The organism is Streptomyces sp. NPDC038135, from assembly GCF_055601245.1.
Genome location: NZ_JBVJXS010000009.1, coordinates 169379 through 224185 on the forward strand (window position 1 = coordinate 169379; position 54807 = coordinate 224185).

The window sequence follows — 54807 nt, forward strand, 5'->3', positions numbered from 1 at the left end:
CTCCACGACGAGGGCGCGGGTGATGCCGGGGAGGCAGCCGGAGGCGACCGGCGGCGTGTGGATCTCGCCGTCCAGGACGACGAAGACGTTCGAGCCGGTGCCCTCGCAGAGCTGTCCGACCGTGTTGCCGAACAGCGCCTCGGAAGCGCCGTGTTGGTGGGCGCGGGCGAGGGCGACGACGTTCTCGGCGTACGAGGTGGTCTTCAGGCCGGTGAGCGCGCCCCGCTCGTTGCGGGTCCAGGGCACGGTGATCACGGCGGTGGTGTCCGGGCGGCGGGCGGTGTCGCCGAGGGCGACCACCAGGGTCGGGCCGTGCTCGCCGCGGTCGGAACCGAGCGGTCCGTGGCCGCCGGTGTAGGTGATGCGCAGCCGGCCGAGCGGCATCGGGGTGGCCTCGAGGACGGCCGCGCAGGCGCGGCGGACCTCGTCGAGGTCGGGGTCGGGCAGGCCGAGGCCGCGGGCCGAGCGGGTCAGCCGGTCCAGGTGGCGGGTGAGCGCGAAGAGCCTGCCGTCGACGGCCTTGACCGTCTCGAAGACGCCGTCGCCGACGGTCAGCCCGTGATCGAAGACGGAGACCCGGGCGGTGTCGATGTCCCGCAGTCCGCCGTCCAGCCAGATCTTCATGAGAGAGCCCCTCCACTTTCCTGGTACAGCCCCGACGCTACCGCGAGCAGCCGGGACGCCTTCAGCTCGGTCTCCCGCCACTCCCCCTCGGGGTCGGACCCCCAGGTGATGCCGGCGCCGGTGCCGAAGCGCAGCAGGGGCGCGCCGGGGCCGGAGCGGTCGATCCAGAAGGTGCGGATGCCGACGGCCAGCTCGCCGGTGCCCCGGTCGGCGTCGACCCAGCCGATGCCGCCGCAGTAGGGGCCGCGCGGGGCGGGTTCCAGGGCCTCGATGATCCGGAGCGCGCTGGACTTGGGGGCGCCGGTGACGGAGCCGGGCGGGAAGGCGGCGGCGAGCAGTTCGGGCCAGCCGGCGTCCGGGCGCAGTTCGCCGCGGACCGTGGAGACCAGGTGGACCAGGCCGGGGTGCTTCTCCACGGCGCACAGGTCGGGGACGCTCACGCTGCCGGTGGCGCAGACCCTGCCGATGTCGTTGCGGACCAGGTCCACGATCATCACGTTCTCGGCGTAGTCCTTCTCCAGCAGGTCCGCCTCGGTGCGGCCGGTGCCCTTGATGGGGCCCGACTCGACGGTCCGGCCGGCGCGGCGCAGGAACAGCTCGGGCGAGGCGGTGGCTATCTCCACCCCGTGCCCGGGCAGCCGGACGGTGCCCGCGTACGGCGCGGGGTTGCCGCGGGCGAGCAGGGCGGTCAGGGCGTCCACGTCGGCGTCGGGGGCGACGGGCGCGCTCAGCACCCGGCAGAGGTTGGCCTGGTAGACCTCGCCGGCGGCGATGTGGCCGCGGATCCGGTCCACGGCCGCGGTGTACCCGGCGCGGTCCAGTGAGGAGGTCCAGTCGGACACCGCGGGGCCGCGCCAGGCGCCCGGCGCCGGGGCGGGCACCGGCTCCTGCCGGACCTCGGCGAAGCGGGCGCAGGTCAGCCTGCCCTCGAAATCCGCGCAGACCGCCCAGAAACCGGCCGAGTCCAGGGCGGCGGGATCGTCGGTGACGTCGAGCAGTCCGGTGGCGATGCGGGTGCCGAAGCGGGCCAGGGGAGGTGGGCCGGAAGGGTGGTGAAGCACGAGGTCGAGTCTAGGGCTGGTGTCCGAATCGCGGCCGGGAGACGTACCCCGGGAACCGCCGGCCGCCACAGCCGCCGGGTGCAGCGCAGCACGCTGCGCAAACGCGTTTTTGTACTGGCCCGGGAATCCGCTAGAGTTCAACACGTCGCCGGGACGCGAGAGCGGACCGAAACGACAGGCGGACGTAGCTCAGTTGGTAGAGCGCAACCTTGCCAAGGTTGAGGTCGCGAGTTCGAGCCTCGTCGTCCGCTCGAAGGAAGAAGGGGTCGTCCCGATCCCCTACACTCCTGGTGGAGTGGCCGAGAGGCGAGGCAACGGCCTGCAAAGCCGTCTACACGGGTTCAAATCCCGTCTCCACCTCCAAGGACGATTAGCTCAGCGGGAGAGCGCTTCCCTGACACGGAAGAGGTCACTGGTTCAATCCCAGTATCGTCCACTGGATCCGCCGGCTCGTACGGCAGGACCCGAACCCGCGCGATTAGCTCAGCGGGAGAGCGCTTCCCTGACACGGAAGAGGTCACTGGTTCAATCCCAGTATCGCGCACTGTCTGTGACTCACGGGTCACAGCCCGCGGACGATTAGCTCAGCGGGAGAGCGCTTCCCTGACACGGAAGAGGTCACTGGTTCAATCCCAGTATCGTCCACACAGCAGGAAGCCCCCGGCCGTCTCGTACGGCCGGGGGCTTCTTCGTGGTCCGGACTCAGCTGGAGAACAGCATGTGGCCGAAGCTCTTGTGGCGGTGGTGACCGCCGTAGTGGCCGCCGTGGTGGCCGCCGCCGTGCGGGGCGCCCCAGGCGGGGGCGGACGGAGCCGGGTACGCCTGCGGGGCGGGCGGGGGCGGGGGCGCCGGCTGGGACCACTGGGACTCCAGACGGGTCAGCGCCTCCAGCTCGCCGTAGTCGAGGAAGATGCCGCGGCAGCCGCTGCACTGCTCGATCTGGACGCCGTTGCGGTTGTAGGTGTGCATCGGCGCATGGCACTTCGGACACTGCATGGTCGGCTCAACTCCTCGCCGGTAGGTCCTGCTTCGTGTTTCCCCAGGACAGACTCCGTGCGGCCCCGGTCGGTTGCACCCTACGCGGGGAAACCGCGCGTCAACTGGCGGGGTACGGGACTCATTCGGGCACAGGCGTCGACCAGGGCCTGCTCCACCTCGTCCAGCGGGCGGCCGGCGGCGACCGCCTTGGTGAGGGCGCGGGCCGCGGTCTGCGCGGTGAGCGCGCGGGCGGGGACGTCCAGGGCGGCCCAGGGGTCGCCTTCGGCCGGTACGGCGGGTCCGCCGGCCTCGCGGTAGGCGGCCAGGAACCGGGCCCACTCGTCGGGCGGGAGCAGTCCGCAGGCGTACCAGGCGGCGGGGCGGGCGAGGTCCCAGGCCGGGACGCCGAGGCCGAGGTCGTCGACGTCGATCAGCCGCCAGGGGCCGTCGGGCGCCGGGTGCCGTACGAGCTGGCCGAGGTGCAGGTCGCCGTGGCAGAGGGCGGGGGTACCGGGCATGGGCGCTTCGGCGCGGGCCCAGGCGGGGAGGGCGGTCCAGGCGCGCAGGACCGGGGGTCCGGCCGGGTGGGGGGTGGTGCTCAGGGTCGTGCGCAGGCGGGCGAGGGCGTCCGCGGCCTTGACCGGACCGCGCATGGGGGGTGGGGGGACGCCGTCGCCGGGGGCGGTCCGGTGCAGGCGGGCGAGGAGGGTGGCGGCCGCTTCCCAGGGGGCGGCGTCGGGGTCGTCCGGGTCGACGGGGGCGCCGTACGGCCAGAGGGTGACCAGGCGGTCGTGCAGGGCGGTGGGGGCGGGGGTGAGCGGGGGCAGGAGGACGTCCGGGACACGGGCGGCCGCGGCCAGGCGGAGGGTGAGGCCGGCGGGGTCGGTGTCCGGGGCGTGGGCCTTGGCGACGGTGCCGGCGTGGCGGACGACGGTGGCGTCGGGGCGGTCGGCGAGGGTGGTGGCCGGGCAGGGGCAGGGGGGTCCGCCGGGGGGAAGGTGGGGGTGGGCGGTGGTTGTGGCCTTTGCGGTGAGGGCGGTGAGGAGGTTCACGGGGGTTGTTTCGGCCTCGGGGGTTGGGGGTGCGGGGTGAGCGTACGCCTGCGGGGGGCTGTGCGGGTCGGGTCAGGCGGACGGTGCTGTTGGGGCTGGGCGGTGTCCAGGCACGCCCAGCGGGCGGGCGTTGCCTGGGCGGCTGGGCGGTGTCTGTGCGGGCCGGCTTAGGCGGACGGTGCTGTTCGGGCTGGGCGGTGTCTGCGCGGGCCGATTCAGGTGGACGGTGCTGTGACGGCTGGGCGGTGTCTGCGCGGGCCGATTCCGGTGGACGGTGCCGGGGTGGCTGGGCGGTGTTGGTGCCGACCGGGAGGTTCCGCTTGCCCGCGCTTGCGGGGTGCCTCCCCCACTCTCGGCTTCGCTCGAGCGGGGGGACCCCCACCGCCCACCCGTGCCGCCCCTAGCGGCACGCATGCCCGCAGCTGGGGGAGGCCGGTACCCGCAGCGGAGCGGCGCGCATGCCGGCAGCTACGCGGCTCGGGTGTCCTCGTTCATGCGGCTGTGGGGCCACGGCGGCGGTTCTGTGGGGGAACGGCGTAATGCCGGCGCAGCTCCCCAGCTGCGCCGGCATTCGTGCCGTCCGCCGCACCCCCGTCCCCACGGGGTTTCATGGATGGATGTCCCCGCCCGGACCGCTCTTCCGGGCCTGGGGTCGCCGCTCAGCGCCCCAGCATCACACCCACGGACGACGCCTGTGTGGCCACCGTCTCCCAGCCGTCGAAGACGAGCAGGAGCAGGGCCGCCAGGGGAAGGGCCATGAGCGTCGCCACCAAGGGGTGGCGGCGGCCCGTGCGGCGGGGGGCGAACGTGGTGCGCCGTGGTGCCGTGTGGGCCATGGTCCCTCTCCCGACCGTGTCTGTCGTACACGCTTGTGTTCGTGCAGCGGCGGGTGTCTGACCTCGGGGGACGAGTGCTGCCACCCGCCGCTTGACCTCAAATCTAGGCGCGCGGCGCCGCGTGGGCGTCATGCCCTCGTACCGATTGGCGGGCCTCCCGGAGGATGAGCGGCGACCGGCGGACTACTCCCCTGGGTGGAGACATGGACCTGACTCTCGGGGTCTTCCCGGAGGGGGCGCCCGCTGTGTCCCGTCATGTCCGGACCTGTCGGCGCGTCACTTCGAGTGAGTTCGATCACTTCCTCCGTTTCCGGGCGGTCGGCGACGGGTGTCCTGATCGTCCGGTGGCCGGTAGCGTCGGGCGCGGTGCGGTTCGGGCCCGGGGGCCGCCTCCCCGCCGCCGTGCGCTGCGGCGGTTCGCTGCGTCGCGGTTCAACGTCCTTGCCGCGCAGCGTTGTTGGAGCCGACACAGGTTCAAGGGGGCTTCAGGGCACGGCTTGCTGACCCTGTCTCACCCGGGCCGCGCGCGGTGGACAATCCCTCGGGGCGAGAGGGCGCGGCCTATGCGCGCGGGCGGCCGTGGAAACGTAAGCTGTGCCACGTCACAGGGACCGGGCAGCGGGGATGAACATGGCGATGATGCGCCTGAGGCGCGAGGACCCGCGCGTCGTCGGCTCGTTCAGGCTTCACCGACGGCTCGGCGCGGGCGGGATGGGCGTGGTCTACCTCGGCTCCGACAAGAAGGGCCAGCGGGTCGCGCTCAAGGTGATCAGGCCCGACCTCGCGGAGGACCAGGAGTTCCGGTCGCGCTTCGCCCGTGAGGTGTCGGCGGCCCGGCGGATCAGGGGCGGGTGCACGGCCCGGCTGGTGGCCGCGGACCTGGAGGCCGAGCGGCCCTGGTTCGCCACGCAGTACGTGCCCGGGCCCTCGCTGCACGACAAGGTCGCCGACGACGGCCCGCTCGGCGCGGCCGACGCCGCGGCGATCGGCGCGGCCCTGTCGGAAGGGCTGGTCGCCGTGCACGAGGCCGGCGTGGTGCACCGGGACCTGAAGCCGTCCAACATCCTGCTGTCCCCCAAGGGACCGCGCATCATCGACTTCGGCATCGCCTGGGCCACCGGCGCCTCCACGCTCACCCACGTCGGCACGGCGGTCGGCTCGCCGGGCTTCCTCGCCCCCGAGCAGGTGCGCGGCGCGGCGGTGACCCCGGCGACCGACGTGTTCTCGCTGGGGGCGACGCTGGCCTACGCGTCGACCGGCGACTCGCCGTTCGGCCAGGGCAGTTCCGAGGTGATGCTGTACCGCGTGGTGCACGAGGAGCCGCAGCTGCACGGAGTGCCGGACGCCCTCGCCCCGCTGGTCCGGGCCTGTCTGGCCAAGGACCCCGACGACCGGCCGAGCACGCTGCAACTCTCGCTCCGGCTCAAGGAGATCGCCGCCCGCGAGGCGCAGGGCCTGGCCGACGTACGGCCGCCCGCGCCGCGCGTCGCGGAGGCGGACCTGCCGACCGGGCGGCTCGCCGACACCTACCCCGAGCAGCAGCGCACCCAGCGGCGCACCGCTCCCGGCACTCCGGCGCCCCGTGGGAACACGCCCGCCAGGGGCGGTGCGCCCGCCCGCGGCGGCAGCGCCTCCCGGGGCGGTGGAGTGGCCTCGCGGCCGGGCGCGGTTCGGTCCACCCCTCCCCCGCGCGGCGGCGGCCCGCGCTCCGGCAGCAGGCCCGCGCCGCGGAGCGGCACGGGGCGGCCCGCGCCGCGCCCGACGGGAAGCCGGCTGCGGCCGGCCAACCCGCGGCTGCTGCGGCAGCGGCTGTTCGTGTTCGTGGTGGTGACGTTGCTGGTCGCGCTCGGCATCGCGGTCGCGCAGGGCTGCCAGGGCCCGGCGCGCGGTCTGGGCGGCGACGGGCGGCAGCGGCACGTGGGGGCGGGGGCGCACCCGTCGGCCGCCGAGCGGGCGGTCTCCCCCGGTCAGGCCCCGGGGCGTCCCGAGGCCACCGCGTAGAACGCCACCGCGGCGGCCGCGCCGACGTTCAGCGAGTCGACGCCGTGGGACATCGGGATACGGACCCACTCGTCGGCGGCCGCCAGTGCCTTGGCGGACAGGCCGTCGCCCTCCGCGCCGAGCATCAGGGCCACCCGGTCCATCCGGTGCGGGGCGACGTCGTCGAGGGTGCGGGCCCTGTCGTCGGGGGTGAGCGCGAGAAGGCCGAAGCCGGCCTCGCGGACCGGGTCCAGGCCGTTGGGCCAGGTCTCCAGGCGGGCGTAGGGCACCGAGAAGACCGCGCCCATCGACACCTTGACGCTGCGCCGGTACAGCGGGTCGGCGCAGTCGGGTGAGAGCAGCACCGCGTCCATGCCGAGGGCGGCCGCCGAACGGAAGATCGCGCCGATGTTGGTGTGGTCGTTGACCGCCTCCATGACCACGACCCGCCGGGCGCCCCGCAGCAGCTCCCCCGTCGTCGGCAGCGGCTTGCGCCGCATGGAGGCGAGGGCGCCGCGGTGCACGTGGTAGCCGGTGACCCGCTCGGCCAGGTCCGGGGTGACCGCGTACACCGGCGCCGGCACCTCGTCGATGACGTCCCGCATGACGTCGATCCACTTGGCCGAGAGCAGCATGGACCGCATCTCGTAGCCGGCCTCCCGGGCCCTTCTGATCACCTTCTCCCCCTCGGCGATGAACAGGCCCTCGGCGGGCTCGCGCCTGCGGCGCAGCTCGACGTCGGTCAGGCCCGTGTAGTCGCGCACACGCGGGTCGTCGGGGTCGTCGATGGTGATGATCTCGGCCACGGGGTGAATACTGCCTTGTCCTGGGGTGGGTCGGTTGCCAACGGCTGGGGTGAGGGCGTGGTGCCCGGGGTGGTCCCCCGGGTGACGCGTGATCAGGCCGGCAATTCCGGGCCCACGTTCACGACCTCGCCGACGACGATGACCGCCGGGGGCCTGACGTCCTCGGCGCGTACGGTCTCGGCGACCGTGGCGAGGGTGGCGTCGACGCGTCGCTGCGCGGCCGTCGTGCCCTCCTGGACGAGGGCGACGGGGGTCCGGGGCGACCTGCCGTGCGCGACGAGCGTGTCGGCGATCTTCCCGATCTTGTCGACGCCCATCAGGATCACCAGCGTGCCGGTCAGCCGGGCCAGGGACGGCCAGTCGACGAGGGAACGCTCGTCGTCGGGGGCGACATGGCCGCTGACCACGGTGAACTCGTGGGCGACGCCCCGGTGGGTGACCGGGATGCCGGCCGCGCCGGGCACGGAGATGGAGCTGGAGATGCCGGGGACCACCGTGCACGGGATGCCGGCCTCGGCGAGCGCCTGGACCTCCTCCATGCCGCGGCCGAAGACGAACGGGTCGCCGCCCTTGAGCCGGACCACCGACCTGCCCTGCTTGGCGTGCTCGATCAGGGCGTTGTTGATGGCCTCCTGAGCCATGTAGCGGCCGTACGGGATCTTCGCCGCGTCGATGACCTCGACGTGCGGCGGGAGTTCGGCGAGCAGGTCGCGCGGGCCGAGGCGGTCGGCGATGACCACGTCGGCCTCGGCGAGGAGACGGCGGCCGCGGACGGTTATCAGGTCCGGGTCGCCGGGGCCGCCGCCGACCAGCGCCACTCCCGGCGTGCGGGTGCGGTGGTGCGGGGCGACGAGGGTGCCGTCGCGCAGGCCCTCGACCACCGCGTCGCGGACGGCCGCCGTGTGCCGGGGGTCGCGGCCGCGGGCGTCGGTGGTGAGGACGGCCACCGTGACGCCCTCGCTGTGCCCGGTCGCCGGGGTCCAGGCGGTCGCCCGGTCGGCGTCGTCGGAGCGGACGCACCAGACGCGGTTGCGCTCCGCCTCGGCGGACGCGGCGGCGTTGGTCGCGGGATCGTCGGTGGCGATGAGGACGTACCAGGCCTCCGCGAGGTCGCCCTCGGCGTACGGCCGGCGCTGCCAGGTGATCTCGCCGCCGTCGGCCATGGCCTCGACGGACGGCGTGGCCTCCGGGGAGACCAGGACGATGTCGGCGCCCGCCGCGATCAGTGCCGGGAGGCGGCGCTGGGCGACCTGGCCGCCGCCGAGGACGACCACGCGGCGGCCGGAGAGGCGGAGGCCTACGGGGTAGGCGGGGTGTTCGGCCATGAGGGACGGCTCCTCGTGCAGCTCTGCGATGGGCGCGCTGCGGCTTTGGAGCGGCCCTGACGTGCGGATTTTAGGACGTGGGAGCGAGCGGGGCACGGGCGGTCCGGTGGCTGGGCACCGGACCGCCCGCCGCCGGGCCGCTACTTCTCCGTGACGCCCGCCGAGTCGAACGTCGCCACTTCGTGCATCGCCCGTGCGGTGCTCTGCACCAGGGGCAGGGCCAGCAGCGCGCCGGTGCCCTCGCCGAGGCGGAGGTCGAGGTCGACCAGGGGCCGCAGGCCCAGCTTGTTGAGCGCCGCCACGTGGCCGGGCTCGGCGCTGCGGTGACCGGCGATGCAGGCCGCGAGGACCTCGGGGGCGATGGCGCGGGCGACCAGGGCCGCGGCGCCGGCGCTGACGCCGTCCAGGATCACCGGCGTGCGCAGGGAGGCGCCGCCGAGGAGCAGGCCGACCATGGCCGCGTGCTCGAAGCCGCCGAGGGCCGCGAGGACGCCGATCGGGTCGGCCGGATCCGGCTGGTGCAGTTCCAGGGCGCGGCGGACGACCTCGGTCTTGCGGGCCAGGGTCTCGTCGTTGATGCCGGTGCCCCGGCCGGTGACCTCGGCGGGGTCGGCGCCGGTGTACACCGAGATCAGCGCGGCGGACGCGGTGGTGTTGGCGATACCCATCTCGCCGGTGAGCAGCGCCTTGTTGCCGGCCGCCACCAGGTCGCGGGCGGTCTCGATGCCGACCTCGATGGCGGCCTTGGCCTCCTCGCGGGTCATCGCCGGGCCGGTGGTCATGTCGGAGGTGCCGCCGCGGATCTTGCGGGGCAGCAGTCCGGGCGTGGCCGGCAGGTCCGCCGCGACGCCGACGTCCACGACGCACACCTCGGCGCCGACCTGGCCGGCGAAGGCGTTGCACACCGCTCCCCCGCCGAGGAAGTTGGCCACCATCTGCGCGGTGACCTCCTGCGGCCAGGGGGTGACGCCCTGGGCGTGCACCCCGTGGTCGCCGGCGAAGATCGCGACGGCAGCGGGCTCCGGGATCGGCGGCGGGCACTGCCGGGACAGCCCGGACAGCTGGGCGGAGATGATCTCCAGCATGCCGAGCGCGCCGGCGGGCTTGGTCATGCGCTTCTGCCGCTCCCAGGCCTCGCCGAGCGCCTTGGCGTCGAGCGGGCGGATCTGTGCGACGGTCTCGGCAAGCAGGTCGTGGGGTTCCTCTCCGGGCAGGGCGCGGCGGCCGTACGTCTCCTCGTGCACCACCCAGGACAGCGGGCGCCGCTTGGACCAGCCGGCCTGCATCAGCTCGGGCTCGTCCGGGAACTCGTCGACGTAGCCGACGCACAGGTAGGCGATGACCTCGAGGTGCTCGGGCAGGCCGAGGGCGCGGACCATCTCGCGCTCGTCGAAGAAGCTGACCCAGCCGACGCCGAGGCCTTCGGCGCGGGCGGCGAGCCAGAGGTTCTCCACCGCGAGCGCGGCGGAGTACGGGGCCATCTGCGGCTGGGTGTGCCGGCCGAGGGTGTGGCGGCCGCCGCGGGTGGGGTCGGCGGTGACGACGATGTTCACCGGGGTGTCGAGGATGGCCTCGATCTTCAGTTCCTTGAACTGCTTGGCCCGGCCCTTGGGCAGCGACTTGGCGTAGGCGTCCCGCTGGCGCATGGCGAGTTCGTGCATGGCCCGCCGGGTGTCGGCGGAGCGGATGACGACGAAGTCCCAGGGCTGCGAGTGGCCCACGGAGGGCGCCGTGTGGGCCGCCTCCAGGACGCGCAGCAGCACCTCGTGCGGGATCGGGTCGCCGCGGAAGCCGTTGCGGATGTCGCGGCGTTCGCGCATCACCTTCAGCACGGCCTCGCGCTCGGCGTCGTCGTAGGCGGGCGCGGCCGGTCCGGCGGACCGCTTCGGCTCCTCCACCGCGGTGGTGCTCTCTTCCTGCTCGTCGGCCCTGGTCCGCAGGTCCTCCGCGTGCTGTACGACATCGGGGCCGGCCTCGGCGTCCGGCGCGGCCGGTACCTCCGGTGCGGCGAGGGACTCGGCCTCGCGGGGCCCGGGAACGGTGGCCATGGGCTCCTGCTGGTCCTGGACGGGCAGCACGAGGGGGTGCGGCGGGGTGGGGGCCAGGTGCGGTGTGGTCGGCACCTGGCCGTCCACGGGCACGAACTGCCCGAGCGGCTGCCCGGGGCCCGGCTGCAGCGGAACGGCGGAGGGCAGGGGCTCGGCGGGCGCGGCCGGGTCGGCCTCGGCGGGGGGCGCGGGCGGCGTCGTGGCCTCGGCGGCGGCCGGTGCGGGGACCGTCCCGGCGGGCTGGTGCTGCGGGCCCGAGGGTGCGGCGGGGCTGGTGGCCGGGGCGGGCGCGCCGTCGGCGGAGACCTGGCCGGTGCTGTCGGGCGCGACGGCCTGGTCCTGGTCCTGGCCCAGGGGCGGCTGGGGCTGCTGCTGAGCGGACGCGGCCTCGCCGTCGTGCGGGGCGGGTACGGCGGGCTGGGCGGCCTGCTCCTGCCCGGCGGCGGGCGCGGATGCCTCGGTGGACGCGGTCGCCGCCTCGGCCTCCGCCGCCAGGGCGACGGGGTGGGCGGCCGTTGCGGCCTGCGGAGCCTGCTCCGGCTCGGGGGCCTGCGCCGCCTCCGCGCCCTGCGCCGGCTCGGGGGCCGGCAGCGGCTCCGTCGCGGTGGCGGGTGCGGTGGCCTCGGCCTGCTCGGGCGCGGCGGCCGGGACGTCGGCGGACGCGACGGGCTGAGGCTCGGCGGGTGCGACGCTCGGCTCGGCGGCCATGACCGGCTGGGGCTCGGTGGACGCTGGAGGCTGAGGCTCGGCGGGCTCGGCGGGCTGGGGGGCGGCGGGCTGAGGCTCGACGGTCGCGGCGGGCCGGGGCTCAACGGGAGTGGCGGGCTGAAGCTCGCCGGCAGCGGCGGGCTGGAGGGCCCCCGGCGCTGGAGCGGCCTCGGCCGCCGGAGTGGCTTCGGCCGGCGCGGCCTGCTCGGTCGCTTCCCCGGTCACTTCCTCGCGTACTTCCTGAGGTGCGACCTCGACGGCGTCGGCCGCGGGGGCCACGCCCTGTGCCGGGACGGCCTCCTCGGCCGCCACGACCCCATCGGCCTCCTCGGCCGCCACGACCCCATCGGCTGCCGCGTCCGCGGCGAGTGCGGCCTCGGCGGGCGCGGCCTCTTCCGGCTGGACGGGCTGCGCGGCCTCGCCGGACACCACGGGCTCGGGCGCCTGGGCGGCCTCGGCGCCCTCCGGGGCCTGCGTCTGCGTGTCCGCTACGGCCACAGGGGCCTGCTCCGCGATGTCCGCGACGACCGGGGCGGTGACCGCCTGACCCGGCTCGACGCCCGGCGTCGCCCCGGAAGCCTGGTTCGCTTCCCCGACAACCTCGGGCGCGGCCGCCTCGGTCACCGCCGACGGCGACGCCTGCGCCGCCGGGACTCCGTCCGCACCGGTGAGGGCCGCGGCCTGCGGTTCCTGAGCGGTGGCCACGGGAGTCGCGCCGCCCTCGGCGTCCTGACTCTGGCCGGCGGGAGCGACGTACACGCCGTCGTGGCCGTGCGCGGCCTGCATCCCGTCGTGGCCGTGCACACCCTGCGCCGCGGCGGGCGCCTGCGGCTCCCCGGCCGGCGCCTGTGCCGTCGCCTGGGTGGTGAGGCGGGCCACCGCGGCCTGGGCGGCGCCGGAGGCACCGCCGCTGGGCTCGGGCCCGTCGGCCGGAGCAACCGTTTCCGCAGCCGGCCCCTGAGCCTCGGCCCGGGCCGCGACCGCGGACGCGGCGCCCCACGGGGCCGCACTCTGCGGGGCCACGCCGGGCAGGGCCTGGACGTCGAGGTACTCGGGCGCGGTCGCGGCCGGTCCGGGCTGCCGGACCGGCGCTCCGGCGGGGCCGCGGTCGGCGAGGGAGCGGACCGGGCTGGCGGAGGCGTCGGGGATCGGCGGACCGAGGTGCAGCGGCCGGCGCGGCGCCGCCGCCGTGGCGTCGTGGGGGGCCGAGAGGATGGGGGAAGGGGGCACGGACACCGGACCCGTGTCGGGCAGGCGGACGCCGCTGAGATCGACGGAACCGCTGTCCCGGCCGGCCGTCTCGTGCGGACCCGGCTCGTGGAAGGCCTCGACGACCGGTTCCGGCGCGGGCGGCGGAACCTCGTTGCCCCAGGCGCCCTGAGCACCCGGCAGCAGCAGGTCTTCGTCCTCGGCGGGAAGCTCGGAGAGGTAGGTGTACGCACCGTGCGCGGGGACGCCCGGCTGCTCCACCATGCCTGCGCTCTCCGGCTGTCCCTCGGCCGGGACCTGGCCGGTGTCCGTCATGCGTACCCCTCGCCCATCGGTTAGTGCTTCTCTACGACCAGCTCATCCGGAACGGCGCACCGACCGCCCCGTAGTGAAGAACGAGCGTGCGTGCCCAGCGGCACGAACGACCGCCCGGAAAAGGCGACAAAGCCATTCAGTGGCATTGTCCCGGCCGTTCCACCGTCGCGACAGCATGATCCGCGACAGCCCGCTGTGGACTGCGCCACGTTGCGCGTCCTCGGGTTCTGCCGTACCACACCCCACCCCAAAACGGGCGCGCTTTCCGGACATTGACGAACGAAGCTCCGGGCCACCGGTACGGCACAACGATCGGCCAGCCTACCGCGCGCGGTACGACAACAGGATCACGGGGCGCGCTCGGCCAGCACCCCGCTGAGCAGGAACGCAACGTTCCGCTCGGTCTCCGTCCAGGCGCCGGTGTCCAGTTCGACGGACTGCAGCAGGGCGCACTCGACCCGGTACCCGTGCTCGGTCAGCCCGCGGCCGACGAGTTCGGCCTCGTCGCGGGTCGCGGCGTGGGCGACGATGCGCTGCGGCCGGCGGTCGGCGACGGCCGAGACCACGGCCGCTCCCCCGCCGCCCACGCGTACGACGTCGGGTTCGGGCAGGTTCTCCAGCACGTGCGGCGCGGTGCCGTGGACCACTTGGAGCTGGACGCCGAAGCGGCGCGCGGCCGCCTCGGTCCGGGCGCAGGCCTCGGGCAGCCGGTCGACGGCGATGACGGCGGCCCCGGCGCGCGCGGCCTCGGTGGCCAACGCGCCGCTGCCGCAGCCGATGTCCCAGACGAGGTCGCCGACGCGGGGTCCGAGCCGGGCGAGTTGGGCGGCCCGCAGCAGCTGGGTCTCGCCCTCGCCGAGACCGCCGGGCGCGCCGTACGCCTCGTCCGGCTGCACCCAGCCGCGCGGCCCGGCGCCCGGGTCGCGTCCGGCGATCCAGCCGCCGTCCTCGGCCGCCGCCGCCCGGCCGCCGACGACGATGACGACGTTGGGGTCGCGCCAGGTGTGGTCGGCGGCCTTGTCGGAGGTGACGACGGTGACCTGTTCGCGTGCGGTGCCCAGTTCCTCGCAGATGACGAAGGTCCGGTGGACCCCCTCCATCAGGAGGCCGAGTTCGGCGGGCCCGGCGCCCGGCGAGGTGAGGACGGCGACCTTGGTGTGGGCCCGGCACACGTTGACGGCGCGGCGCAGGGTGCGCCGGTGGGCGACGACCACCTGGGCGTCGTCCCAGGGCATGCCGGCGCGGGCGAAGGCGGCGGCCACGGAGGAGACGGCGGGGACGACCTCGACCTCGAGTCCGAACTCCGGTGCGCGCAGGGTCCGTACGACGCCGAAGAAGCCGGGGTCGCCGTCGGCGAGGACGACGGCGGTGCCGCGGTGGGCGGCGATGCGGCGGGCGGCCAGGGAGACGCTGCCGAGGCGGACGCGCTCGGCGGCGGGCGGGACCTCGGGGAGCGCCAGGTGGTGGGCCGCGCCCGCCACGAGCGTGGCGGCGCCGAGGGCGGCGCGGGCCGCTTCGGTCGGCGGCGAGCCGTCCCAGCCGATCACCGTGACCCGGTCGGCCATCGTCGTCAGTCTCCGTTTCCGCAGGTCGTCGGGGGTACGGGCCCTGGGTGGGCTCCGTGAGCGTACCCGGTGAGGCCGGTCGGACGCGCGGTGGGGGGCGATGCGGCGCGCGGTCGCCCGCGCCGCGGTGGTGTCAGTTCCAGTCGGAATAGGAGGTGAAGTCACCGGTGTCGGCGAACTGCTCGTCGCCGCCTTCGAGGTCCTCCGGGAGCAGGCTCCAGACGATGAAGTCGGTACGGGTGTCGGTCCAGGTGCCGTCCGCGGTGCGGGCGTGGGCTATGCAGGCGTTGCGCAGCACGCCCTCGCTGATGCAGCCGATCTTCTGGGCGACCTGCTGGGAGGCGGTGTTGCCGGCGGCGGTGCGGAGCTCGATGCGCTCGAACTTCTGGTCGCCGAACAGCCAGTGGGCGGTGGCGAGCGCGGCCTCGGACGCGTAGCCCTCACCGCGGGCCCAGGGCGCGATGATGTACGACAGCTCGGTGGAGCGCAGGTGCCAGTTGGTCTTGGTGAGCTGGACGATGCCGACCAGGCGCTGGGTGAGGAACTCGGTGACCGCGAGGTCCAGGCCCCGGCCGGCGGCGCGTTCGGCGGGCGCGTACGCGGTGATCCAGTGCCGGGCGCCGTTCTCGGTGAACGGCTGCGGCACGTCGGTCCAGGCGGCGATCTGCTCGTCGTTCATCATTTCGGCCATCGCGGGCACGTCGTCCTCGTCGAGGGGCCGCAGCACCAACCGCTCCGTGCTGATGGAGACGTTGGGGAAGGTGCTACTCATGCGCCGCTCCGTAACCTTCGGAAAATCCTGCAGAGGCTGCTGAACTGCCCAGCATGCAGCATGAAAGCACCGAAACGCACAACGGGGTCCACTCCATGTAAGTGAGCAGACCCCGTGCGTGGCGATATGGGCTCAGAAGGACGGGATGACCGAGCCCTGGTACTGGTCCTCGATGAACTTCTTCACCTCGGGCGAGGTCAGCAGCTTGGCGAGCTTCTTGACCCGGGGGTCCTTCTCGTTGCCTTCCTTGACCGCGAGGAAGTTGCCGTACGGGCTGTTCTTCGCGGACTCCAGGACGAGGGCCTCCTTGGCGGGCTTGATGCCGGAGGAGATGGCGTAGTTGCCGTTGATCACCGCCGCGTCCACGTCGTCGAGGGAGCGCGCGGTCTGGGCCGCCTCGACCTCCTTGAACTGGAGCTTCTTCGGGTTCTTGGTGATGTCCCGCGGGGTGGCCTCGGTGCCCACGCCGTCCTTGAGGGTGATCAGCCCGTTGGCGGCGAGCAGCTTCAGGGCGCGAGCCTCGTTCACGGCGTCGTTCGGGACGGCGATGGTCGCACCGCTCTTCAGCGCGTCGGCCTTCTTGACCTTGTGGGAGTAGAGGCCGAGCGGCTCCAGGTGCACCGTGACGACGGGCGCGATGTGGGTGCCGCGCTTCTTGTTGAAGTCGTCGAGGTACGGCTGGTTCTGGAAGTAGTTGGCGTCCACCGAGCCGTCCTCGGTCGCCGTGTTCGGCGTGATGTAGTCGGTGAACTCCTTGACCTCGAGGTCGAGGCCCGCCTTCTTCGCCAGGTTCTTCTTGACGAAGTTCAGGATCTCGGCGTGCGGGGTCGGGCTCGCGGCGACGACCAGCGGTCCGCTGTAGTCGGAGGAGCCGGCGGAGCCCTTGTCGGAGCCGCAGGCGCTGAGCCCGAGGGTGAGGGCTCCGGCGGCGAGGACGGCGGTGGTGAGCTTGGCGGTGTTACGCACGAAAAGTGCCTTTCCTTGGGTGGTGCGACCCCGTGACAGGTGGACGGGGAGTTCTGGGGCGGTGGCGCTCAGGCGACTTCGGTGACGTCGGCGGCCGCCGGCTCCCTGGCCTTGAGCAGGCGCAGCCTGGGCGCGGGGCCGGAGCGGGCGCCGCGGTGGTGCAGGGCGCGGGCCGCGTAGTCGCCGGCGAACTGGATGAGGGAGATGACGACGGCGAGGATCGCCACGATCACCCACATCAGGCCGGTCTCGAAGCGCTGGTAGCCGTAGCGGACGGCGAGGTCGCCGAGACCGCCGGCGCCGACGGTGCCGGCCATGGCGGAGTAGCCGATGAGCGCGACGAGGGTGGTGGTCGCGGAGGCGATCAGCGACGGCAGGGCCTCCGGCACGAGGACCTTGCGGACGATGGTGAAGGTGTTGCCGCCCATCGACTGCACGGCTTCGACGAGCCCGCCGTCCACTTCGCGGACGGCCGTCTCGACGAGGCGCGCGAAGAACGGGATGGCGCCGATGGCCAGCGGCACGATGGCGGCGTCCCGGCCGATGCTGGTCCCGGTGACCCACCGGGTGAAGCTGGTCAGCGCGAGCATGAGGATGATGAACGGCATGGAGCGGGCGATGTTCACGACCTGCCCGAGGACCTTGTTCACCACGACGTTCTGCAGCAGGCCGCCGCGCTCGCTGAGCACGAGCAGGAGGCCGAGCGGCAGACCGCCGGCGACGGCGATGAGCGTGGACCAGCCGACCATGTAGGCGGTGTTCCAGCACTCCGGTTCCAGCAGCGGCCACATCTCGGACCAGGTCACTTCGCGCCCTCCTTGACCAGTACGGGCTCCTGGCCCTCGTGTTCGACGACGTCGATCTGCAGACCCTGCTCGCGCAGGAACCCGACCGGCACCACGTTGTCCTCGTAGCGGCCGGGCAGCTCGATGCGCATGCGGCCGATCTGGAGCCCGCCGACGGTGTCGATGGCGGCGCCGAGGATCGAGATGTCGATGTTGTAGGTGCGCGAGAGCTGGGAGATGACCGGCTGGGTGGCGGCCTCGCCGTGGAAGGTGACGTCCAGGACGGTCCGGTCGGCGCCGGTGGCCTCGCCGCCGACCGGGAAGAGTGCGGAGGCGAGCTCGGAGCCCGGGGTGGCCAGCAGCTCGCTGACCGTGCCGGACTCCACGATCCGCCCCTTGTCCATGAGGGCCGCGGAGTCGCAGATCGACTTCACCACGTCCATCTCGTGGGTGATGAGCAGGACGGTCAGGCCGAGCTGCCGGTTCAGGTCGCGCAGCAGCTGCAGGATCGAGCGCGTGGTCTCCGGGTCCAGGGCACTGGTGGCCTCGTCGGAGAGCAGCACCTTGGGGTCGCCGGCCAGGGCGCGGGCGATGCCGACGCGCTGCTTCTGGCCGCCGGAGAGCTGGGCGGGGTGGGCCTTCGCCTTGTCCGCGAGGCCGACCAGGTCCAGCAGCTCCAGGGCCTTGCGGGAGCGCTCCTTGCCGGACTTGCCGAGGATCTCCAGCGGGAGTTCGACGTTGTCCTGCACGGTCCGGGTGGAGAGCAGGTTGAAGTGCTGGAAGACCATGCCGATCCGGCTGCGCGCCCGGCGCAGTTCCCGGCCGGCCCGGGAGCCGTGGCCGGCGAGGGCGGTGAGGTCCTCCCCGGCGACGGTCACCGTGCCGGAGGTGGGCCGCTCCAGCAGGTTGACGCAGCGGATGAGCGACGACTTGCCGGCGCCGGACTGGCCGATGACGCCGTAGACCTCGCCCTCGCGGACGTGGAGATCGACGCCGTCGAGGGCGGTGACCTCGCGGCCGCGGGAGCGGTAGACCTTGGTCAGGCCCGATGTGGTGATCACAGGATTTCCGTCACTGTCGAGTGCGGGGGCGTGGGTGTGCCCGGGCACGGGTGCGTTGCATTCGGTCAGGGACGCGGCACGGTTCTCGCTGTGGCGATGGAACCGGGGAGAACATCGTGTGCGCGGTGGGGGTCACCCCATGCCCATCGGGCAGTGGGGGCGGCGTCCGTCCCGGGTGCCGCTGCGGCGGCGGGGACAGGCCGCGGCTCTCGCTTCGGGGCGCGAGGCTCAGGTGGTGCGGGGGCCCTCTAGAAGGCGCACATTCGACACATACAGCGAGCACCGGGCGGCATGGTCGCCTCGGTCGCAGGGGTGCGGCTGCTCGTCGTGGTCATGCGATCAGTAAACCAGACCGACGGTGCTGACCGGCGCGCGCTGTCCGCATAGTGGACAGCGATGGACAGCGGTGGGGGACGCTCAGCCGCGGACGGAGATTTCCACTCCTTCGTCGGTGACCAGTGCGGACAGGGCCGAGAGGTCCCCGACCACCAGGTCGGCCCGCAGTTCCGCGGCCCGGTGGGTTGTGGCCAACGCCACGGTGGTCATGCCGGCCGCGCGTCCGGCCCGGAGCCCCGCGGGGGCGTCCTCGAAGACCACGCAGCGGGCCGGGTCCACGCCGAGCTGCCGGGCCGCCAGCAGGTAGGGCTCGGGGTCGGGCTTGCCCCGCGTGACGTCGTCGGCGGCGACGAACGTCTTGGGCAGGATGCCCACCGCGTTCAACCGGGCTTCCGCCAGCCGCCTGGTGGCGGAGGTCACGACGGCCCAGCGGTCGGCGGGCAGCGAGTCCAGGAAGTCCCGCGTCCCGGGCAGCAGCCGCACCCCTCCGCGGGGCACGTCCTCCACCTCGAGCTGTTCGACCCGCGCGACCGCCTCCGGGACCACACGGGCGGGCAGCAGGTCGGCGACTATCTCCGCCGCGGTCCGTCCGTGCAGTTCCACCCGCCCGAACTCCTCGGCCGTGATCCCGTACTCCCGCGCCCAGCGCGTCCAGCATCGCTCGACGGATTCGAGGGAGGAGACCAGGGTGCCGTCGTTGTCGAACAGGAGGGCTTGTGCGTGGATCGTCATGGTCTAGACCCTACGGCGTACGACGGGGTCGGCGGAGGCGGTCCGTTTCCGCCGTAATAGGGTCACGGCATGCTCAATGCCCTGACGCTGGTGACCGGGCTCACCGCGCTGCTGCTCGCCGCCTGGTGCGGCTGGGCCGCCTACCGGGACCAGCCGACCAAGGACTGGCACTTCATCGGCATGGGCGTGGTGTCGCTGCTGGCCGCGGTCCAGCTGGTCGTCGGCATCGTGCAGCTGGCGCGGGGCGAGAAGCCGGAGCAGGGCACGGCGATCTTCCTGGCCTATCTGCTGGGCGCGTTCGCCTGCGTGCCGGCGGCCGGTTTCATGTCGCTGGCCGAGCGGACCCGGTGGGGCTCTGTGACGGTGGCCGCCGGCGGTGTGGTCCTCGCCGTGCTGGAGGTGCGGCTCTATGACATCTGGGGAGCCTGAGATGACCGCGGTGCGGGAGAAGCCGGCCCGGCTGATCAGCGGGCCGGGCATGCTGCTCGTCTGGTTCTACGGCGTGATGGTGGTCGGGGCGGTGTCGCGCTCGGTGTACCAGATCGCGACGGACTTCGGCCGGGCGCCGCTGGCCTACTCGCTGTCGGCGGTGGCCGGCGTGGTGTACGGGTTCATCACGTACTCGCTGGTCCGGGGCGGGGAGAAGGCCCGCAGGGCGGCACTGGTGTGCTGTGCCGCCGAGCTCGCGGGCGTGCTGATCGTGGGTACCTGGACCCTGGTCGATCCGTCCGCCTTCCCGGACGCGACCGTCTGGTCCGACTACGGCATGGGGTACGTCTTCATCCCGGTGCTGCTGCCGCTGTCGGCGATGTACTGGCTGCGCAGGTCGCGCGAGCGCGTCACGCGGTAGCCGCGTACGTGCCCGCCCGCTTCTCCAGGACAATCAGCTCCACGCCGTCGGCGCCCGTGGACCGGCCCACCGTCTCGTAGCCGACCCGGCGGTACAGCCGGAGGTTGCCCTCGCTGCGGTGGCCGGTGTGGAGGCGGAACCGGGTGGCGCCGCGCTGCTCGGACAGCGCCGTCTCGGCCGCGCGCAGCAGCCGCGCGCCGATGCCGTGGCCCTGGAGCCGCGGGTGGACGCAGAGCTTGCCGATGGCGGCCGCGCCGTCCTCGGTCACCTTGCCGCGCACCGAGCCGACCACCTCCTCGCCGAGTCGTGCGACGAACACGCAGTCCTGGGCGACCTCCTGACGGACGGACTCCAGGCTCTGCACGAGCGGATCGATGCGGTAGTTGCCGTACAGCGCCGCCTCGCCCTGGAAGCACAGGTACTGGAGCCTGAAGATCTGCTCCGCGTCCTGCTCGGTCGCCACCGAGATGGTCACGCTCATGCCCATGTGCGCATGCCTCCCGCTCACCTGATCACCGGTCGTCCCCCACTCCTATCCCCGCGCTCCGCGGGCCGCAACCTCCGGCGCGAGTACTCGTCGCAGACATCCGAGACATCTGGAGCGTTCCGGTCCGAGACTGCCCTGTGAGATACCCAACTCCCCGGCGATTTCCCGGTATGTCGGATCCTCGGGCGAGAGGAGCGCCGCCAGCAGCCGGGGGCAGCGCCCGGGCAGCCCGCGGACCGCCTCGCGCAGCGCGCGGTGCCGGGCGGCGGTGAGAGCGAGCTGCTCCGGACCGGGGCGCGCGTCGTCGGCCGGTTCGGCTTCGTACGGCCGCTCGTGCCGGGTGGTACGGCGGCCGCGGCGGGCCTCGGCGCGCACGGCGCCGCGCAGCCAGCCCTGCGGGTCCGCCGGCGGCCCGCCGGCCGCGAGCCGCTCCAGCAGCCGCAGCCAGACGGCCTGTTCCAGGTCGGCCGGCTCGCTCCCGGCCGCCTGCGCCTCGGCCGACGCCTCGGCGGTGAGCAGGGGGCCGAGGGCGGCCACCAGGTCGTGCGTCATGTGCGGAACGACGCGCCGCCCCGGTGCCGGGTTCCGGGACGGCGCGCGTTCACCCCGAAAGGGTGCGTGTCCCGCCGGGCGTTGACGTGGGCCGCGGGTCAGCGGGCCAGGAAGTCGGCCCGGGCGAGCAGACCGGTGTCGGCGTTGTCGGTGAAGACGCCGTCGATGCCGGTGGCGAAGTACGTGGCGAACGCGGCGAAGGCGTCGCCGTAGGCGTCCGCCGCGCTGCCCTTGCGGTACTCGGCCGGGAGGAAGGGGTTCTCGTTGCGCATGGTGTAGGGGTGCAGGATCAGCCCGACCTTGTGCGCGTCGGCGACCAGCGTGCTCGGCTCGGCGAGGGTGCCGTCCGCCTTCTTCGGGATGACCAGGTCCAGGGTCGGGCCGATGCCCTGGGCGTAACCGGCGATCTCCCGCAGGCCCTTGGGCGTGACGAGGTCGGCGACCGTGCGCGGGTCGCCGCTGTCGACGAAGTCGTAGGGGCGGCTGTTCGCCGAGGAGAGCAGCACGACCAGCGGGTTGTCGACGAGCCGGTTCAGCCGCTGGATGCTGGTCGGCTCGAAGGACTGCAGGATCACCGGCGCGTTCCGGCCGTCCTTTCCGTGCTTGCGCAGCAGCTTCGCCACCCGCTCCTCCAGGCCGAGGCCCAGCTTGCGGAAGTAGGTGGGGTGCTTGGTCTCCGGGTAGATCCAGACCTGCCGGCCCCGCTTGCGGGTCTGCTCGTCCTGCCACTTCAGGACCTCTTCGAAGGTGGGGATCTCGAAGCGCCCGTCGTAGAGGGTGTTGTGCGGCCGGTTGGCCGGGATGCGCTCGACGGCGCGCAGCGTCTTCAGCTCGGCGAGGGTGAAGTCCTCGGTGAACCAGCCGGTGGTGGACACGCCGTCCAGCGTCTTGGTGGTTCTGCGGCCGGCGAACTCGGGGTGCGAGGCGACGTCCGTGGTGCCGCCGATCTCGGGCTCGTGCCGGCAGACGAGGTGGCCGTCCCTGGTGGGCACCAGGTCGCCGGCCTCCACGATGTCCGCGCCGAAGTCCAGGGCCAGCTCGTAGGAGCCGAAGGTGTGCTCGGGGCGATAGCCGCTGGCGCCCCGGTGCCCGATGATCGTCGGCATCGGCAGGCTCTTCAGCCCGCGCCCGCCGGGTCCGGCCTTACCGGCGCCGGCCGCCCGGGCGGCGCCGGGCAGCCCGAGGACCGCCCCGCCCGCGCCGAGCACCGCCGCGCCGAGCACGGCCCGCCGTCCGGTGGCCCGCTGTCCCTCGTCCGCCCGGTCGCCGTCCATCCGGTCCATGCGCCCTCCTGCCGTTCGCCGCCTGTCGGTCCCCGGCGTCCCGGTTCCGGGGCGCCGGTGCGCGCCGATCGTAGGGGTGTCCGGGTGACGGACGGGAGACCCCCGTCGGAACAGGCGGGTGACGCCGGATGTCCGCCGGGAGGCGGAATGTGACGGTGCGTCGGGCGTTCCGGGACGCGGAGCGGGTAGCCGGACGGTACGGGGCTCCGCGCGATGTCCGTCACATCGCCCACCCGGACGCCACACCCGGGTTCCGGCGCTTCACCGCAGGTAAACCAGTGTCAACAGTGCGTAAGACCTCGGTGAACCGGGCCTCCCCGATGTGCGCTTCCCCCGGAGCCGCGAGTAATGTCCTCACCTGCACAGACACATATCGTTCACCTCGGCATCGGAGGACCCGTTGTCCCGCTTCGCGCTCATCAAGGCCGTGCTCGGACCGATCATGCGTCTGATGTTCCGCCCTCAGGTGGAGGGCGTGGAGCACATCCCGGGGGACGGGCCGGTCATCCTGGCCGGTAATCACCTGACCTTCATCGACTCGATGATCCTGCCCCTGGTCTGCGACCGCCAGGTCGTCTTCATCGGCAAGGACGAGTACGTCACCGGCAAGAGCCTCAAGGGCCGGCTCATGGCGTGGTTCTTCACCGGCGTCGGCATGGTCCCGGTGGATCGCGACGGCGGCCGCGGCGGTGTCGCGGCCCTGATGACCGGACGCCGGGTCCTCGACGAGGGCAGGATCTTCGGCATCTACCCGGAGGGCACCCGCTCCCCCGACGGCCGCCTCTACCGCGGCCGCACCGGCATCGCCCGGCTCACCCTGATGACGGGCGCCCCGGTGGTCCCCTTCGCGATGATCGGCACGGACAAGCTGCAGCCGGGCGGGTCCGGCTTCCCGCGGCCCGGCAGGGTGACCGTCCGCTTCGGCGAGGCGATGGAGTTCTCCCGGTACGAGGGGATGGACCGGGACCGCTACGTGCTGCGGGCGGTGACCGACTCGGTGATGGCCGAGGTCATGCGGCTGTCGGGGCAGGAGTACGTGGACATGTACGCCACCAAGGCGAAGGCGGCGTAAGCCTCCGGCGGTTGGGCGCCTCACCGCCGTGGGGGTGCTGCTTCGTCGCGCCCGCAGGTGCTTCCTGGCTGGTCGCGCAGTTCCCCGCCCCCCTTTCGGGGCGCCTTGCTCACTCCGGGTTCTCCAGGTTCTGGTTCTTCAGGAGGAACCAGGCCGCCGCCGCTGTGGCCAGCAGGACTGCGGCTCCGGCGCCCGAGGCCAGGTGGAGGCCGTGGACGAAGGAGTCGCGGGCGGCGTCCAGCATGTGCTGGGCCGGGAGCGCCGGCATGTCCTTCGCCGCCTCCACCGCGCCGCCCAGTGACTCGTGGGCGCGGGCCGGGGTGCCCGCCGGGCCGGCGAAGCCGCGGTACGCGCCCGTCACGATGGAGCCCAGCAGGGCGATGCCGAGGGCCGCGCCGAGTTCGTACGCCGTCTCCGAGACCGCGGACGCCGCGCCCGCCTCGTCCTTGGGGACGCCGGCGAGGATGACGTCGGCGGTCACCGTGAAGGAGAAGCCGGCGCCCACGCCCACGACGAGCAGCGCGGCGCCGAGCAGCGGGTAGCCCGTGGACCGGCTCAGCGTCGTCAGCACCGCCAGGGCCGCGCCGACCGCCGCCAGGCCGCCGGAGACCACCACCCGCACCGAGAAGCGGCGGGCCGCGCGGCCCGCGACCAGGCCGGCCGCCACCGCGCCGGCGGCCGCGGGCAGTTCGGCCAGGCCCGCCTCGAACGGGCGCCTGCCCTGGACGAGTTGCAGGTACTGGGAGAGGAAGAAGACCAGGCCGGACATGCCCAGCACGGTCAGCAGGTCGGCGAGGACCGCCCCGCTGAAGCCCCGGCGCCGGAACAGGCGCATGTCCAGCAGCGGGACCGGCATGGTGAGCTGGCGGCGCACGAAGCCGTACAGGGCGGCGGCGCCCAGCAGGCCCGCGGCCGCCGCGACCGGGGTCGGGCCGTGCGCGGCCGCGTCCTTGACCGCGTACACGATGCCGATCATGCCGACGAGGGACAGCACCACACTGCTCAGGTCCCAGGGCCCGGGGCGCGGGTTGCGGGACTCGGGCAGCGTGCGGATGCCGACCAGCACCAGCACCGCCATGACCGGCAGGTTGATCAGGAACACCGAGCCCCACCAGAAGTGCTCCAGCAGGAAGCCGCCCGCGATGGGGCCGACGGCCGTGCCGGCGGAGGCGGTGGCGCCCCAGATGCCGATGGCGAGGCTGCGCTCGCGCGGGTCGTGGAAGAGGTTGCGGATCAGGGCGAGGGTGGCGGGCATCAGGGTGGCGCCGGCGACGCCGAGCAGCGCCCGCGCGAGGATCATCATCTCGGGGGTGGCCGCGTAGGCGTTCAGGACGGAGACCGCGCCGAACGCGGTCGCGCCGACGAGCAGGATGCGCTTGCGGCCGATGCGGTCGCCCAGGCTGCCCATGGAGACCAGCAGTCCGGCGATGACGAAGGAGTAGACGTCGCCGATCCACAGCAGCTGGGTGCCGGAGGGGCGCAGGTCCTCGCTGATGTAGGGGGTGGCGAGACCGAGGACGGTGGCGTCGACGGCCACCAGCAGCACGGCCAGGACGAGGACGGAGAGCGCGAGCCAGCGGCCCGGGCGCCTCACCGCCCCGGTCGTGCCGGCCGGCTGCAGGGTGCTGGTCATGATTCCTCTCTTTGCGGTGCGTTCGCACGTCGTGCGCCGCCGAGCAGCAGCTCGACGACCATGTGGCTGAAGTCCTTGCCGGCGACCCGGCCCTCGGCGACCGCCCAGGCGCCGGAGGCCAGCAGGCCGTACAGGGCCTCGGTGAGCCAGGCCGGGGTCAGGTCGATGCGGAACTCGCCGCTCTCCTGGCCGCGCCGGAACAGGCCGGTGAGGCGTTCGTCGAGGCGGGTCCAGCCCTCGTTCTGCTCCTCGCCCTCGAAGAGCTGGTTCTCGGTGTAGAGGAAGGCGAGCAGGCCGGCCGCGGGCTCGATGGCGCGGACCAGGCGGCGGACCGCCTCGCCCGCCGGGCCGTCGTCCAGGCGGGCGGCGTCCAGGGCGGCCTCGCACTCCGCGATGCCGAGCGCCTCCAGGGCCCGGACGAGGGCGTCGCGGCCCGCGAAGTGGCGGTGCAGGGTGGCCCGGCTGATGCCGGCGGCCCTGGCCACCTCGTCCATGGTCGCGGTGGACTTTCGGGTCAGCAGGGCGGCCGCGCTGCGCAGCACCTGGTCACGATCGAGCGCCATGAGACAAGGATAGCCCAAGTGAGACATTGATGTCTCACTATGGGCATGCGTGACTCATGACCGCTGGTCGGAGCCGGTTCGAGCGGGTGACGGTCAGTGCCAGGGGAGCTGTCCGCGCCGCTCCCAGTAGGCGCGCGGGTCCTCCACCAGCGTGGCGAGCCGGGTGAGCTGGTCCACGTCGAGGTCCACGACGGCCGCGTGCAGGTTGGAGGCGAGCTGGTCGAGCGTCGCGGCGCCCGAGAGGACGACACCGGCCCAGGGCTGCCGCAGGACCAGGGCGAGGGCCACGGCGTCGCAGCCGAGGCCGGTCTCCTCGGCCACCGACCTCAGCGTGTCCGGGGCGTGCGGCGCGGCGAGCCGGCCGTTGGCCATGCCCTCCTTGACGATCACGGTCAGCCCGGCGTCGTGCGCCTCGGCCAGCGCGGGTCCGGCCGACGTCTCCAGGGCGTTGTACGTCGACTGGACGGTGCGGAAGAGCGGCTCGCCCTCGACCGTCACCGCGAGCGCGGCGCGGATGGCGTCGGCCTGGGCGGGTCCGCTGGTGGAGAAGCCGACGGTGAGTCCGCCGGCGGCCGCCTCGGCGAGTCGGGCGTGGAGTTCCTTGTCGGTGAGGGCCGGGCTGTCCGGGGTCACCGAGTGGATCTGGTAGAGGTCGAGCCGGTCGCCGAGCAGTTCTCCGGTCTCCGCGCGCTGCCGCTCGTACGTCGCCAGGCCGTGGTCCTTCACCTCGTGCCGTTCGGCGTCGGTGGACCAGCCGGCGGTGTAGGTGTAGCCCCACTTGCTGCCGACGACCACGTCGTCGACGTCCGGACGGGCGGTCAGCCAGTCGGCGAGGAACTCCTCGGAGCGGCCGTAGGAGCGGGCCACGTCGAAGTAGCGCACGCCCTGCGCGTAGGCGGCGTCGAGGAGTTCGTGAGTACGCGCGCGCAGGGCCTCGATGCTCCGGTCCTCGCCGAGGTCCTGCTCGCGGCCGAGGTTGATGTAGCCGGGGCGGCCCACCGCGGCCAGGCCGAGGCCGATGTGGCTCGTCGGCGTGGTCGCTGTCGCGAGGCGGGCGAAAGGCATCGCAGGCTCCGTTCGGTCGGCTCCGGTACGGCTTCGACGACCAACGTAACCCGCGACGCCTTCGGGATCCGCCCGACGACTCGGCCGGACCGCCGCTTCGGCGAGGGCGGGCGCCCTACGCGTCGCCGCGCGGACCCGCGTACGCCTTGCGGGGCGCGGTGGCCCACGCGTGCTGGGCCGCCACGTCCGCCTTGACCTCGGCGAGCTGGACGGCGACCGCGCTCGGCGCCGTGCCGCCGCGGCCGCTGCGGGAGGCGAGCGCGCCGGGCACGTCGAGGACCGAGCGGACCTCCGGGGTGAGGTGGGCGGAGATCTTCGCGAACTGCTCGTCCGTGAGCTCGTCCAGCTCCTTGCCCTCGGCCTCGGCGACCTTCACACACTCCCCCGCGACCTCGTGGGCCACGCGGAACGGCACGCCCTGCTTCACCAGCCACTCGGCGATGTCGGTGGCGAGCGAGAAACCGGCCGGGGCCAGCTCCTCCATGCGCTCGCGGTTGACCGTGAGGGTGGCCATCATGCCGGTGAAGGCCGGGAGCAGGACCTCGAGCTGGTCGCAGGAGTCGAAGACCGGCTCCTTGTCCTCCTGGAGGTCTCGGTTGTACGCGAGGGGCAGGGCCTTCAGCGTCGCCATGAGACCGGTCAGGTTGCCGATCAGCCGGCCCGACTTGCCGCGCGCCAGCTCGGCGATGTCCGGGTTCTTCTTCTGCGGCATGATCGACGAGCCGGTGGAGAACGCGTCGTGCAGGGTCACGAAGGAGAACTCCTTCGTGTTCCAGATGATGATCTCCTCGGCGATCCGGGACAGGTTGACCCCGATCATCGCGGTGACGAAGGCGAACTCCGCCACGAAGTCGCGGGACGCCGTGCCGTCGATGGAGTTGCCGGCGCTGCCGTGCTCGAAGCCGAGGTCCTTCGCCACCGCCTCCGGGTCCAGGCCCAGCGAGGAGCCGGCCAGGGCGCCGGAGCCGTACGGCGAGACGGCCGTGCGCTCGTCCCACTGGCGCAGCCGCTCGGCGTCCCGGGACAGGGACTGCACGTGCGCGAGCACGTGGTGGGCGAAGAGCACCGGCTGGGCGTGCTGCAGGTGGGTGCGGCCGGGCATCGCCACGTCGGGGTGGGCCTCGGCGAGGCCGATCAGGGCGTCCTGGAGTTCCGCGATCAGACCGCCGATGATCCGGGCGTGGTCCCGCAGGTACATCCGGAAGAGCGTCGCGACCTGGTCGTTCCTGGAGCGGCCGGCGCGCAGCTTGCCGCCGAGGTCGGGGCCGAGGCGCTCCAGCAGGCCGCGCTCCAGGGCGGTGTGGACGTCCTCGTCGGCGATGGTGCCGACGAAGGAGCCGTCCGCCACGTCCGCCTCCAGCCGGTCGAGCCCGGCGATCATGCGCGTCAGCTCGTCCTCGGTGAGGAGCCCCGCCTTGTGCAGGACGCGGGCGTGGGCGCGGGAGCCCGCGATGTCGTAGGGCGCGAGCCGCCAGTCGAAGTGGACGGACGCGGACAGCTTCGCCAGGGCCTCGGCGGGACCGTCGGCGAAACGGCCGCCCCAGAGCCGTACGTCACCGCTGTTGCTGCTCACTTGCGTTGCTCCTCGAGAAGTCGTCTCTGTGCGGCCGCCTCCCCACCCTTGCAGGCGGGGAGGCGGCTGTCAGGCGATGCGTGCGAGGTGACCCGTACGGGGTCGCCCCGGCTCAGCCCAGGTCGCGCTTGGCGGCGATCTTCGACGACAGGCTGTAGATGTCGATGAAGCCCTTGGCCGCGGCCTGGTCGAAGGTGTCGCCGGTGTCGTAGGTGGCGAGGTTGAAGTCGTACAGCGACGACTCCGAGCGCCGGCCGGTGACGACGGCGCGGCCGCCGTGCAGGGTCATCCGGATGTCGCCGGAGACGTGCTGGTTGGCCTCGTTGACGAAGCCGTCCAGGGCGCGCTTGAGCGGGGAGAACCACTGGCCGTCGTAGACCAGCTCGCCCCAGCGCTGCTCGACCTGCCGCTTGTAGCGGGCCAGCTCGCGCTCGACGGTGACGTTCTCCAGCTCCTGGTGGGCGGTGATCAGGGCGATCGCGCCGGGGGCCTCGTACACCTCGCGGGACTTGATGCCGACCAGGCGGTCCTCGACCATGTCGATCCGGCCGATGCCCTGGGCGCCGGCCCGCTCGTTGAGCTGCTGGATGGCCTGCAGCACGCTGACGGGCTTGCCGTCGATCGCGACCGGGACGCCCTCCTTGAAGGTGATGACCACCTCGTCGGCCTCACGCTGGACGGCCGGGTTGGAGGTGTACTCGTAGATGTCCTCGATCGGCGCGTTCCAGATGTCCTCCAGGAAGCCCGTCTCGACGGCGCGCCCGAAGACGTTCTGGTCGATGGAGTACGGGGACTTCTTGGTGGTGGCGATCGGGAGTTGCTTGGCCTCGCAGAAGGCGATCGCCTTGTCCCGGGTCATCGCGTAGTCGCGGACCGGGGCGATGCACTTCAGGTCCGGGGCGAGGGCGACGATGCCGGCCTCGAAGCGGACCTGGTCGTTGCCCTTGCCGGTGCAGCCGTGGGCGACCGTGGTGGCGCCGTGCTTCTGGGCGGCGGCGACCAGGTGCTTGACGATCGTCGGCCGGGACAGGGCGGAGACCAGCGGGTAGCGGTCCATGTAGAGGGCGTTGGCCTTGATCGCCGGGAGGCAGTACTCCTCGGCGAACTCGTCCTTGGCGTCGGCGACCTCGGCCTCGACGGCGCCGCACGCGAGGGCGCGCTTGCGGATGACGTCCAGGTCCTCGCCGCCCTGGCCGACGTCGACCGCAACGGCGATGACCTCGGCGCCCGTCTCCTCGGCGATCCAGCCGATGGCGACGGAGGTGTCCAGACCGCCTGAATAGGCGAGTACGACGCGCTCGGTCACGGGTTTCTCCTCACAGTGCATTCGCTGACATGCATGAGTATGCAGAACTCCGCATGATTCGTCAATCGCCGCTCCGGCGAGCCGGGGCCTCCGGGGAGTTCCGGCGTCCGGTTGAACGGATGAAATCGCTTTCCCGTAATCACCTCCGAACGCAGGCGCCGCGTTGCCCGACCCGAACCCCCACGAACCGCTCCCGTATCCCCGACCCGAGTGAGGCTTCCGCATGTCCAGGGCTCTTCCGAAGTACGACAGGCGTCGCGTGGCGGTCATCGGCGGCGCCGCCGCCGTGGTGCTGTCCGGCGCGGTGGTCGCCGGTTCCGCGCTCGCCGGGACGCCCGGCGGGAACGGCGGCGCGGCGAACGCCCGCACGCTCGCCGCGCCCGGCACCATCACCTGCCCCGACGTCGCCTCCCGGCTGCCCGCCGTACCGGCGTCCGCCAAGGCCGAGGTCGACCGCAACCTCACCCTGCTCCAGACCCAGATCCAGGAAGCGAACACGCGGCTCGCCAGAACCGTCGGCCAGGGCGGACCCGACTTCGTGAACAACGCCATCCTCGGCCCCCTCAAGGACAAGCGCGCCTCCACCATCGACCGCATCGCCATCGCCATCGGCCGCACCTCCACCAGGCCCACCGGCCTCGACACCCTCGCCGCCTGCACGCTCACGAAGTGAGGTGACAGGAGGGCGCGGCCACCCCGCAGACGCCGGCCGGGGTGGCCGCGACCGAACGAATGCCCGTACAGCGCACGGCAATTACTTAGACAGGCGAAGGAATCCGGTCGATAATCGCCGGACATGGGAAAGACTCACGCACGCTTGGACGGCAGGCTCCGGACGTTCATCGAGGAGCAGCCCCTCTTCTTCACGGCCACCGCTCCCCTCTCCGGCGACGGCACGGTCAACCTCTCCCCCAAGGGACTGCGCGGCTCGTTCGCGGTGCTGGACGAACTCACCGTGGCCTACCTGGACTTCGCCGGTTCCGGCGCGGAGACGATCGCGCACCTGCGGGAGAACGGCCGCATCACCCTCATGTGGTGCGCCTTCCAGGGGCCGCCGAACATCGTCCGGGTGCACGGCCGGGGTGAGCCGGTCTTCCGCGACGACCCGCGCTTCGCCGGTCTGCTCGCCCGCTTCCCGGACATCGACCCGAGCCTCCACGGACTGCGCGCCGTCGTCGTCGTGCACGCCGAGCTGATCCGCGACAGCTGCGGTTACGCCGTCCCCCTCATGGCGTACGAGGAGGACCGCGACCTGCACGGGAGGCGGTTCGCGCGGGAGGACGACGCCTCGCTGAGCGCCTACTTCGCCAAGAAGGAGCACGTGGCGACGAGCCTGGACGGACTACCCGGGCTGCCGTTGCCGCTCCCCCCGTCTAGCGTCTGAGCCATGCGCCAAGGTGTCGTCCTCGCCCTCGTGTCCGCGTCCGTCTGCGTGCTCGGTCTCTCCCCCGGGCACGACGCGGAGCCGCTGCCCGCGCGGATGGCGGACACCGGGGGCGGCACCCAGCTGATCACCGCGTCGGCGCCGGGCGCCGGCTCGACGTCGGGGACGGTGACCTGGTGGGACCTGCGGGACGGGAAGTGGACCGAGACGGGCTCCGCGCCCGCCCGGTTCGGGGCGAACGGGCTGGTGGAAGGCGGTGCGCGCGTGCAGGGCACGAACACGACGCCGACCGGCCTGTACGACATCCCGTTCGGCTTCGGCATCAGGGCCGCCCCGGCCGGGACCCGCGTCGAGTACCGGCCGGTGACGACCGCCTCCTGGTGGTGCCAGGACAACGACTCCACGTCGTACAACCGCTGGACCGAGCCGCTGCCCGCCGACTGCCGGGCCGCGCAGTCCGAGAAGCTGAGCTCCTACGACCCCCAGTACGGGTACGCGCTCGTCATCGGCTTCAACTACGACCGGCCCGTGCGCGGGCGCGGCGCCGGGATCTTCCTGCACGTGAACGGCGAGGGCGCGACGGCGGGCTGCGTGTCCGTGCCCGAGGACGCCATGCGGAAGATCATGAGCTGGGCGGATCCGGCCCGCGGGCCGCACGTCGCGATCGGTACCGCGGACGGCGCCACGGCGGTCACGCGGTACTGAGCCGCACCGTGAAGGTCGTCGATCCCGGCTTGCTCTCCAGCTCGACGCCGCCGTCGTGCGCCTCCACCACGGCCGCCACGATCGACAGGCCGAGTCCCGCGCCGCCGCCGGAGGCGTCCGCGCGGCGGCGGTGCTCGGCGCGGGTGAACCGTTCGAAGACGCCCGGCCGCACGTCCTCGGGGACGCCGGGGCCGTCGTCGTGGACCGAGAGGCGGGCCGTGCCGTCCCCGGCCGCCAGGGTCACCGTCACCTCGGTGCCGTCGGGGGTGTGCAGCCGGGCGTTGGCCAGCAGGTTGGCCAGCACCTGGTGAAGCCGGTGGGCGTCGCCCGTCACCGTCACCGGCTCCTCCGGCAGGTCCAGCGTCCAGCGGTGGCCGGGGCCCGCGGCCCGCGCGTCCGTCACCGCGTCCAGCACCAGCCGGGTCAGGTCGACCGGGCGGCGCTCCAGGGGACGGCCGGCGTCCAGGCGGGCCAGCAGGAGCAGGTCGTCGACCATCTCGCCCATGCGGGAGGACTCGGCGGCGATGCGCTCCAGGGCGCGGTGCACCTCCGGCGGCACCGGGCCGGGGTGCAGGAGGGCGAGTTCGGCGTGGCCGCGGACCGAGGCGACGGGGGTGCGCAGCTCGTGGCTGGCGTCGGCGGCGAAGCGGCGCAGCCGCTCCTCGCTGGCGTGCCGTTTGGTCAGGGCGCCCTCGACATGGCCGAGCATGCGGTCGAAGGCGGCCGCCACCTGGCCCACCTCGCTGCGCGGGTCGGAGACCGGGGCGCGGGGCGGCAGGGCGACCTCGCCGCTGGCGAGCGGCAGCTCGCTGACCCGGGTGGCGGTGGCGGCGACCCGGCTCAGCGGGCGCAGCGACCAGCGGACCCAGAGCGCCCCGGCCACGCCGGTGACCACGAGCGCGAGGCCGAAGACGACGCCGGCCACCCGTTCCAGGCGGTGCACGGTGGCCTCGACCGGCTCCAGCGGAAGGCCGACGATCAGGACGTCCCCGTCCCGGCCCGGGGAGGCGATGACCCGGTAGTCGTGCAGTGCGGACAGCTCGATGGTGTGGGGGCGGCCGTCGGCCGGGAGCCGGGCGAGCCGCCGCTGGTCCCCGGCCGTCAGGTCGACGTTCAGGTCGGCGGAGGGGTCGCCGGAGCGGATGAGGCCCTTGTGGGTGACCCGGCCGTCCAGCAGGCGCGCGCCGAAGGTGCCGGTGGCCTGGCGGCGGGTGTCGAGGGGCTCGTCGCCGTCGTGGTCCGTGCGCGGCGCGGCGTGCTCCATGCTCTCCGGGAACCGGGTGCCGACCTGGACGAGCTGTTCGTCCAGGCGCTGGGTCAGGAAGCCGTTCAGCTCGACGACCGCGGCGAGTCCCACGGCCGCGCAGCTCACCGCGAGCAGGACCACGAGGCCGACGGTGAGCCGGGCGCGCAGGGTGCGGGGGCGGGGCAGCCGGCGTGCGCTCCTCACCGCGTCACCGGCTTCAGTACGTAGCCCGCCCCGCGCACCGTGTGGATCATGGGCTCGCGGCCCGCGTCCACCTTCTTGCGCAGATAGGAGATGTACAGCTCGACCACATGGGCCCGGCCGCCGAAGTCGTAGGACCAGACCCGGTCGAGGATCTGGGCCTTGCTGAGCACCCGGCGCGGGTTGCGCATGAGGAAGCGCAGCAGCTCGAACTCGGTCGGTGACAGTTCGATCAGCTCACCGGACCGGGTCACCTCGCGGGCCTCCTCGTCCATGACCAGGTCCCCCACGACCAGCCGGGGCCCGTCCTCCTGCTGGCGGGCCATGCCGGCCCGGCGCAGCAGGCCGCGCAGCCGGGCGACGACCTCCTCAAGGCTGAAGGGCTTGGTGACGTAGTCGTCGCCGCCCGCGGTGATGCCGGCGATGCGGTCCTCGACCGCGTCCCGGGCGGTGAGGAACAGCACGCAGACCTCGGGCTTGACCTCGTGCAGCCGCCGCAGCACGGCGAAGCCGTCGGTGTCGGGCAGCATCACGTCGAGGACGACGGCGTCGGGCAGCAGCTCGCGCGCGGCGCTGACCGCGGCGGCGCCGTCGCCGGCCGCGCGCACCTCCCAGCCCTCGTAGCGCAGGGCGCCGGTCAGCACCTCCGCGAGGTCGGGGTCGTCGTCGACGACCAGGACGCGCAGCGGGGTGCCGTCGGGTCGGGTGAGGGCCGGGCGGCCGGAGCGAGTGGTGTTCATGGCGCCTACCAGCATCGCCCCTGACGGGGCCGGCCGTCCGCCCGCCCCCCTCTGAGTTTCCTCTGAGCGTGCGGGCGGCTGTCTGAGATGTCTCTGAGAAAGCCCCCCGGGACCCCGCCCAAGCCGGTTTTTCAGAGGTGCCTCAGAACTTGCGCCCGCACAGTGGCATGGCTGACGGACGAAGGGAACGGCACTGATGACCACCGTGTATACGAGGCGGGCGGCCCCGCCCCTGCCTGGGGCGGCGCGGCATGCCCCGGCGGGCTGGGTGCTGGCCGCGCTGTGGGCGGGGGCGGCGGCCGTGGTCGCGCTCTGGTGGACGGACACCGGGTCCGTGGTCGGCACGGCCGGCTGGCTGACCGGGGCCGGGCGGATCGCCGGCCTGCTGTGCGGGTACGCCTGCGCGGTGCTGGTCGGGCTCATGGCCCGGGTGCCGCTGCTGGAGGTGCGGATCGGCTCGGACCGGGTGGCGCGCTGGCACGCGATGGCCGGCCGCTACACGATCTGCCTGCTGCTCGCGCACGTGGTGCTCATCCTCGCCGGGTACGCGGCGCAGGACGGGGCCTCGCTGTGGCACGAGGCGGTGACGGTGGTCCTGGACTACCCGGACATGCTGAAGGCGACCGCCGGCACGGTGATCCTGTTCGCGGTCGGCATCACCTCGGCCCGGGCCGCGCGGCGCCGCACCAGCTACGAGTTCTGGTACTACGTCCACCTGCTGACGTACGCGGCCGTGTTCCTGGCCTTCTTCCACCAGCTCACGCTGGGCGACCAGTTCAACGGCAGGCCGGTGGCCACCGCCGTCTGGTACGCGCTGTACCTCGGGGTGGCGGCCCTGGCGGTGTGGTTCCGGATCCTCGCGCCCGTGCGGCTCAACCGGCGGCACCGGCTGCGGGTGGACTCGGTGCACAAGGAGGCGCCGGGCGTGTACTCGGTCGTCGTGCGCGGCCGGCACCTGGACGAGCTGGGGGCGCGGCCGGGGCAGTTCTTCCGCTGGCGGTTCCTGGGCGAGGGCATGGGCTGGACGTCCACGCCGTACTCGCTGTCGGCGCCGCCGCGCCCGGACCTGCTGCGGATCACGGTGAAGGCGCTCGGCGACCACAGCGCGGCGGTGCCGCTGCTGCGGCCGGGCACCCGGGTGTGGGCGGAGGGCCCGTACGGCTCCCTGACCGCGGACCGGGCCACCTCGCACCGCTCCCTGCTGATCGCGGCCGGCGTCGGGATCACCCCGCTGCGGGCGCTGTTCGAGACGCTGCCCGGCGAGGTCACCCTGCTGTACCGGGCCCGCAACGCCGAGGACCTGGCGCTGGGCGGCGAGCTGGAGGCGATCGCCCGCCGGCGCGGCGGCCGGGTGCTGTACGCGCTCAACGGGCCGCACGGGCAGCGGCCGGACTTCAGCGCCGAGTCGCTCCGGGCGAACTTCCCGGACCTGGCCGGGCACGACGTCTACCTATGCGGCCCGCACGGTTTCGCGCAGGACGTGTACCAGGCGCTGCGGGCGGCCCGGGTGCCGGACCGCCGTATCCACCACGAGTCCTTCGAGCTGTGAGGTCGCCTTCCGTGCACGCGCTGAACAAGAACCGCCCCTTCCGCCGCATCGTGCTGGCGAGCGCGGCCACCGTCTCCGGGATGGTGCTGCTGCTGTCGCTCAAGCCGCACACCGGTCCCGGGCTCGCCGCCGGCACCCCCGCGCCCGCGCCCACGAGCAGCGGCGCCGGCGCCACCCCGGGTACCACCAAGGCGCCCGCCACCGGGACCCGGACGGCCACCGGCGACACCGTCCAGACCCGCTGGGGCCCGGTCCAGGTGCGGGTGACGATCAAGAGCGGCAAGCTCACCGACGTCACGGCGGTCACCTACCCGACGGAGAACCCGCGCGACCGCGAGATCAACAGCTACGCCATCCCGCAGTTGCGGCGCGAGGCGCTGGACGCGCAGAGCGCGCAGATCGACTCGGTCTCGGGAGCCACGTACACCAGCGACGGCTACCGCCGGTCGCTCCAGTCCGCGCTGGACTCGGGGGGCCTCTGAACACTCCGCGCGCACGGCGCGTATCTCAGGGCCAAGGGTCAAGTCCCCACGGAGGAACCGTGACCACCACGCTCGCAGGCGGACGTGCCGCCCGCCGCCAGACGATGCGCCGCATCCGCCCGCGCCGCTCCCCGGCCGTTCCGCTGCTGATCGCGGTCTGGGCGGGCGCGGCGGCCGTGCTGTGGCTCTGGTGGCACAACACCCCGGCCATCGCGGACAACAACGGCAGGATCCTGAACGCGGGCCGGATCACCGGTCTGCTGGCGGGCTATCTGATGGCACTGGTCGTGCTGCAGATGGCGCGGGTACCGGCGCTGGAGCGGCGGGTCGGCTCCGACCGGGTGGCCCGCTGGCACGCGATGAGCGGCCGTTACACGCTCTGCCTGATCGTCGCGCACGTCTTCCTCACCATGTGGGGCTACGCGCTGCAGGCGGGCAGGTCGCTCGGCGACGTGGTCCAGCAGACCGTCGACTCCGTCGAACAGCTTCCGGACATGGGCAAGGCCGCCATCGGCACGGGTCTGTTCGTGCTGATCGGGGTCAGCTCGGTGGGCGGGATCCGCCGCCGGCTGCCGTACGACGCCTGGTACCACGTGCACCTGCTGACGTACGCGGCGGTGTTCCTGACGTTCTGGCACCAGATCACCACCGGCAACGACTTCGCGGTCGAGCCGGTGGCCAAGACCTTCTGGTACGGGCTGTACGGCGCTGTCACGGCGCTGGTGCTCTGGTACCGGATCATCACCCCGGTCCGGCTGAACGTCCGTCACCGGATGCGCGTCGAGGCGGTGATCGAGGAGACGCCGGGCATCGTGTCGGTGCTGATCGGCGGGCGGCGGCTGCACCGGATGGGCGCGGAGGCGGGGCAGTTCTTCCGCTGGCGGTTCCTCGCCCCCGGGATGCGGTTCAGCTCGCACCCGTACTCGCTGTCCGCGGCGCCCCGGCCGGACATGCTGCGGATCACGGTGAAGGCGATCGGCGACCACAGCTCCCGGCTGCGCGAACTGGAGCCCGGCACCCGGGTGTGGGCGGAGGGCCCGTACGGGGCGCTCACCGCGCAGCGGCGCAGCCGGGGCAAGGTGCTGCTGGTGGCGGGCGGCGTCGGCATCACGCCGATGCGGGCGCTGTTCGAGACGCTGCCCGGGGCGGCCGGTGACATCACCCTGCTCTACCGGGCCAACACCACCCAGGACCTGGCACTGTGGGACGAGCTGGCCGCGATCGCCGAGGAACGCGGCGCCCGCCTGATGTACGCGGTCAACAGCCCGGACGGCGAGCGGCCGGACATCTCCGCGGAGAACCTCCAGCGGAAGATCCCGGACGTCGACCGCCACGACGTGTTCATGTGCGGGCCGCCCGGGTTCGCGCAGTCCGTGTACGAGGCACTGCGCGGCGCGGGGGTCCCCGCGCGGCGTATCCACCACGAGTCGTTCGAGATGTGAGCGGGAGCTGCTGAGCGATGAGGAAGAGCCACCCCATTCGGCGCGTCGTGCTGGCCACCGCGGCCACCGTGTCCGGAGTCGTGCTGCTGCTGTCGCTGAAGCCCGCGTCGGACCCGGCGGCGGCGGCGCCGGCGGCCGGCGCCGCCCCGCAGCCGGGCGCGGCCGCGCAGCAGGCGCCGCAGGGCGGGAAGCAGGGCGGTGGCGCGGCGGCGGGCACCGTCACCGGTGACGCGGCGCAGACCCAGTACGGGGCCGTGCAGGTGCGGCTGACCGTCACGGACGGGAAGATCACCAAGGCCGAGGCGGTGCAGGCGCCCAAGGGCGGGGTCAGCGACCAGAAGACCGCGCTCGCCGTGCCGAAGCTCAACCAGGAGGCCGTGGCCGCGGGGAACGCCGACATCGACGCGGTGTCCGGGGCGACGTACACCAGCGCGGGGTACAAGAAGTCGCTGCAGTCGGCGCTGGACAAGGTGAAGGCGCCGTCCTCCGGGTCCGGCGCCGGTTCCGGATCGGGCGCCGGTTCCGGTTCCGGCGGCTCCGGATCGGGCGCCGGTGCCTCGGGGGCCGCTCGGACCCGGACCGTGACCGGCCGGGTCGCGCAGACGCAGTACGGCCCGGTGCAGGTCAGGATCACGGTCAGCGGGGGCAGGATCACCCAGGCGGCGGCCGTGCAGGCGCCGAAGGGCGGGGTCAGCGGCCAGAAGACCGCGCTTGCCGTGCCGAAGCTGAACCAGGAGGCCGTGGCCGCCGGGAACGCCGGCATCGACGCGGTGTCCGGGGCGACGTACACCAGCACCGGCTACCAGCAGTCGCTGCAGTCCGCGCTCGACCAGGCCGGTGGGTGATCCGATGACCGGACCGGCCGGCGCCCCAGCGGCGGTGCGGCACGCGGAGGAGGTCATGGGGACCGTCTTCTCCTTCGACGTGCGCGGCGGGCGGCCCGACGCGGTGCGTGAGGCGCTGGCCGGGGCGGTCGCCGGACTCCACCGGGCGGACGCGCTGTTCTCCACCTACCGCGAGGACAGCGAGCTGTCCCGGCTGGCCCGGGGCGAGCTGACCGAGGAGCGGTGCGCGCCCGAGGTGGCCGAGGTGCTGGAGTTGGCGGCCGAGGCGGAGCGGGTCAGCGACGGCTGGTTCAGCCCCCGGTACCAGGGCTCTCTCGACCCGACGGGAATCGTGAAGGGCTGGGCGGCGGAACGGGCCGCCCGGCTGCTGGCGGCGGTGGACGGGGTGTGCGGGGTCAGCGTGAACGGCGGCGGCGACGTCCAGATGCTGGGCGCGCCGGAGCCGCAGCGGCCGTGGCGGGTGGGGGTGGCCGACCCCGTTCGGCCGGGCGGGCTGGCCGCGGTGATCTCGGCGGCGGGCGCGGACGAGCTGTCCGTGGCCACGTCCGGCACGGCGGAGCGGGGCACGCACATCGTGGATCCGCGCACCGGCCGCCCGGCGGTCACCGACCTGGTCTCGGTGACGGTGGTCGGACCGCGGCTGACATGGGTGGACTGCTGGGCCACGGCCGCGTTCGCGATGGGCTCGCGGGCCGGTCTCGCCTGGCTGGAGTCGCTGCCCGGCGTGGAGGGTCTGCTGATCACGGCCGGGGACGAGGTGCGGTGCACCGGGGGGCTGGCAGCGCGGCTGGGCTGAGCAGACTGGAGGAAGTTCGGACTTTTCGCCCGAATCGCCATCTATCTTCCGCCTCGGGACGTATCCCAAGTGGAGCAAGTTTCAGGAGGAACGAACATGGCCATCTTCAGCAGCCTGATGCCTGCCAACCGCCGGGACCATGGCGGCGGCTCCGGACACGGCGGCGGGTCGGGATTCGGGCACAACAACAGCGGTCGCGGTAACAACAGCTTCGGAGGCTTCAACCACGGTGACCGCCACGGTCACAGCGGCGGCCACGGCGGCCATGGCGGACACGGCGGCCACGGCGGTTACTGATCATCACCCGCAGCAGAGCGGACCGGATCCGGACGGACCCGGTCCGCTCTGCGGGTAGCTGAGGACTGCGTGACATGGCAAAGGTCTGGCGGCGTCTGATGGCGCTCGGTGAGTCCTCGGACGCCGTCGTCGAGGCCGCGCCCCCGGTGCCCCCGCGCGAGGTCTTCCGGAGATTCTGGCCCTACACCCGGGGCGGCCGGCGCTGGCTGATCCCCATCGTCGTCTTCAGCCTGGTCGGTCCCGCCGTCGACGCGGCGGAGATCTGGCTCTTCAAGATCGTCATCGACGACGTGCTGGTCCCCCGCGACCTGGGGCCGTTCCTGTGGATCGCCCCGACCTACCTGGGCCTCATCCTCTTCTCCGGCATCCTCGCGTTCGCCGACGACGTGACCTCGACCTGGGTCGGGGAGCGCTTCCTGCTCTCGCTGCGCTCCGACGTCTTCCGGCACGTCCAGGGGCTGTCGCTCGGCTTCTTCGAGCGCCGGCGGCTCGGGGACGTGCTGTCCCGGGTGACCGGCGACGTCGACGCGGTCGAGACGTTCCTGCTGTCCGGTGTGGCGGACGCCCTGTACTACGTGGTCCGCCTCGGTGTCTTCCTCGGCCTGCTGTTCTCCCTCGCCTGGGACCTGACCCTGCTGGCCCTGGTCATCGTGCCGGTGTTCTGGGCCGCCGCCCGGCACTTCTCCCGGCTCAGCAAGGAGGCGGCCCGGGAGCGCAGGCGGCGCAGCGGCTCGCTGAGCGCGATCGCCGAGGAGTCGCTGGGCAACGTCGCGCTGGTGCAGGCGTACAACCGCCAGGGCTGGGAGGAACACCGCTTCCACCGGGAGAACCTCGGCAGGTTCCGGGCGGTGATGGCCTCGACGCGGATCCGCGCCGTCTACCGTCCCATCGTGGAGCTCATCGAGGTTTCCGGCGGCCTGGCGGTCATGGGCCTCGGCACCTGGAAGCTCGCCCAGGGGCAGCTCACGCTGGGCGGTCTCATGGTCTTCCTCGCCCTGATCAGCAAGCTCTACAGCCCGGTGCGCGGCCTGTCCCAGCTCGGGACCACGTTCTACGCGGCCTCCGCCTCCGCCGAGCGGATCATCGAACTGCTGGACCAGCGGCCGCAGGTGGCCGAGGCTCCGCAGGCCAGGCGGACCGGGCGGGCCCGCGGGGACGTGCGGTTCGACGGCGTCTGGTTCCGCTACCCCGGCGCCCCGGCCTGGGCCCTGTCGGGGGTGTCCTTCCACGCGGCGCCGGGGGAGACGCTGGCACTGGTGGGAGCCAGCGGGGCCGGCAAGTCGACGGTCGCGAAACTGCAGCTGCGCTTCTACGACCCCGAGCGGGGTGCCGTACTCCTGGACGGGACCGACCTGCGAGAGCTGCGGCTGGCCGACGTGCGCGAGAGCGTGTCCGTGGTGCTGCAGGAGACCCTCGTCTTCCACGGCACCGTGCGGGAGAACATCGCCTACGGCCGGCCGGACGCCTCGGAGGCGGACATCGTGGCCGCGGCGCGCGCCGCGCAGGCGCACGAGTTCGTCGAACGGCTCCCTGAGGGCTACGACACGCTGGTCGGCCAGCGCGGCCGGACCCTGTCCGGCGGGCAGTGCCAGCGGCTCGCGATCGCCCGCGCCATGATCAGGGACGCCCCGGTACTGCTGCTGGACGAGCCGACCACCGGGCTCGACGCCCGGTCGGGGCGGCGGATCATGGACCCGTTGCGCCGGCTCATGACGGGACGGACGACCATCGTCATCTCCCACAACCTGCTGACCGTCCGCGACGCCACCCGCATCGTGGTGCTCGACCACGGCCGGGTCGTGGAGGACGGCTCCCACGACGAACTGATCGGGCGCGACGGGGCGTACGCCCGGCAGTACCGGCTCAGCGCGGCGTCCGGGCTCCCGGCCGAAGGGAAGGTGCTGTCGTGACCGTCTCCACCGCCGAGGCGCCGCCCCTCGCGCCGGGCGCGGCGCCGGCCCCGGGCTACGAGGTGCTGGCGCACCTGGCGCGCACCGGCTGGCTCGACGTCTACGACGCCTGGAGCGAGGAACGGGCCTGCCGCTGCGTGGTCAAGGCGCTGCGTCCGGACCAGCGGGGCGAGGAGGGGCTGGCGGAGCGGCTGCTGCGGGAGGGCAGGTGGCTGAGCCGCTTCACCCACCCGCACCTGGTGCGCGGCTACGAGACCCTGGAGGCGCCCGAACCGCTGGTCGTCCTGGAGACCCTGACCGGCGAGACGCTGGACCACCTCGTGCACCGTCTGCGGCGCCGGCCGGCCGCCACCGACGTGGCGCTGCTCGGCACCCAGTTGTGCTCCGCGGTGCACTATCTGCACCGGCAGGGTCTGCTGCACCTGGACATCAAGCCGTCCAACGTGGTGGTCGAGCGCGGGCACACGAAGGTGCTGGACCTGAGCCTCGCGCGGCCGCCCGGTCCGGCGCCCACCGGGATCGGCACCTGCTGCTACCTCGCGCCGGAACAGGCCCGCGGCGAGCCGCTCACGGCCGCCGCCGACGTCTGGGGCATCGGCATCACCCTGTTCGAGGCCGCCTGCGGCGAACTTCCCTCCGGCGAGCACGAGCCGGGCGGCGCCTCGGACGACCGGTACCCCCGGGCGCAGGAGAGCGTCCCGCCGGTCGCCTCCCGCCGGCGTCTGCCGGCGGCCCTCGCCGCCGCCGTCGACGCCTGTCTGCGTCCCGCGCCGGAAGCCCGGCTCACGCTCCCCGAACTGGCCGCCGCGCTCGGTTCGGTCCTGCCGGGCCCGCAGGGCCCGCGCGACTGAGGCGGGACGGGGGCCCGGCTTCAGGCCGCTTCGGCGCGGACCTGCCCGGCCTGCAGCGGGGCCGTGGCGAGGACGGTGCCGTCCGGGGCGGTCAGGCGGGCGCCCGACACCGCGCCGGCGTCGACGGGAGCCGCCACGCCCCAGGCGCCGCGGCCGTCGTGCATCGCGAACTCGCCGAGCCGGACCGTCGTGCCGTCGGAACGCTCCAGGAGACAGGTGACCTTGCCCTCGTACGCGCTGCCGGAGCCCGTCAGGTCGACCGACATGAACACCCACCCCGGGCTGCCGGGGTGGGCGTAGACCTCTCCCGCGGGGCGGGCCCCGTCCCCGGCCGAGGTCAGATCACCGACCAGCATGGTCTCGGTCCCGGCGGGCGCCGCGGGCGCGGCCGTGACATCCTGGATGGCGGTGCCGATCCCCCAGCCGGCGAAGCCGAAGGCGACGGCGAACGCGACCGCCACCGAGGCGAGCCGCAGGCGGACCCGCCGGGCGCGGCCGCGCAGTCCCGCACGCAGCGGCTCACGTGCCCGCGGGCGCCGTTCGTCCGTGGCGTCCTCGGTCAGTGCGCGCGCCACCCGGGTCTCGAAGCCCAGCGGCGGTTCCCGGCAGGGCAGCAGGCCGATCAGCCGGTCGCCGACGAGGGTCAGGTGCTCGACGTACTCGCGGCACTCCGCGCAGCGGTCCAGATGCTCGACGGCCGCGGCGCGCTCGCGGCCGTCGAGGACGCCCAGCGCCAACTCGGCGCCGAGCTCCCGCAGTCGCCCGCAGGTCACCTCACTGGACATTGTTGCCTCGCTTTGGAGCCGCGAGGGTGGTCCGCAGTTTGCCCATGGCCGCCCTGATCCGCGTCTTGGCGGTGCCCAGCGGGATCTTCTCCCATTCCGCTATCTGCTGGGCCGTCATTCCGTAGACACCCGCCATCACCAGGGCACGCGCCTGTTCCCGCGGCAGCCTCGCCAGGGCGGCCCGGAGCTGGGACGAGGCCTCGTCGGCCAGCGCCCACCGCTCGGGGGTCTCGGTGACGACGCCCAGGAGAGCCTCGAGGTCCTCGGGCGCCACCGCCTGCGTCCGCCGGGCGCGGACGGCGTCGATCGCGAGGTTGTGCGCGATGGTCGTCAGCCAGGTCGTGACCGACCCGCGGCGCGAGTCGTAGATCTGTGCGTGACGCCACGCGCGCTCGAACGTCTGCTGGGCGATGTCCTCGGCGAGCTGCGGATCACCGGTGACGGCCATGGCCACACCGAAGACCCTGTGCTGGAACCTCCGTACGAAGGCGACGGCGAGTTCCTGGTCACCGGTGGAGAGCCCGGACAAAAGCGCCTCGTCCGGAAGGCGGTCCACCGGCGTCCCGTAACCCGACACACCTCTGTATACGGTCGGCCGACGCCTGGGGATTGCGCCCCGGCTCCGGAAGATCACACAGCCATTGTCCGCCGGTCGGCCGGGCCCCGCACGCGGGTCACTGTCCGTTCTGGGCCAGCCGCAGCAGGTGATCCGCGAGCGCCTGCCCGCCGTCGGGATCGCGGCTGATCAGCAGCAGCGTGTCGTCGCCGGCGATGGTGCCGAGGATGTCGTGCAGTTCGGCCTGGTCGATCGCGGAGGCGAGGAACTGGGCCGCGCCCGGCGGGGTGCGCAGCACCACGAGGTTGGCGGAGGCCTCGGCGGCGATCAGCAGCTCCTGGGAGAGCCGGCGCATCCGCTCCTCCTTCGCCGACTCCCCGAGCGGGGCGCGCGGGGTGCGGAAACCGCCCTCGCTGGGTACCGCGTAGATCAGGTCGCCGTCGTTGTTGCGGATCTTCACCGCGTTCAGCTCGTCCAGGTCCCTGGAGAGCGTCGCCTGGGTGACGGTCAGCCCGTCGTCGGCGAGCAGCTTCGCGAGCTGGCTCTGGGACCGCACCGGCTGCCGGTTGAGGATGTCCACGATCCGGCGGTGGCGGGCGGTGCGGGTCTGCGGGACGGCGGGTCCGGCACCCGCCGCCTGCTCGTGGTCCTGCGCCTGGCTCATCGTCGTCTCATTCCCCGGATCGTCCGTCCCCGTCGGCTGCGTCGAGGATGCCGGGCAGTGCCCGCAGCAAGGCGCCCGTCTCGTCGTCGCGCAGGTTCAGCGGCGGCATGAGCCGTACGACGTCGGGAGCGGGCGCGTTCACCAGGAACCCGGCCTCCTGGGCCGCCTGCTGCACCCGCGGTGCGTGCGGCCCGGTGAGCACGATACCCAGGAGCAGGCCCGCGCCCCGGACATGGGCGATCATCGGGTGGCCGAGCGCCTCGATTCCGTCGCGCAGCCGCTCGCTCTGCCGCTTGACGTTCTCCAGCAGGCCCTCGTCCGCGATGGTGTCCAGGACGGCGAGTCCGGCGGCGCAGGCGACCGGGTTGCCGCCGAAGGTGGTGCCGTGCTGGCCGGGCCGGAGCAGCTCGGCGGCGCGCCCGAAGGCGACGGTGGCGCCGAGCGGCAGCCCGCCGCCGAGCCCCTTGGCGAGCGTGACGACGTCCGGCAGGACGCCTTCGTGGGCCTGGTACTCGAACCAGTTGCCGGTCCGCCCGACGCCGGTCTGCACCTCGTCCAGCACCAGCAGGGCGCCGGTGGCGGCGGTGATGGCGCGGGCCGCCTTGAGGTAGCCGGCCGGGGGCACCACGACGCCGTTCTCGCCCTGGATCGGCTCGATGATCACGAGGGCCGTCTCCTGCGTCACCGCGGCGGCCAGCGCCTGCGCGTCGCCGTACGGGACGTGGGTGACGTCGCCGGGCAGCGGCAGGAAGGGCTGCTGCTTCGCGGGCTGGCCGGTGAGCGCCAGGGCGCCCATCGTCCGGCCGTGGAAGCCGCCCTGGGTGGCCACCATGTGGGTCCGCCCGGTCAGCCGGCCGATCTTGAAGGCGCCCTCGTTGGCCTCGGCCCCCGAGTTGCAGAAGTAGACCTTGCCGTCCCGCCCGAAGAGCTGCAGCAGCCGCTCGGCGAGGGCCACGGGCGGCTCGGCGACGAACAGGTTGGAGACATGGCCGAGGGAGCCGATCTGCCGGCTGACGGCCTCCACGACGGCCGGATGGGCGTGGCCGAGCGCGTTGACCGCGATGCCGCCGACGAAGTCGAGGTACTCCTTGCCGTCGGCGTCCCACAGCCGGGCGCCCGCGCCGCGGACGAGGGGCAGCCGGGGGGTGCCGTAGTTGTTCATGAGCGCGCCCTGCCAGCGCGCGGTCAGCTCCTGGTTGCCCGTCACGACTGCTCCCCCTCGGTCTCGTCGGGCACGACCATCGTGCCGATGCCCTCGTCGGTGAAGATCTCCAGCAGGATCGAGTGCTGCACCCGGCCGTCGATGACGCGGGCGGTGCGCACGCCGCCGCGCACGGCGTGCAGGCAGCCCTCCATCTTCGGCACCATGCCGGCGGACAGCTCCGGCAGCAGTTTCTCCAGCTGGGAGGCGGTGAGGCGGCTGATCACCTCGTCGGAGTGCGGCCAGTCCTCGTAGAGGCCCTCGACGTCGGTGAGGACCATGAGGGTTTCGGCGCCCAGTGCCGCAGCGAGTGCCGCAGCCGCCGTATCAGCATTGACGTTGTAGACATGTCCGTCGTCCTGTGACCTGGCGATCGAGGACACGACCGGGATGCGGCCGTCGGCGAGCAGTGCCTCGATGGCGCCGGTGTCGATCTCGGTGATCTCGCCGACCCGCCCGATGTCGACCAGCTCGCCGTCGATCTCGGGCTGGTGTCGCGTGGCGGTGATGGTGTGGGCGTCCTCGCCGGTCAGACCGACGGCGAGGGGGCCGTGCTGGTTGAGCAGGCCGACCAGCTCGCGCTGCACCTGCCCGGCGAGCACCATCCGTACGACGTCCATGGCCTCCTCGGTGGTGACCCGGAGGCCGGCCTTGAACTCGCTGACGATGCCGTGCCGGTCGAGGGCGGCGCTGATCTGCGGGCCGCCGCCGTGCACCACGACCGGCTTGAGACCGGCGTGCCGCAGGAAGACGACGTCCTGGGCGAAGGCGGCCTTCAGGTCCTCGTCGACCATGGCGTTGCCGCCGAACTTGATGACGACCGTCTTGCCGTGGTGCCGGGTCAGCCAGGGCAGGGCCTCGATGAGGATCTGGGCCTTGGGCAGTGCCGTGTGTTTCCGCGTCGTGGTCATGAGGAGTAGGCGCTGTTCTCGTGGACGTAGTCGGCGGTCAGGTCGTTGGTCCAGATGGTGGCGCTCTCGCCGCCCGCGGCGAGGTCGGCGACGATGTGCACCTCGCGGTAGCGCATGTCGACCAGCTCGCGGTCCTCGCCCACGGAGCCGTCCTTGCATACCCAGACGCCGTTGATGGCGACGTTCAGCCGGTCCGGTTCGAAGGCGGCCTTCGTGGTGCCGATGGCGGACAGGACGCGGCCCCAGTTGGGGTCCTCGCCGTGGATCGCGCACTTGAGCAGGTTGTTGCGGGCGATGGAGCGGCCGACCTCGACGGCGTCGTCCTCCGTCTCGGCGTTGATCACCTCGACCTTGATGTCCTTGGCCGCGCCCTCGGCGTCGCCGATGAGCTGCCGGCCGAGGTCGTCGCAGACCTGCCGGACGGCCTCGGCGAACTCGTCGTACCCGGGGTTGACGCCGGAGGCGCCGGAGGAGAGCAGCAGCACGGTGTCGTTGGTGGACATGCAGCCGTCGGAGTCGACGCGGTCGAAGGTGACCCGGGTCGCGGCGCGCAGGGCCTTGTCCAGCACCTCGCCGTCGACGTCGGCGTCGGTGGTGAGGACGACCAGCATGGTGGCGAGGCCCGGCGCGAGCATGCCGGCGCCCTTGGCCATGCCGCCGACGGTCCACCCGTCCTTGCCGACCACGGACGTCTTGTGCACGGTGTCGGTGGTCTTGATGGCGATGGCGGCCTTCTCGCCGCCGTGCTCGCTGAGGGCGCCGGCGGCCGTCTCCACACCCTTCAGGAGCTTGTCCATCGGGAGCAGCACGCCGATGAGCCCGGTGGAGCAGACGGCGACCTCGATGGCGCCCCGGTCCAGCACCTCGGCCGCCTTCTCGGCGGTGGCGTGGGCGTCCTGGAAGCCCTTGGGGCCCGTGCACGCGTTGGCGCCGCCGGAGTTCAGCACCACGGCCGACACCTGGCCGCTCCTGAGGACCTGCTCGGACCACAGCACCGGGGCGGCCTTCACACGGTTGGAGGTGAAGACGCCGGCGGCGGCACGGCGGGGCCCGTCGTTGACCACGAGGGCCAGGTCCGGGTTGCCGTTCTCCTTGATCCCGGCGGCGATGCCCGCCGCCGTGAATCCCTTGGCTGCCGTGACGCTCACGGTGCGACTCCGATCGTGGAAAGTCCCGTGGTCTCGGGGAGACCCAGGGCGATGTTCATGCTCTGCAGGGCACCGCCCGCGGTGCCCTTGGTCAGGTTGTCGATGGCGCTGATCGCGATGACGCGGCCCGCGGCGGCGTCGTACGCGACCTGCACCTGCGCGGCGTTGGAGCCGTACACGGACGCCGTCGCCGGCCACTGCCCCTCGGGGAGCAGGTGGACGAAGGGCTCGTCGGCGTAGGCCTTCTCGTAGGCGGCGCGGACGGACTCCGCCGTCACCCCGGGAGCGGCCTTCGCGCTGCACGTGGCCAGGATGCCGCGCGGCATCGGCGCGAGGGTGGGAGTGAAGGAGACCGAGACCGGCTCCCCCGCCACCGCGCTGAGGTTCTGGATCATCTCGGGGGTGTGCCGGTGGCCGCCGCCGACGCCGTACGGCGTCATGGAGCCCATCACCTCGCTGCCGAGCAGGTGCGGCTTGGGCGCCTTGCCCGCGCCGGACGTCCCGGACGCGGCGACGACGACCGCCTCGGGCCCGGCGAGGTGGGCCGCGTAGGCCGGGTAGAGGGCGAGGGAGACGGCGGTCGGGTAGCAACCGGGTACCGCGATGCGCCTGGACCCCTCCAGCGCGGCGCGGGCGCCCGGCAGTTCGGGGAGGCCGTAGGGCCAGGTGCCGGCGTGCGGGGAGCCGTAGAACCGCTCCCAGTCGGCCGGGTCCTTCAGCCGGAAGTCGGCGCCCATGTCGACCACCAGGACGTCCGGGCCGAGCCGCTCGGCGACGGCGGCGGACTGCCCGTGGGGCAGCGCCAGGAAGACGACGTCGTGCCCGGCGAGGTTCTCCGGCGTGGTCTCGGCCAGCACCCGGTCGGCCAGCGGCAGCAGGTGCGGCTGGAGCGCGCCGAGCCGCCGGCCGGCGTTGGAGCTCGCCGTCAGGGCGCCGATCTCGATCTCGGGGTGCGCGAGGAGCAGCCGCAGGACCTCACCGCCCGCGTATCCGCTCGCTCCGGCCACCGCCGCACGTACCGCCATGTCCACCCTCCTCTGGATGGCATGACTATACGTATCGCTGCACGTTTATGCAATCGCCTTCCGTGGTCCGGAGGTCACCCGCCACCCGGGGCCGCCCGGGGCGGGACGCAGCGCCAGGCGAGGGCCGCCGCGGTCAGGTAGGCGAGGGCGCCGGCGGTCATGGTGGTGCGCAGCCCGGTGCCGTAGTCGGTGCTGGTGGCCAGCAGGCTGCCGCCCAGGGCGACGCCGGTGGCGCTGCCGATCTGGCGGGTGGTGTTGAACAGGGCGGAGGCGGCGCCCGCGTACGCCGGGGGCGCGGCGCCCATCACGGTGGCCGTCGAGCCGGTGAGCGCGAAGGACGTGCCGAAGCCGGTGGCCATCATCGGGGCCACCAGCAGCGGGTACGCGGGGTCGGGTCCCGCCGCGGCCCAGCCGGCCAGTCCCAGGGCGCCCAGGAGCATGCCGGTGACCACCAGCGGGCGGTCACCGGTGCGGCGGCTCAGCCTGCCGGACAGCACGGAGGCGAACATCGTCATCGCCACCGCCGGGAAGAGGGCCAGTCCGGTCCTGAGGGCGCTGAAGCCGCGCTGGTGCTGGAAGTACAGGCTGGCGGTGAAGACCATGCCGTAGAAGCCGAAGTTGAACAGCAGCCCGATGACGGCGCCGCCGCTCATCGCGCGGGAGCTCAGCAGTCCCAGCGGCAGGGCGGGAGACCGGGCGAACCGCTCCCGCAGGACGAACGCGGCGACGGCGAGCACGGCCAGGGCCAGGCCGGCGAGCACGGCGGGGTCGGTCCAGCCGCGCCGTCCCGCCTCGTTCAGCGCGGCGGTGAGCAGGGCCACCGCCGCCACCACGGCGCACTGGGCGGGCCAGTCGAGGGCCCGGTCCCGGTGCCGCGGCGAGGGCGCGACGAACCGCGACGTCAGCGCCAGGCAGACCGCGCCGACCGGCAGGTTGATCAGGAAGACCCAGCGCCAGCCCACCGTGGACACCAGCAGTCCGCCGAGCAGCGGCCCGGCGGAGGCCGCGATGCCGGCCATCGACCCCCAGAGCCCGAAGGCGCGCGAGCGGGCCGCGGGCACCGGGTAGGCCTCCTGGAGCAGGGCGAGGGAGCCGGGCACGATCAGGGCCGCGCCGAGGCCTTCCACCAGCCGGGCGGCGACCAGGAACGGCGCGCTCGGCGCGAACGCGCACGCCGCCGAGGCCGCCGTGAACACCCCGACGCCCGCGCGGAAGACGCGCCGGTTGCCCAGCCGGTCGCCCAGCGCGCCGCCGGTCATCAGGAACCCGGCGAAGACCAGGGTGTACCCGTCCGTGATCCACTGGACGCCGGTGAGCGAGGCGTGCAGGTCCCGGCCCACCACGGGCACGGCCACGTTGATGATCGTGACGTCCAGGATGACCATGAAGTACCCGGCGCACACGGCCAGCAGCGGCGCCGTGGAGCGTGGCGCGGCCGCCGGGACCGGGGCGCCGGCCCCGCCGCCGCGGGCGGACTGAGCGAAGGGCATGGCGCCGACCCCGTCCTGTCCGGAACGCCTGAGCGGTGAGCATGCTAGGCGGCGGCCGCCGCCGGTTACGCGAGCCCGGGCCGCCGGGCGGCCGGCGTGCACCGAACGGGTCAACCGGCCAACCGGACGCGGCTGGACGCGGACCCGGCCAGCAGCGGAGCCGCCGCGGGCCCTGCCACGTGTTCCGGGCAGGGGGTCCCGCAGCGCCCGCCCCCCCCCGATCCTGGCCGCCGGTCCCTCAGCGACGCCCGACGCCCGATCCTGGCCGCCGGTCCCGCAGCGCCCCCCGATCCTGGCCGCCGGTCCCTCAGCGACGCCCGCCGAACTCCCAGTCGTGGACCTCGACGGCGGCGTACTCGACCGGCGCCAGGACGGCCCGGGCGGCGTCCGGGCCGGGGGCCCGGACCAGTGCCGCCGTGCCCAGCCAGATGGCGCCGTCGTCGGACAGCAGCGGCCCGAACGCGATCAGTTCGTCCTGGGCCGGCGGCACCTTCGGCTCGGCGGTCCGCTCGACGCCGAGCCCCAGCACGAGGTACCGGTTGCCGCCGGTCGCGCCACCGGGGAAGTCCCACATGGTGCGCCCCAGCAGGTTGCGCCACCGGCGCAGCAGCACGTCCCGGTACACGCCCGCCTGGTGGTTCGGCTCGTCGAAGGCGAACGCACGGGCGGCCGCGGGACCGGGCAGGTCGACGATGTGCACGCTGCCGGTGGGCGTCTCGCCGTCGGCGGCGAAGGTCGGGCCGCGCGCGATCAGCTCCTCGGCGTACCGGTCCATGTAGGACCAGTGCCGCTCCAGCATCTCGTCGCGCAGCGCCCCGGAGCCGGGCCGGTCGCGGTGGTGGCAGAAGAACTCCATGCCGCGGACCCTGGCGCACCGGGCTCCGGCGGTTCAACCGGATTACGTCACGCGGGCATCCGCGGCCGGTCCCGGACGTCCCTGCCGCCGGGCAGCATGATGCGGCGGGACACGACGAACGTCACCGGGATCGACGCGGCGGAGGCGAGCAGGGGGGCGAAGCGGTTCCCGGCGTGGAGGACGTCCACGATCACGTACACACCCGCGGTGGTGACGAGGAAATTGGTGGCGTTCGTCAGCGGGAACAGCAGGAATTTCCGCCAGGTGGGCCGCGTCCGGTAGGTGAAACGCGCGTTGAGGAAAAAGGATCCGACCATGCTGAGCGCGAATGCGAGGACGTGCGCGCCGAGATAGGGAAGCCAGTGCAGGAACAGCAGGTAGAGGCCGTAGTACACGGCCGTGTTGACGGCGCCGACCACGGCGAAGGTGACCATCTGCCTGGGTATCGCGGTCTGTCTCGGCATCAAGGGATGAGGTCTTTCGTTCGTTCCACGTTGGTCGCCTTCACCAGGAAGTGCGGACGCCCCTTCACCTCGTAGTAGATGCGGCCGGTGTACTCCCCGATGACTCCCAGCATGACCATCTGCACGCCGGCGAGAGCCGTGACCGCGGTGATGATGGTGACATACCCGGGCGCGTCGACGCCGTGCACGAGTGCGGCGCCCACGATCCAGGCGGTGTACAGGCCCGCGCACAGCAGCAGGCCGGTGCCGAGCCAGAGGGCGGCGCGCAGCGGCCGGTTGTTGAAGGACAGCAGGCCGTCGAGGCCGTAGTTGAGCAGGCTGCGCAGGTTCCAGGAACTGCGGCCCGCCTCGCGCGCGGCGTTCTCGTACTCGAAGGTGGTGCTCGGGAAGCCGACCCAGGCGAACAGGCCCTTGGAGAAGCGGTTGTACTCGGTGAGGGCCAGCACGGCGTCCACCACCCGGCGCGACATCAGGCGGAAGTCGCCCACGCCGTCCACCAGTTCGACGTCGACCAGGCGGTTGACGAGCCGGTAGTACAGGCGGGCGGTGAGGGTGCGGGTGAGGCGGTCACCGGTGCGGGTGCGCCGGGCGATGACCTGGTCGTGGCCCTGCTCGCGCAGCCGGACCATGCGCTCGATCAGCTCGGGCGGGTGCTGGAGGTCGGCGTCCATCACGACGACCGAGTCGCCGGAGGCGTGCCGCAGACCGGCGAGCAGGGCCGCCTCCTTGCCGAAGTTGCGGCTGAAGGAGACGTACCGCACCCGGGAGTCGCACGCGGCGAGTCGCTCCAGCACGGCGAGGGTGCGGTCGCGGCTGCCGTCGTCGACGTAGACGAACTCCATGTCGTGCCCGCGCGGCAGCAGTTCGTCGGCGATCCGCCGGGCCTCCTCGTGGAAGCGCTCGAGGACGGACTCCTCGTTGTAGCAGGGCGCGACGATCGATATCAGCATGACGGATCTCCCCCGGTGCGCGTTCGGAGTGCGCTGGTCACGCGCTCGCGTGGTGGTGTGGTCGGGTGCGGTGCCGGCACACGCCGGCGGCGCACGGCCCGGAGCGTGCCGAGCAGGGCGAGCGTCAGGAGCGAGGCGGCTCCGACGGCCGCCCCCAGGCGCAGCCCGGGCGGACGGAAGACACAGGTCAGTGAGGTGGCGGTGCCGTCCAGGGGGACGGCGATCAGCCCGTGGTAGGACCCGGCCGGACGGAGCGGGCCGCCGCCGGCGGCGCACCGCCAGCCGGCGATCCGGGGGGCGGCCACGACGGCGATCCCCCCGCTGCCGGCGGGCAGTTCGGCGCGCAGCGTGCCGTCGGAGACGGTGACCCGGGTGGCGCCGGTGGCCGTCAGCCGGGCGGCCGCGGCGCGCAGGCGCCCGGTGTCCAGGCAGCCGACGGCGCCGCGCGGGACGCGGCCGGGCTGGTCCGGGGTCAGTCTGACGCGCAGCGGCCCGGAGGCCGGGGCAGGTCCGAGCGGCTCCATGGCGGCGCGGTTGCGCGGGTAGGCGAACCGGAAGCGCGCGTCGGCGCGGGCGCCGTCCAGGCGTGCCGTGCCGGAGAAGCGGGGTGCCCACAGGTACACCTGGCTGCCGGCCGGGCAGACGGCCGTCACCGTCGGACGGGCCAGGGCGTTCCCGGCACCGATCCGGCCGCTGCGGACGGGCCGCCCGGCGTCGTCGCGCACGGTGGTGCGGGGGACGGTGTAGACGCGGCTGCCGAGCAGCAGTTCCTGGTTGCGGTACGGCGACGGCCCGAAGCCGGTCCGTGCGGGGGCGCCGCGCACGGTCACCAGGGGCGGCACGTCCCGGCGGGTCACGGTCGCCGGGCCGCCGTCACCGTCGCGCGGCGGCTTCGACTGGTGCGGGTCCGGCGGGGAGTGCACCCGGGCGCCGACGGAGAAGACGACGTCGGTGACGGGGTTGTCCAGGCTCTGCACGCTCCGGCCGCGCGAGGTCCAGCCGCCGCCGAGCGCGGTGAGGGTGCGGCTGAGGACGTCGGAGGTCAGGCTGCTGTAGTACTGGGCGCCCTGGCCGCCGACCAGCATCGGGTCGTTGGCGACGGTCTGCTCGCGGCCGGGGTCGGTGCGGTACCGGGGCCAGCCGTCGGCCCGGGCGACCGCCGCCTCCTGCCGCTGCTGCCGCTGTCCCCAGGGCGCGTAGTCGTCCAGGTGGGCGAGGCGCATCCGGGTGGCGACCGCCGAGGTGGCGGCGCTCTCGCCGGCTTGTGCGCCAAGCAGGATTACGGCGGCGAGGCCGGCCAGGACCCGAGCGCGCCGTCCGGTGTCGGCGCGGCGCAGCAGGGCGAGGCCGGCGAGGGCGCCCGCGGTGGCGAGCAGCAAAACCGGCCAGGTGTGCGGGCGCACCAGGTCGCTGCGGCTCGCCAGACCCGTGATCAGGGCGAGCAGGGCGGCGGCAGCGGCCAGGACGCGCGGGGGCGGCGGGCCGTACGACAGGGTGTGCCAGGCGGCGATGACCAGCAGCCCGCACAGCACGAAGGCCTGCCGGTAGGGGCTGCCCTGCGGGGTGGCGAAGGCGTGCCAGAGGAGATGGGTGGGCGCCCACTGCAGGGAGAGGGCCACCGCGGCCACGAGCAGGGTCCAGCCGGTGCGCACCCGGGCCGGGACCGCGCGGTGGAACGGCAGGGCGAGGGCGAGCAGCAGGGCGGTCAGGCCGACGTAGAGGGCCGGGGAGCCGAAGCCGTAGGTGGCCGGCAGCAGCCGGGCCAGCAGGTCCTCGCCGGGCACCGGGGCGAAGTCGCGGATCCGGCCCGGGTAGGCGTGCTCGGTGCCGAAGTAGACGACCGTGACCAGCGGGGCGGCGAGGCCCATGCCGAGGGCGGCCGTGAGCGCGGCACGGCCGGCGGCCGCGAGCGCCTGCCGGCGGGGCGGGTGCGCGAGCAGCAGGCGCAGCAGCAGGACCAGGCCGGCGCCGAGGGTGGCCATGTAGGCGGTGTAGAAGTTGGCGGTCCAGGCGAGGGCCACGACGAGGACGCCGAGCACCCGGCGCCGGCCGGCCAGGGCCCATTCGCCGGCCAGGCAGAGCAGGGGAAGGGCGACGAGTCCGTCCAGCCACATGGGGTTGTACGAGGCGTCGGCCAGGCTCCAGCCGCACAGGGCGTATGAGGCGCCGAGCAGGCCGGCCGCCCACCAGCGCCCGGGCCGCAGGGCCAGGAGCAGGCAGGCCATGGCGGCGCCGGCCGACGCGGTCTTCAGCGCGGTGACCACGTACACCGCGAGGTCGATCTCGTCCCGCGGGAAGAGGGCGACCAGCGGGGCGAACGGGCTGCTCAGATAGGTGCCGAGGTCGGGCAGGAAGCTGGAGCCGTAGCCGGACCGCCAGTCGACGAGGAGCCCGCCGTCGGCGCGGCCGTGCAGCAGGTCCCACAGGTGGGCGTGGAACGGCACGTACTGGTTGCCCAGGTCGTTGACGCTCCGGGTGCGGAGGCCGAACGGGTAGCTGCCCGCGAGGAGGTCGGCGGCGCAGAAGGCGGTGAGGGCGACGGCCGCGGCCAGCAGCGCGGCACGTGCGGTGGTGCGGGGCCCTGAGGGCCGGGTCGAGCGGTCCATTGATCGGCAGGCCCCCAGCGAATTCATTTCCTCGATTTCGCCGGATTAGACGGAACGCATTTCCGGATGGTTGTGCGCTCACCGAAAAGTGGGGCGTCACACTCCGAATACTTCAAACACGTCGTGAATTTATCGGCCGCCAGGGAAACACTGGATTTCG

At 73.5% G+C, this 54807-nt stretch carries 51 protein-coding genes and 5 tRNA genes (1 of these 56 running past the window's edge); 20 read left to right on the forward strand and 36 right to left on the reverse strand.

Features of this window, described 5'->3' with window-relative positions:
- Together ACZ7JA_RS25860 and ACZ7JA_RS25865 are read right to left on the reverse strand one after the other, a co-directional pair.
- A protein-coding gene (locus ACZ7JA_RS25860; RefSeq protein WP_351663936.1) for an aminotransferase class IV crosses the window boundary here: on the reverse strand, positions 1–624 show its 5' portion. 198 nt of this gene lie to the left of the window's left edge; only the first 624 of its 822 coding nucleotides appear in the window; its start codon is at positions 622–624; the stop codon falls past the left edge of the window.
- On the reverse strand, positions 621–1685 hold the full coding sequence (locus ACZ7JA_RS25865; RefSeq protein ID WP_389304768.1) for a chorismate-binding protein: 1065 nt from the start codon (positions 1683–1685) through the stop codon (positions 621–623). Before ACZ7JA_RS25865 ends, ACZ7JA_RS25860 begins: the two co-directional genes overlap by 4 nt.
- Positions 1686–1863: 178 nt before the next feature.
- On the opposite strand from ACZ7JA_RS25865, the gene ACZ7JA_RS25870 reads away from it, so the two are divergent.
- The 5 genes from ACZ7JA_RS25870 (at position 1864) to ACZ7JA_RS25890 (ending at position 2330) form a co-directional block, all read left to right on the forward strand.
- Positions 1864–1936 (forward strand) — tRNA-Gly (locus ACZ7JA_RS25870).
- A 38-nt stretch (positions 1937–1974) separates the two neighbouring features.
- Positions 1975–2048 (forward strand) — tRNA-Cys (locus ACZ7JA_RS25875).
- Position 2049: 1 nt separating this feature from the next.
- A tRNA-Val gene (locus ACZ7JA_RS25880) sits at positions 2050–2121 on the forward strand.
- Positions 2122–2157: 36 nt separating this feature from the next.
- A tRNA-Val gene (locus ACZ7JA_RS25885) sits at positions 2158–2229 on the forward strand.
- A 29-nt stretch (positions 2230–2258) separates the two neighbouring features.
- Positions 2259–2330, forward strand: a tRNA-Val gene (locus tag ACZ7JA_RS25890).
- A 57-nt stretch (positions 2331–2387) separates the two neighbouring features.
- On the opposite strand, the gene ACZ7JA_RS25895 is transcribed toward ACZ7JA_RS25890, so the two are convergent.
- The 3 genes from ACZ7JA_RS25895 to ACZ7JA_RS25905 form a co-directional block, all read right to left on the reverse strand.
- The gene (locus tag ACZ7JA_RS25895) at positions 2388–2681 is read right to left on the reverse strand and encodes a TFIIB-type zinc ribbon-containing protein (protein ID WP_351663938.1); all 294 of its coding nucleotides are present in this window, start codon (positions 2679–2681) and stop codon (positions 2388–2390) included.
- An 80-nt stretch (positions 2682–2761) separates the two neighbouring features.
- Positions 2762–3715 carry a phosphotransferase family protein gene (locus ACZ7JA_RS25900; RefSeq protein ID WP_470810649.1) on the reverse strand — a complete coding sequence of 318 codons (954 nt, stop codon included), beginning with the start codon at positions 3713–3715 and terminating at the stop codon, positions 2762–2764.
- Between the two features lie 659 nt (positions 3716–4374).
- On the reverse strand, positions 4375–4551 hold the full coding sequence (locus tag ACZ7JA_RS25905) for a hypothetical protein (protein ID WP_185091440.1): 177 nt from the start codon (positions 4549–4551) through the stop codon (positions 4375–4377).
- A gap of 624 nt (positions 4552–5175) precedes the next feature.
- On the opposite strand from ACZ7JA_RS25905, the gene ACZ7JA_RS25910 reads away from it, so the two are divergent.
- A complete protein-coding gene (locus ACZ7JA_RS25910) occupies positions 5176–6552 on the forward strand; it encodes a serine/threonine-protein kinase (RefSeq protein WP_351663939.1) in 1377 nt (458 codons plus the stop codon).
- On the opposite strand, the gene ACZ7JA_RS25915 is transcribed toward ACZ7JA_RS25910, so the two are convergent.
- The 9 genes from ACZ7JA_RS25915 to ACZ7JA_RS25955 all read right to left on the reverse strand — a co-directional run bounded on the left by ACZ7JA_RS25915 (position 6519) and on the right by ACZ7JA_RS25955 (position 19159).
- Entirely contained in the window at positions 6519–7337 is an 819-nt protein-coding gene (locus tag ACZ7JA_RS25915) for a TrmH family RNA methyltransferase (RefSeq protein ID WP_351663940.1), read from the reverse strand. The genes ACZ7JA_RS25910 and ACZ7JA_RS25915 overlap by 34 nt on opposite strands.
- Positions 7338–7429: 92 nt before the next feature.
- The gene (gene cobA / locus ACZ7JA_RS25920) at positions 7430–8662 is read right to left on the reverse strand and encodes a uroporphyrinogen-III C-methyltransferase (RefSeq protein WP_450746942.1); all 1233 of its coding nucleotides are present in this window, start codon (positions 8660–8662) and stop codon (positions 7430–7432) included.
- A gap of 140 nt (positions 8663–8802) precedes the next feature.
- The gene (gene cobT / locus ACZ7JA_RS25925) at positions 8803–12942 is read right to left on the reverse strand and encodes a nicotinate-nucleotide--dimethylbenzimidazole phosphoribosyltransferase (RefSeq protein ID WP_470810653.1); all 4140 of its coding nucleotides are present in this window, start codon (positions 12940–12942) and stop codon (positions 8803–8805) included.
- Positions 12943–13289: 347 nt separating this feature from the next.
- Positions 13290–14507, reverse strand: coding sequence for a precorrin-6y C5,15-methyltransferase (decarboxylating) subunit CbiE (gene cbiE / locus ACZ7JA_RS25930; RefSeq protein ID WP_468896055.1), 1218 nt, complete (start codon positions 14505–14507; stop codon positions 13290–13292).
- 133 nt (positions 14508–14640) lie between these two features.
- Complete coding sequence (locus ACZ7JA_RS25935) at positions 14641–15279, reverse strand: GNAT family N-acetyltransferase (protein ID WP_351663948.1); 639 nt, start codon at positions 15277–15279, stop codon at positions 14641–14643.
- A 132-nt stretch (positions 15280–15411) separates the two neighbouring features.
- Entirely contained in the window at positions 15412–16245 is an 834-nt protein-coding gene (locus ACZ7JA_RS25940) for a MetQ/NlpA family ABC transporter substrate-binding protein (RefSeq protein WP_351663950.1), read from the reverse strand.
- A gap of 68 nt (positions 16246–16313) precedes the next feature.
- Positions 16314–17051, reverse strand: coding sequence for a methionine ABC transporter permease (locus ACZ7JA_RS25945; protein WP_351663952.1), 738 nt, complete (start codon positions 17049–17051; stop codon positions 16314–16316).
- Positions 17048–18091, reverse strand: coding sequence for a methionine ABC transporter ATP-binding protein (locus ACZ7JA_RS25950; RefSeq protein ID WP_389448424.1), 1044 nt, complete (start codon positions 18089–18091; stop codon positions 17048–17050). The genes ACZ7JA_RS25945 and ACZ7JA_RS25950 overlap by 4 nt, the downstream gene beginning before the upstream one ends.
- Positions 18092–18508: 417 nt before the next feature.
- On the reverse strand, positions 18509–19159 hold the full coding sequence (locus tag ACZ7JA_RS25955; protein WP_470810657.1) for an HAD family hydrolase: 651 nt from the start codon (positions 19157–19159) through the stop codon (positions 18509–18511).
- A gap of 69 nt (positions 19160–19228) precedes the next feature.
- Here ACZ7JA_RS25955 and ACZ7JA_RS25960 point away from each other — a divergent pair, with 69 nt between their 5' ends.
- Together ACZ7JA_RS25960 and ACZ7JA_RS25965 are read left to right on the forward strand one after the other, a co-directional pair.
- A complete protein-coding gene (locus ACZ7JA_RS25960; protein ID WP_351663959.1) occupies positions 19229–19588 on the forward strand; it encodes a hypothetical protein in 360 nt (119 codons plus the stop codon).
- A gap of 1 nt (position 19589) precedes the next feature.
- The gene (locus ACZ7JA_RS25965; protein ID WP_351664177.1) at positions 19590–20009 is read left to right on the forward strand and encodes a hypothetical protein; all 420 of its coding nucleotides are present in this window, start codon (positions 19590–19592) and stop codon (positions 20007–20009) included.
- Here the strand turns inward: ACZ7JA_RS25965 and ACZ7JA_RS25970 are convergent.
- The 3 genes from ACZ7JA_RS25970 to ACZ7JA_RS25980 all read right to left on the reverse strand — a co-directional run bounded on the left by ACZ7JA_RS25970 (position 19999) and on the right by ACZ7JA_RS25980 (position 22331).
- Positions 19999–20496, reverse strand: coding sequence for a GNAT family N-acetyltransferase (locus tag ACZ7JA_RS25970; RefSeq protein WP_351663961.1), 498 nt, complete (start codon positions 20494–20496; stop codon positions 19999–20001). The genes ACZ7JA_RS25965 and ACZ7JA_RS25970 overlap by 11 nt on opposite strands.
- Before the next feature lie 45 nt (positions 20497–20541).
- Positions 20542–21048 (reverse strand): RNA polymerase sigma factor, encoded by a 507-nt coding sequence (locus ACZ7JA_RS25975; protein WP_351663963.1) that lies wholly within the window; start codon positions 21046–21048, stop codon positions 20542–20544.
- A gap of 98 nt (positions 21049–21146) precedes the next feature.
- A complete protein-coding gene (locus tag ACZ7JA_RS25980) occupies positions 21147–22331 on the reverse strand; it encodes a glycerophosphodiester phosphodiesterase (protein WP_470810661.1) in 1185 nt (394 codons plus the stop codon).
- 400 nt (positions 22332–22731) lie between these two features.
- On the opposite strand from ACZ7JA_RS25980, the gene ACZ7JA_RS25985 reads away from it, so the two are divergent.
- Positions 22732–23403 (forward strand): lysophospholipid acyltransferase family protein, encoded by a 672-nt coding sequence (locus ACZ7JA_RS25985; protein ID WP_351663967.1) that lies wholly within the window; start codon positions 22732–22734, stop codon positions 23401–23403.
- Positions 23404–23512: 109 nt separating this feature from the next.
- Here the strand turns inward: ACZ7JA_RS25985 and ACZ7JA_RS25990 are convergent, their stop codons facing one another.
- From ACZ7JA_RS25990 to ACZ7JA_RS26010, 5 genes are all read right to left on the reverse strand, one after another.
- A complete protein-coding gene (locus tag ACZ7JA_RS25990) occupies positions 23513–25036 on the reverse strand; it encodes an MFS transporter (protein WP_351663969.1) in 1524 nt (507 codons plus the stop codon).
- Positions 25033–25599, reverse strand: coding sequence for a TetR/AcrR family transcriptional regulator (locus tag ACZ7JA_RS25995; RefSeq protein WP_351663971.1), 567 nt, complete (start codon positions 25597–25599; stop codon positions 25033–25035). The genes ACZ7JA_RS25990 and ACZ7JA_RS25995 overlap by 4 nt, the downstream gene beginning before the upstream one ends.
- A 93-nt stretch (positions 25600–25692) precedes the next feature.
- Positions 25693–26664 carry an aldo/keto reductase gene (locus tag ACZ7JA_RS26000; protein WP_389448434.1) on the reverse strand — a complete coding sequence of 324 codons (972 nt, stop codon included), beginning with the start codon at positions 26662–26664 and terminating at the stop codon, positions 25693–25695.
- 115 nt (positions 26665–26779) lie between these two features.
- Positions 26780–28237, reverse strand: a complete 1458-nt coding sequence (gene argH, locus ACZ7JA_RS26005) for an argininosuccinate lyase (RefSeq protein ID WP_351663975.1) — start codon at positions 28235–28237, stop codon at positions 26780–26782.
- Positions 28238–28349: 112 nt separating this feature from the next.
- Positions 28350–29543 (reverse strand): argininosuccinate synthase, encoded by a 1194-nt coding sequence (locus ACZ7JA_RS26010; protein ID WP_351663977.1) that lies wholly within the window; start codon positions 29541–29543, stop codon positions 28350–28352.
- A 223-nt stretch (positions 29544–29766) separates the two neighbouring features.
- Between ACZ7JA_RS26010 and ACZ7JA_RS26015 the strand changes: the two genes are divergently transcribed.
- The 3 genes from ACZ7JA_RS26015 to ACZ7JA_RS26025 all read left to right on the forward strand — a co-directional run bounded on the left by ACZ7JA_RS26015 (position 29767) and on the right by ACZ7JA_RS26025 (position 31632).
- Positions 29767–30216, forward strand: coding sequence for a hypothetical protein (locus tag ACZ7JA_RS26015; protein ID WP_470810665.1), 450 nt, complete (start codon positions 29767–29769; stop codon positions 30214–30216).
- Between the two features lie 123 nt (positions 30217–30339).
- Entirely contained in the window at positions 30340–30927 is a 588-nt protein-coding gene (locus ACZ7JA_RS26020) for a pyridoxamine 5'-phosphate oxidase family protein (RefSeq protein WP_389304754.1), read from the forward strand.
- 3 nt (positions 30928–30930) lie between these two features.
- Positions 30931–31632: a L,D-transpeptidase family protein gene (locus tag ACZ7JA_RS26025; RefSeq protein ID WP_351663981.1), complete on the forward strand. Its 702-nt coding sequence runs from the start codon at positions 30931–30933 to the stop codon at positions 31630–31632.
- On the opposite strand, the gene ACZ7JA_RS26030 is transcribed toward ACZ7JA_RS26025, so the two are convergent.
- Both ACZ7JA_RS26030 and ACZ7JA_RS26035 read right to left on the reverse strand, forming a co-directional pair.
- Complete coding sequence (locus ACZ7JA_RS26030; RefSeq protein WP_450750557.1) at positions 31619–33082, reverse strand: sensor histidine kinase; 1464 nt, start codon at positions 33080–33082, stop codon at positions 31619–31621. The two genes, ACZ7JA_RS26025 and ACZ7JA_RS26030, sit on opposite strands and share 14 nt — an antisense overlap.
- Positions 33079–33819: a response regulator transcription factor gene (locus tag ACZ7JA_RS26035; protein ID WP_351663985.1), complete on the reverse strand. Its 741-nt coding sequence runs from the start codon at positions 33817–33819 to the stop codon at positions 33079–33081. The genes ACZ7JA_RS26030 and ACZ7JA_RS26035 overlap by 4 nt, the downstream gene beginning before the upstream one ends.
- A gap of 196 nt (positions 33820–34015) precedes the next feature.
- Here ACZ7JA_RS26035 and ACZ7JA_RS26040 point away from each other — a divergent pair, with 196 nt between their 5' ends.
- The 8 genes from ACZ7JA_RS26040 (at position 34016) to ACZ7JA_RS26075 (ending at position 41991) form a co-directional block, all read left to right on the forward strand.
- Positions 34016–35368 (forward strand): ferredoxin reductase family protein, encoded by a 1353-nt coding sequence (locus ACZ7JA_RS26040; RefSeq protein WP_470810669.1) that lies wholly within the window; start codon positions 34016–34018, stop codon positions 35366–35368.
- Between the two features lie 11 nt (positions 35369–35379).
- Positions 35380–35850, forward strand: a complete 471-nt coding sequence (locus tag ACZ7JA_RS26045; protein WP_470810671.1) for an FMN-binding protein — start codon at positions 35380–35382, stop codon at positions 35848–35850.
- A 59-nt stretch (positions 35851–35909) separates the two neighbouring features.
- A complete protein-coding gene (locus ACZ7JA_RS26050; protein ID WP_389304750.1) occupies positions 35910–37292 on the forward strand; it encodes a ferredoxin reductase family protein in 1383 nt (460 codons plus the stop codon).
- A gap of 17 nt (positions 37293–37309) precedes the next feature.
- Positions 37310–38137 carry an FMN-binding protein gene (locus ACZ7JA_RS26055; RefSeq protein ID WP_470810673.1) on the forward strand — a complete coding sequence of 276 codons (828 nt, stop codon included), beginning with the start codon at positions 37310–37312 and terminating at the stop codon, positions 38135–38137.
- A gap of 4 nt (positions 38138–38141) precedes the next feature.
- Positions 38142–38933, forward strand: coding sequence for an FAD:protein FMN transferase (locus tag ACZ7JA_RS26060; RefSeq protein WP_389448450.1), 792 nt, complete (start codon positions 38142–38144; stop codon positions 38931–38933).
- Between the two features lie 96 nt (positions 38934–39029).
- Positions 39030–39230 carry a hypothetical protein gene (locus ACZ7JA_RS26065; RefSeq protein ID WP_470810675.1) on the forward strand — a complete coding sequence of 67 codons (201 nt, stop codon included), beginning with the start codon at positions 39030–39032 and terminating at the stop codon, positions 39228–39230.
- A gap of 74 nt (positions 39231–39304) precedes the next feature.
- Complete coding sequence (locus ACZ7JA_RS26070) at positions 39305–41140, forward strand: ABC transporter ATP-binding protein (RefSeq protein WP_351663999.1); 1836 nt, start codon at positions 39305–39307, stop codon at positions 41138–41140.
- Positions 41137–41991: a serine/threonine-protein kinase gene (locus ACZ7JA_RS26075; protein WP_389304745.1), complete on the forward strand. Its 855-nt coding sequence runs from the start codon at positions 41137–41139 to the stop codon at positions 41989–41991. Before ACZ7JA_RS26070 ends, ACZ7JA_RS26075 begins: the two co-directional genes overlap by 4 nt.
- 20 nt (positions 41992–42011) lie before the next feature.
- On the opposite strand, the gene ACZ7JA_RS26080 is transcribed toward ACZ7JA_RS26075, so the two are convergent.
- From ACZ7JA_RS26080 to ACZ7JA_RS26135, 12 genes are all read right to left on the reverse strand, one after another.
- Entirely contained in the window at positions 42012–42776 is a 765-nt protein-coding gene (locus ACZ7JA_RS26080) for a hypothetical protein (protein ID WP_351664003.1), read from the reverse strand.
- Positions 42766–43353 (reverse strand): RNA polymerase sigma factor, encoded by a 588-nt coding sequence (locus tag ACZ7JA_RS26085; protein ID WP_351664005.1) that lies wholly within the window; start codon positions 43351–43353, stop codon positions 42766–42768. Before ACZ7JA_RS26085 ends, ACZ7JA_RS26080 begins: the two co-directional genes overlap by 11 nt.
- A 97-nt stretch (positions 43354–43450) precedes the next feature.
- Positions 43451–43996: an arginine repressor gene (locus ACZ7JA_RS26090; RefSeq protein WP_351664007.1), complete on the reverse strand. Its 546-nt coding sequence runs from the start codon at positions 43994–43996 to the stop codon at positions 43451–43453.
- Positions 43997–44003: 7 nt separating this feature from the next.
- Positions 44004–45158: an acetylornithine transaminase gene (locus ACZ7JA_RS26095; RefSeq protein ID WP_389304821.1), complete on the reverse strand. Its 1155-nt coding sequence runs from the start codon at positions 45156–45158 to the stop codon at positions 44004–44006.
- 41 nt (positions 45159–45199) lie between these two features.
- A complete protein-coding gene (gene argB, locus ACZ7JA_RS26100; protein WP_351664012.1) occupies positions 45200–46108 on the reverse strand; it encodes an acetylglutamate kinase in 909 nt (302 codons plus the stop codon).
- Positions 46105–47256 (reverse strand): bifunctional glutamate N-acetyltransferase/amino-acid acetyltransferase ArgJ, encoded by a 1152-nt coding sequence (gene argJ, locus ACZ7JA_RS26105; protein ID WP_470810679.1) that lies wholly within the window; start codon positions 47254–47256, stop codon positions 46105–46107. The genes argB and argJ overlap by 4 nt, the downstream gene beginning before the upstream one ends.
- On the reverse strand, positions 47253–48281 hold the full coding sequence (gene argC, locus ACZ7JA_RS26110) for an N-acetyl-gamma-glutamyl-phosphate reductase (RefSeq protein WP_393439061.1): 1029 nt from the start codon (positions 48279–48281) through the stop codon (positions 47253–47255). Before argC ends, argJ begins: the two co-directional genes overlap by 4 nt.
- 74 nt (positions 48282–48355) lie before the next feature.
- Positions 48356–49771: an MFS transporter gene (locus ACZ7JA_RS26115; protein ID WP_470810681.1), complete on the reverse strand. Its 1416-nt coding sequence runs from the start codon at positions 49769–49771 to the stop codon at positions 48356–48358.
- Positions 49772–50078: 307 nt separating this feature from the next.
- Positions 50079–50627, reverse strand: a complete 549-nt coding sequence (locus ACZ7JA_RS26120) for a YciI family protein (RefSeq protein WP_470810683.1) — start codon at positions 50625–50627, stop codon at positions 50079–50081.
- Positions 50628–50674: 47 nt separating this feature from the next.
- A complete protein-coding gene (locus ACZ7JA_RS26125) occupies positions 50675–51091 on the reverse strand; it encodes a GtrA family protein (RefSeq protein ID WP_351664022.1) in 417 nt (138 codons plus the stop codon).
- Positions 51091–52041 carry a glycosyltransferase family 2 protein gene (locus tag ACZ7JA_RS26130; RefSeq protein ID WP_351664024.1) on the reverse strand — a complete coding sequence of 317 codons (951 nt, stop codon included), beginning with the start codon at positions 52039–52041 and terminating at the stop codon, positions 51091–51093. Before ACZ7JA_RS26130 ends, ACZ7JA_RS26125 begins: the two co-directional genes overlap by 1 nt.
- Positions 52035–54647, reverse strand: a complete 2613-nt coding sequence (locus ACZ7JA_RS26135; RefSeq protein ID WP_470810686.1) for a YfhO family protein — start codon at positions 54645–54647, stop codon at positions 52035–52037. Before ACZ7JA_RS26135 ends, ACZ7JA_RS26130 begins: the two co-directional genes overlap by 7 nt.
- Positions 54648–54807: the final 160 nt, after the last annotated feature.

Coding starts and splice junctions, on each gene's coding strand:
- ACZ7JA_RS26055 (WP_470810673.1), top strand. CDS start 37,310: ATGAGGAAGAGCCACCCCATTCGGCGCGTCGTGCTGGCCACCGCGGCC.
- ACZ7JA_RS26060 (WP_389448450.1), top strand. CDS start 38,142: ATGACCGGACCGGCCGGCGCCCCAGCGGCGGTGCGGCACGCGGAGGAG.
- ACZ7JA_RS26115 (WP_470810681.1), bottom strand. CDS start 49,771: ATGCCCTTCGCTCAGTCCGCCCGCGGCGGCGGGGCCGGCGCCCCGGTC.
- ACZ7JA_RS26040 (WP_470810669.1), top strand. CDS start 34,016: ATGACCACCGTGTATACGAGGCGGGCGGCCCCGCCCCTGCCTGGGGCG.
- ACZ7JA_RS25980 (WP_470810661.1), bottom strand. CDS start 22,331: ATGGACCGGATGGACGGCGACCGGGCGGACGAGGGACAGCGGGCCACC.
- ACZ7JA_RS25995 (WP_351663971.1), bottom strand. CDS start 25,599: ATGGCGCTCGATCGTGACCAGGTGCTGCGCAGCGCGGCCGCCCTGCTG.
- cobT (WP_470810653.1), bottom strand. CDS start 12,942: ATGACGGACACCGGCCAGGTCCCGGCCGAGGGACAGCCGGAGAGCGCA.
- ACZ7JA_RS26135 (WP_470810686.1), bottom strand. CDS start 54,647: ATGGACCGCTCGACCCGGCCCTCAGGGCCCCGCACCACCGCACGTGCC.
- ACZ7JA_RS26065 (WP_470810675.1), top strand. CDS start 39,030: ATGGCCATCTTCAGCAGCCTGATGCCTGCCAACCGCCGGGACCATGGC.
- ACZ7JA_RS25975 (WP_351663963.1), bottom strand. CDS start 21,048: ATGACGCACGACCTGGTGGCCGCCCTCGGCCCCCTGCTCACCGCCGAG.
- ACZ7JA_RS26095 (WP_389304821.1), bottom strand. CDS start 45,158: ATGAACAACTACGGCACCCCCCGGCTGCCCCTCGTCCGCGGCGCGGGC.
- cobA (WP_450746942.1), bottom strand. CDS start 8,662: ATGGCCGAACACCCCGCCTACCCCGTAGGCCTCCGCCTCTCCGGCCGC.
- ACZ7JA_RS26125 (WP_351664022.1), bottom strand. CDS start 51,091: ATGCCGAGACAGACCGCGATACCCAGGCAGATGGTCACCTTCGCCGTG.
- ACZ7JA_RS25955 (WP_470810657.1), bottom strand. CDS start 19,159: ATGACGATCCACGCACAAGCCCTCCTGTTCGACAACGACGGCACCCTG.
- argB (WP_351664012.1), bottom strand. CDS start 46,108: ATGACCACGACGCGGAAACACACGGCACTGCCCAAGGCCCAGATCCTC.
- ACZ7JA_RS26120 (WP_470810683.1), bottom strand. CDS start 50,627: ATGGAGTTCTTCTGCCACCACCGCGACCGGCCCGGCTCCGGGGCGCTG.
- ACZ7JA_RS25935 (WP_351663948.1), bottom strand. CDS start 15,279: ATGAGTAGCACCTTCCCCAACGTCTCCATCAGCACGGAGCGGTTGGTG.
- argC (WP_393439061.1), bottom strand. CDS start 48,281: ATGGCGGTACGTGCGGCGGTGGCCGGAGCGAGCGGATACGCGGGCGGT.
- ACZ7JA_RS25910 (WP_351663939.1), top strand. CDS start 5,176: ATGAACATGGCGATGATGCGCCTGAGGCGCGAGGACCCGCGCGTCGTC.
- ACZ7JA_RS26020 (WP_389304754.1), top strand. CDS start 30,340: ATGGGAAAGACTCACGCACGCTTGGACGGCAGGCTCCGGACGTTCATC.
- ACZ7JA_RS25905 (WP_185091440.1), bottom strand. CDS start 4,551: ATGGCCCACACGGCACCACGGCGCACCACGTTCGCCCCCCGCCGCACG.
- ACZ7JA_RS26015 (WP_470810665.1), top strand. CDS start 29,767: ATGTCCAGGGCTCTTCCGAAGTACGACAGGCGTCGCGTGGCGGTCATC.
- ACZ7JA_RS26000 (WP_389448434.1), bottom strand. CDS start 26,664: ATGCCTTTCGCCCGCCTCGCGACAGCGACCACGCCGACGAGCCACATC.
- ACZ7JA_RS26035 (WP_351663985.1), bottom strand. CDS start 33,819: ATGAACACCACTCGCTCCGGCCGCCCGGCCCTCACCCGACCCGACGGC.
- ACZ7JA_RS25895 (WP_351663938.1), bottom strand. CDS start 2,681: ATGCAGTGTCCGAAGTGCCATGCGCCGATGCACACCTACAACCGCAAC.
- ACZ7JA_RS25970 (WP_351663961.1), bottom strand. CDS start 20,496: ATGGGCATGAGCGTGACCATCTCGGTGGCGACCGAGCAGGACGCGGAG.
- ACZ7JA_RS26130 (WP_351664024.1), bottom strand. CDS start 52,041: ATGCTGATATCGATCGTCGCGCCCTGCTACAACGAGGAGTCCGTCCTC.
- ACZ7JA_RS25990 (WP_351663969.1), bottom strand. CDS start 25,036: ATGACCAGCACCCTGCAGCCGGCCGGCACGACCGGGGCGGTGAGGCGC.
- ACZ7JA_RS25960 (WP_351663959.1), top strand. CDS start 19,229: ATGCTCAATGCCCTGACGCTGGTGACCGGGCTCACCGCGCTGCTGCTC.
- ACZ7JA_RS26080 (WP_351664003.1), bottom strand. CDS start 42,776: ATGTCCAGTGAGGTGACCTGCGGGCGACTGCGGGAGCTCGGCGCCGAG.
- ACZ7JA_RS26070 (WP_351663999.1), top strand. CDS start 39,305: ATGGCAAAGGTCTGGCGGCGTCTGATGGCGCTCGGTGAGTCCTCGGAC.
- ACZ7JA_RS25965 (WP_351664177.1), top strand. CDS start 19,590: ATGACCGCGGTGCGGGAGAAGCCGGCCCGGCTGATCAGCGGGCCGGGC.
- ACZ7JA_RS26090 (WP_351664007.1), bottom strand. CDS start 43,996: ATGAGCCAGGCGCAGGACCACGAGCAGGCGGCGGGTGCCGGACCCGCC.
- ACZ7JA_RS26025 (WP_351663981.1), top strand. CDS start 30,931: ATGCGCCAAGGTGTCGTCCTCGCCCTCGTGTCCGCGTCCGTCTGCGTG.
- cbiE (WP_468896055.1), bottom strand. CDS start 14,507: ATGGCCGACCGGGTCACGGTGATCGGCTGGGACGGCTCGCCGCCGACC.